The 44,267-nt window shown below is 57.8% G+C and carries 31 protein-coding genes and 4 pseudogenes; 13 read left to right on the top strand and 22 right to left on the bottom strand.

Annotation, left to right across the window (positions count from 1 at the left end; translation table 11 throughout):
* Positions 1–118 (bottom strand): annotated as a pseudogene (locus BFR47_RS17820) (IS630 family transposase); the annotation flags it as partial.
* Between the two features lie 286 nt (positions 119–404).
* On the opposite strand from BFR47_RS17820, the gene BFR47_RS10000 reads away from it, so the two are divergent.
* Complete coding sequence (locus BFR47_RS10000) at positions 405–1,532, top strand: AAA family ATPase (RefSeq protein ID WP_071472932.1); 1,128 nt, start codon at positions 405–407, stop codon at positions 1,530–1,532.
* Positions 1,529–3,718, top strand: coding sequence for a S8 family peptidase (locus tag BFR47_RS17505; RefSeq protein ID WP_083399085.1), 2,190 nt, complete (start codon positions 1,529–1,531; stop codon positions 3,716–3,718). The genes BFR47_RS10000 and BFR47_RS17505 overlap by 4 nt, the downstream gene beginning before the upstream one ends.
* Before the next feature lie 404 nt (positions 3,719–4,122).
* Here BFR47_RS17505 and BFR47_RS09990 read toward each other — a convergent pair whose 3' ends face one another.
* The 3 genes and pseudogenes from BFR47_RS09990 to guaB form a co-directional block, all read right to left on the bottom strand.
* Positions 4,123–5,310 carry a tyrosine-type recombinase/integrase gene (locus tag BFR47_RS09990; RefSeq protein ID WP_071472930.1) on the bottom strand — a complete coding sequence of 396 codons (1,188 nt, stop codon included), beginning with the start codon at positions 5,308–5,310 and terminating at the stop codon, positions 4,123–4,125.
* A gap of 307 nt (positions 5,311–5,617) precedes the next feature.
* A pseudogene (gene guaA / locus BFR47_RS09985) lies at positions 5,618–7,194 on the bottom strand (glutamine-hydrolyzing GMP synthase).
* A 93-nt stretch (positions 7,195–7,287) separates the two neighbouring features.
* Entirely contained in the window at positions 7,288–8,751 is a 1,464-nt protein-coding gene (gene guaB / locus BFR47_RS09980) for an IMP dehydrogenase (RefSeq protein WP_071472929.1), read from the bottom strand.
* A gap of 157 nt (positions 8,752–8,908) precedes the next feature.
* Between guaB and xseA the strand changes: the two genes are divergently transcribed.
* Together xseA and BFR47_RS09970 are read left to right on the top strand one after the other, a co-directional pair.
* A complete protein-coding gene (gene xseA / locus BFR47_RS09975; protein WP_083399084.1) occupies positions 8,909–10,252 on the top strand; it encodes an exodeoxyribonuclease VII large subunit in 1,344 nt (447 codons plus the stop codon).
* 124 nt (positions 10,253–10,376) lie between these two features.
* On the top strand, positions 10,377–10,877 hold the full coding sequence (locus BFR47_RS09970; RefSeq protein ID WP_071472928.1) for an aminoacyl-tRNA deacylase: 501 nt from the start codon (positions 10,377–10,379) through the stop codon (positions 10,875–10,877).
* A 181-nt stretch (positions 10,878–11,058) separates the two neighbouring features.
* Here the strand turns inward: BFR47_RS09970 and sucD are convergent, their stop codons facing one another.
* The 8 genes from sucD to sdhC all read right to left on the bottom strand — a co-directional run bounded on the left by sucD (position 11,059) and on the right by sdhC (position 20,590).
* Complete coding sequence (gene sucD / locus BFR47_RS09965) at positions 11,059–11,931, bottom strand: succinate--CoA ligase subunit alpha (protein ID WP_071472927.1); 873 nt, start codon at positions 11,929–11,931, stop codon at positions 11,059–11,061.
* Between the two features lie 4 nt (positions 11,932–11,935).
* A complete protein-coding gene (gene sucC, locus BFR47_RS09960; RefSeq protein WP_071472926.1) occupies positions 11,936–13,102 on the bottom strand; it encodes an ADP-forming succinate--CoA ligase subunit beta in 1,167 nt (388 codons plus the stop codon).
* A gap of 112 nt (positions 13,103–13,214) precedes the next feature.
* The gene (gene odhB, locus BFR47_RS09955) at positions 13,215–14,429 is read right to left on the bottom strand and encodes a 2-oxoglutarate dehydrogenase complex dihydrolipoyllysine-residue succinyltransferase (protein ID WP_071472925.1); all 1,215 of its coding nucleotides are present in this window, start codon (positions 14,427–14,429) and stop codon (positions 13,215–13,217) included.
* Between the two features lie 18 nt (positions 14,430–14,447).
* A complete protein-coding gene (gene sucA / locus BFR47_RS09950) occupies positions 14,448–17,261 on the bottom strand; it encodes a 2-oxoglutarate dehydrogenase E1 component (protein ID WP_071472924.1) in 2,814 nt (937 codons plus the stop codon).
* Positions 17,262–17,356: 95 nt separating this feature from the next.
* A complete protein-coding gene (locus BFR47_RS09945; RefSeq protein WP_071472936.1) occupies positions 17,357–18,073 on the bottom strand; it encodes a succinate dehydrogenase iron-sulfur subunit in 717 nt (238 codons plus the stop codon).
* Positions 18,074–18,085: 12 nt separating this feature from the next.
* Positions 18,086–19,852, bottom strand: a complete 1,767-nt coding sequence (gene sdhA / locus BFR47_RS09940) for a succinate dehydrogenase flavoprotein subunit (protein WP_071472935.1) — start codon at positions 19,850–19,852, stop codon at positions 18,086–18,088.
* A 1-nt stretch (position 19,853) separates the two neighbouring features.
* Positions 19,854–20,198, bottom strand: a complete 345-nt coding sequence (gene sdhD / locus BFR47_RS09935) for a succinate dehydrogenase, hydrophobic membrane anchor protein (protein WP_071472923.1) — start codon at positions 20,196–20,198, stop codon at positions 19,854–19,856.
* Positions 20,192–20,590, bottom strand: coding sequence for a succinate dehydrogenase cytochrome b556 subunit (sdhC, locus tag BFR47_RS09930; protein WP_139215150.1), 399 nt, complete (start codon positions 20,588–20,590; stop codon positions 20,192–20,194). Before sdhC ends, sdhD begins: the two co-directional genes overlap by 7 nt.
* A gap of 401 nt (positions 20,591–20,991) precedes the next feature.
* Here sdhC and BFR47_RS09925 point away from each other — a divergent pair, with 401 nt between their 5' ends.
* Positions 20,992–22,278 (top strand): citrate synthase, encoded by a 1,287-nt coding sequence (locus tag BFR47_RS09925; RefSeq protein ID WP_071472921.1) that lies wholly within the window; start codon positions 20,992–20,994, stop codon positions 22,276–22,278.
* A 147-nt stretch (positions 22,279–22,425) separates the two neighbouring features.
* On the opposite strand, the gene fbp is transcribed toward BFR47_RS09925, so the two are convergent.
* From fbp to BFR47_RS09895, 6 genes and pseudogenes are all read right to left on the bottom strand, one after another.
* Entirely contained in the window at positions 22,426–23,445 is a 1,020-nt protein-coding gene (gene fbp, locus BFR47_RS09920; RefSeq protein ID WP_071472920.1) for a class 1 fructose-bisphosphatase, read from the bottom strand.
* Between the two features lie 109 nt (positions 23,446–23,554).
* The gene (gene kdsB / locus BFR47_RS09915) at positions 23,555–24,304 is read right to left on the bottom strand and encodes a 3-deoxy-manno-octulosonate cytidylyltransferase (RefSeq protein WP_071472919.1); all 750 of its coding nucleotides are present in this window, start codon (positions 24,302–24,304) and stop codon (positions 23,555–23,557) included.
* Positions 24,301–24,489, bottom strand: a complete 189-nt coding sequence (locus BFR47_RS09910) for a Trm112 family protein (protein ID WP_071472918.1) — start codon at positions 24,487–24,489, stop codon at positions 24,301–24,303. The genes kdsB and BFR47_RS09910 overlap by 4 nt, the downstream gene beginning before the upstream one ends.
* The gene (lpxK, locus tag BFR47_RS09905) at positions 24,479–25,444 is read right to left on the bottom strand and encodes a tetraacyldisaccharide 4'-kinase (protein ID WP_071472917.1); all 966 of its coding nucleotides are present in this window, start codon (positions 25,442–25,444) and stop codon (positions 24,479–24,481) included. Before lpxK ends, BFR47_RS09910 begins: the two co-directional genes overlap by 11 nt.
* A pseudogene (msbA, locus tag BFR47_RS09900) lies at positions 25,444–27,194 on the bottom strand (lipid A ABC transporter ATP-binding protein/permease MsbA). The gene lpxK and the pseudogene msbA overlap by 1 nt, the downstream one beginning before the upstream one ends.
* A gap of 27 nt (positions 27,195–27,221) precedes the next feature.
* Positions 27,222–29,423, bottom strand: coding sequence for a DNA internalization-related competence protein ComEC/Rec2 (locus BFR47_RS09895; protein ID WP_071472916.1), 2,202 nt, complete (start codon positions 29,421–29,423; stop codon positions 27,222–27,224).
* A 27-nt stretch (positions 29,424–29,450) separates the two neighbouring features.
* Between BFR47_RS09895 and BFR47_RS09890 the strand changes: the two genes are divergently transcribed.
* Both BFR47_RS09890 and BFR47_RS09885 read left to right on the top strand, forming a co-directional pair.
* Entirely contained in the window at positions 29,451–29,963 is a 513-nt protein-coding gene (locus BFR47_RS09890; protein ID WP_071472915.1) for a DUF2062 domain-containing protein, read from the top strand.
* Complete coding sequence (locus BFR47_RS09885) at positions 29,912–30,469, top strand: DUF2062 domain-containing protein (RefSeq protein WP_245748874.1); 558 nt, start codon at positions 29,912–29,914, stop codon at positions 30,467–30,469. The genes BFR47_RS09890 and BFR47_RS09885 overlap by 52 nt, the downstream gene beginning before the upstream one ends.
* Positions 30,470–30,495: 26 nt before the next feature.
* On the opposite strand, the gene lolE is transcribed toward BFR47_RS09885, so the two are convergent.
* From lolE to BFR47_RS09870, 3 genes are read right to left on the bottom strand one after another with little or no spacing between them, the layout of a single operon-like run.
* On the bottom strand, positions 30,496–31,737 hold the full coding sequence (gene lolE / locus BFR47_RS09880) for a lipoprotein-releasing ABC transporter permease subunit LolE (protein WP_071472914.1): 1,242 nt from the start codon (positions 31,735–31,737) through the stop codon (positions 30,496–30,498).
* Complete coding sequence (lolD, locus tag BFR47_RS09875) at positions 31,737–32,435, bottom strand: lipoprotein-releasing ABC transporter ATP-binding protein LolD (protein ID WP_071472913.1); 699 nt, start codon at positions 32,433–32,435, stop codon at positions 31,737–31,739. Before lolD ends, lolE begins: the two co-directional genes overlap by 1 nt.
* Positions 32,428–33,639 carry a lipoprotein-releasing ABC transporter permease subunit gene (locus BFR47_RS09870; RefSeq protein ID WP_071472912.1) on the bottom strand — a complete coding sequence of 404 codons (1,212 nt, stop codon included), beginning with the start codon at positions 33,637–33,639 and terminating at the stop codon, positions 32,428–32,430. The genes lolD and BFR47_RS09870 overlap by 8 nt, the downstream gene beginning before the upstream one ends.
* 89 nt (positions 33,640–33,728) lie before the next feature.
* Here BFR47_RS09870 and BFR47_RS09865 point away from each other — a divergent pair, with 89 nt between their 5' ends.
* From BFR47_RS09865 to BFR47_RS09840, 6 genes and pseudogenes are all read left to right on the top strand, one after another.
* On the top strand, positions 33,729–34,304 hold the full coding sequence (locus tag BFR47_RS09865; RefSeq protein WP_245748873.1) for a PilZ domain-containing protein: 576 nt from the start codon (positions 33,729–33,731) through the stop codon (positions 34,302–34,304).
* Positions 34,301–37,737: pseudogene (gene mfd / locus BFR47_RS09860) on the top strand (transcription-repair coupling factor). Before BFR47_RS09865 ends, mfd begins: the two are co-directional and overlap by 4 nt.
* Before the next feature lie 118 nt (positions 37,738–37,855).
* Positions 37,856–39,307 carry an FAD-dependent oxidoreductase gene (locus tag BFR47_RS09855; protein ID WP_071472911.1) on the top strand — a complete coding sequence of 484 codons (1,452 nt, stop codon included), beginning with the start codon at positions 37,856–37,858 and terminating at the stop codon, positions 39,305–39,307.
* 234 nt (positions 39,308–39,541) lie between these two features.
* Entirely contained in the window at positions 39,542–39,823 is a 282-nt protein-coding gene (locus BFR47_RS09850; protein WP_071472910.1) for a DUF503 domain-containing protein, read from the top strand.
* Between the two features lie 16 nt (positions 39,824–39,839).
* The gene (locus BFR47_RS09845) at positions 39,840–40,487 is read left to right on the top strand and encodes a DsbA family oxidoreductase (protein WP_071472909.1); all 648 of its coding nucleotides are present in this window, start codon (positions 39,840–39,842) and stop codon (positions 40,485–40,487) included.
* 209 nt (positions 40,488–40,696) lie between these two features.
* Positions 40,697–41,446 carry an oxygen-binding di-iron domain-containing protein gene (locus BFR47_RS09840; RefSeq protein WP_071472908.1) on the top strand — a complete coding sequence of 250 codons (750 nt, stop codon included), beginning with the start codon at positions 40,697–40,699 and terminating at the stop codon, positions 41,444–41,446.
* Between the two features lie 134 nt (positions 41,447–41,580).
* Here the strand turns inward: BFR47_RS09840 and yegD are convergent, their stop codons facing one another.
* Complete coding sequence (yegD, locus tag BFR47_RS09835; RefSeq protein WP_071472907.1) at positions 41,581–42,939, bottom strand: molecular chaperone; 1,359 nt, start codon at positions 42,937–42,939, stop codon at positions 41,581–41,583.
* Positions 42,940–44,267: the final 1,328 nt, after the last annotated feature.

Genomic DNA, 44,267 nt, shown 5'->3' with positions numbered 1-44,267 from the left:
CTTCATAACGCAGTAGGATGGCCATGACTCGACGGGCATGCTGCTTGTCGCGCGTAGTCTGAATAATCTTGTGCATTCGGCGTCGCTCTGGGCGAGGTAGGGGTGGTAAGATCGGCATGAACTCAGTCCTTTGGGTGTCGTTTTGTTTTGTTTGGCGACTGATCAGATCGCACAAACTGGACTGAGTTCCCTTCCTTACAGTGATCTACTATTCGGAACAGCTATTTAGGGCGATTGGAGAACCACATTAAGCAACGATCAATGGTCGCTGATAGAAATGTTGACGCATAATAGTTCAAAAAACCACCAAAAAGCAACTGAAATCGACATGTAGTAAATTAGTTGAGCAAATTGGTTCACTATATGTCAAAATGAGTTCATCAGCTTCCTTGTTGGCTCGAAAGATGAAGTACTATACTGAAATATCTAACATTGTGCGCGGTGCTCTAGCAAGTGACCGTAAGCACGTTTCTATTTATATCCAACAACTCATTGAAAAGTTGAAGGCCGATGGTGAAAACCTTGCGGTTAAAGGGCTTATTGAGCAGCTAGAAGGAAATGTACATCCGGTTACAGCGAAAGGAGCGTCAGCAAACTCTGCTTTTCAGAGGCCTATACCGGTCGAGAAAGACAACCGTTTTTCTCTAGCGGATATGTCCCATCCATCGATTATGGATTCTCAGGTTTTTCTACCAGAAGGTTCAAAAAAGATAGTTGAGTCATTCTTAGGCTATATAGATAAAAAAGAGAAGCTGATTGAGCTAAATATACCTATTAATCCAACGTTACTTTTACATGGAGCCCCAGGCACAGGTAAAAGTAAATTAGCTAACTATATTGCTGCAAAGCTAGAGCTTCCTTTAGTTACTGCACGTGCTGATGCTCTAATATCATCCTATTTGGGCTCTACATCGAAAAACATAAGAGCTCTGATTGACTATGCGCAGTCTCAGCCGTGCGTCCTTTTTCTTGACGAGTTCGACGCTATAGCCAAAGCCAGAGATGACAAGAACGAGATCGGGGAATTAAAGAGAGTTGTAGTTAGCTTGCTTCAGAACATAGATACTCTAACAGATACGATCGTTGTAGCTGCAACTAACCATGTCCACCTTTTAGACCCGGCAATTGGTAGAAGATTTCACTACAAGTTAGAACTTAGTCCACCATTAGAAAAAGAAAGATATGCAATTTTCAATTCTTTGCTTTCGAAACATGAGTTTACTGAAGAAGATTTGAAGTTATGTGTTCAAGTGTCGGATGGAATGACTGGTGCAGAGATCGAAATGGCAACATATGAGTATTTAAGATACTCCGTTATTAACGAGCTGCCAGCCTCAAAAATTAGTCTTGTGAGAACTATTTTGCTCTCATTATACCCTTGGCTAAATTTCGAAGATGATGAAGCACGCAGTATAAACATGCAAAAACTAAAAGAGTTAAATGGGGACCTTTTCACAGGGAAACTATTCTCTTTATTATGGGATATATCACCGAGCTATGTTAGTCGGCTACTCAAGGATAATAAAAAATGAGCACCCCTAAGAATCCTATAAAACATGTCCAATTTTCTACTACTGATTATTTTCAGCCGCCAGTGAACACAGGGGGGTCTTCTACTCCATTGAAGCCTGTGACAGCAGAGTTTAGATCTGAACTACTTTCATCTATTGATGCTGTATCCCACTCCTTAGAAGTTGGAACAAAAATTGGTGGTGTTAATACATGTGCAGCTGTTGTTGAGTTGGAAAAAAATGCCATAGCAAAAACACATAGACCTACGGCACTTTTCAATGATAAAACATGTCCTTTTTTTGGCGATCAAGGGTATGGTAAGTTTTTAGTGCAAGTAAATGCAGAAGGTCTTGCTGTATTACGTGACAAGATTCAGAAGGCCGCAACCAAGAGTGCAATTAAGGCACTGTCAACTATTAAAGGCATTAGCAAATACACTCCTAACCTCGATTGTATCGGAACAGATTTAGAACCAATAATTATTCGCTTGTTTCGTTATCGAGATGATAAACTCAACCTAGTTGTTGACCAAAAGTTCGAAGCGTTGCTAAATAACTATGAGGCTAAATGGGTAAAGCACCCTTCAGAATCGGTACGTCTTTATAAAGTTTTTTCTTATCCTAAATCTTTGTTAGAACTTTTACCGTTTATAAGCTCAGTACAAAGCGCTATTCGTTCGCAGAGCATAACCGTAAAGCCAATGTCTGATTCAACTGTTCAGCCAGAGCAAGCAGAACTATCAGAACCTCTGGATGATAGATTGTATCCGATAATTGGTGTGGTCGATAGTGGAGTCAGTAGTGATTGTCCTGCTATCCAGAATTGGGTTGTTGGTTCGAAATGCTATGTTCCAGAGCCTTTGAGAAACTTTTCTCACGGTACATTTGTGAGTGGCTTAGTATCGAATTCATTCCTCTTTAATCAAGATGTGCGCTTTCCACTGAGTCAATCAAAAATATTCAGTGTTGAAGTGCTTGGTGATGGTGTGGGTGATGTGTTTGAAATTATTAATGCAATGCATGAAGTGGCCCAAGAGCAGCCGCATATTAAAATTTGGAACTTGTCTCTAGGCTCATCTTCGCCTGTATCTCTTGATGAAATTTCCACAATGGCTTTAATGCTTGATGAGTTTCAAGATAAATATGATTGCTTATGTATCGTAGCAGCAGGTAATTATACTGATTCGCTCAGGAGTTGGCCTCCAATTTCAAAACTTAATGATGGTGTATCTAGTCCTGCTGATTCTGTCCGCGCGATTACAGTTGGCGCTTTAGCTCATATTGATGGACATGTACTTAATGAAGAGCCGTCACCATTTAGCCGTAAAGGACCAGTTTCGAACTACATACAGAAACCAGACTTAGTACACTTTGGCGGGAACTTACTTTCAGTAGGGGGAATGCCAATCCCATTGGGCGTAAACTCAGTTTGTCCCCTAGGCAACAAGAGAAACGATATTGGCACTAGTTTTTCAACGCCGATTATTGCCACTGTCGCTGCTAATATCTATCAGCAACTAGGTGAAAGAGCCTCCCCAAACCTTGTAAAGGCTTTATTAATTCATAATGCGAATATGAATCATGGTTATAAGCTTGATAAAGAACACAAGTTATATTATGGCTGGGGCTTACCTCAAGATATTAACAGCATTGCTGAAGTGAATGATTTTGAAACAACCCTCGCGTTTCAGGGGCACGCCCAAAAGAGTTTTGAAGTGGAAAAGTTACCGTTTCCTATTCCTGAGTGTCTCCGCACAGAAGAAGGGAAAGTGAGAGCTGAATTCTTCATAACTTTAGTATATCAACCCAAACTAGATCCAAATAGAGCATTTGAATACTGTCAGTTTGATGTGAATGTAGGTTTTGGTGAATATAAAGATGGTAGCTTCTCATCAAAGATTCCACGCCAGCAAGAAGCACATAGCTTTGAGTCGGAACTTATTAAGAATGGTGATAAATGGTCTCCAATTAAAGTCTATTATAAGAGATTTTCCAACGGCACAAACATTGAAAACTGGAGGTTAAGAGTATCCGTTCTAGACCGTGAAGGTGTCGAAGCTCAAGGGGTTCAAATCCCATTCACAATACTAATTACAATTCGTGACATTGACAAAGAAAAGCCCGTTTACAATGAAATGGCGAAGTTAATCGATGCATATAACTGGGAGGTTTCTGACCTAGTTGTCGAGCAAAGAATAAAAATTTAATACCTGTCTCATAGAGGCTAGAGATTGCATTACTAGCCTTAACTTCCCCGGTAGTTTAATGTCGAAAAGATCAGTTAGACGACTAAATTGAACGAGATTATAAACAATAATTTAGGGTGAATAATAAAAAGTATACATCTCAACACCCCGAACTTTAGAATTATTTTCCGGTGGTGTCGATTAAACTTCCTTTTTGTTCAACAAGGAAATCTGAGGGCAATAATTTACTGTGACCCATTCGTTGAATCCGATAAGATAGTTGATATTTACGAGCAAATCGATAAGCACCTAACCATCAAATCATTTCTGCTTAATCACTTGTTACAAGCAAACTCTGGATCAGAGAAAATGAGTATATTGTGACAGAAGGAAGAGAATTATCGTTCTCTTCGCTTATTAACGAGTTAAACCATCCACTCATCAAGCATATCAGCCCAGTCCTGTAGCATGGCGGTACGCTGCTCGCGATACTCTGCTTTGTTGTAAACCGCCCTTACGCCCTTCTGCTCGTGAGCCAGGCATTTCTCTATCCAGTCGGTATTGTAGCCAGCTTCGTGCAGCAGAGTGCTAGCGGTGCGGCGCAGATCGTGAGGGCCAAACTTGGCAAGGGGCTGCCCTTCTTTCTGAGCCAGCTTATAAGTCAGGTCCAGCACGCGGTTCAGGGTGGCGCTGCTCATGGGCAAGTCGGAGTCGTAGCGGGACGGCAGTATATAGTCTGAGCCACCCGAGAAGGTCTTCAGGGCAATCAGGATATCCAGGGCCTGCCTGGATAGAAACACCAAATGGGGATTTCGCCGTTTCATCCGCTCCTTAGGGATAGTCCACAGCGCTTCGCTGAAGTTAATTTCACTCCAGGTGGCATTGGTCAGCTCGCTTTTGCGTACCATGGTCAGCAGCAGCAGCTTTACCGCTGCCCGAATGGACGGTGATGTACCAATCCGCTCAATGTACTGATACATGAGTTTGATTTCTTCCGGCGACAGGGTGCGATCGCGGGGTTCAAACCTGGCAATGCTGGATGGCCTTACCGAATCGGCCGGGTTCTCTACCTTTTGCCCTCGTTCAATGGCCCAGCGGTATACCTGGAGCACAATATCACGGGTATGAACGGCAGTAGCAGGAGCTCCACGGTCTACAATGGCATCGGTCAGCGCTCGTAAGTCTTCATGGGTTATTTCGGAAAGCTTCTGATTGCCGAATTTTTTCTCCAGCTCTCTGGCATACACAGAGCGGCGCATATCCCGGGTGGAGTCCGCCATCTGGTAGCCCCGCAGCCACTTCTCTGCCCAGACACCAAAGGTTTCCGCATCTTTTACCCGTGCCTTGTTCCGAGCTTTCTCCTTGGCCGGTGATTTGCCATCGGCCACCATGCGCTTGGCCTCATTCAGGCGCTCCCGGGCTTCGGCCAGGGTAATGCCCCCTACGCCATAGCGGCCAAAGGTGATCGTCTCCTGGCGTCCATGAATGGAGTAGTTGTAGCGGAACGAGACGGTGCCGGCCGGCGTAACGGCCACATAGAGGCCATCCCGATCGTTCACCTTGTAGAGCTTCTCTCTGGGCTTGAGGTGGCGCAGCTTGGTATCGGTCAGCATGAGTCTGGTCCTTAGTCGATTTTGATACCATGCTGAAAAAGCCTTATGAATCGGCTCTTTATTTCTTTAAAAACAGTGCTTTATGTAAATTTGATACCATGTAGTCATAAGGTAAGGCAGCATGGTATTGGCTCTCACTTATGGTATCGCTCACCGATAATACCAAGTTAAATACCACGCTCAAGTCGTGCTTCCCGCTGCTAATTGTTGCCAGACAGTGCAGGCTGTAAAAACAAAAAAGCCCATGTAAACATGGGCTTAAGTGTCATTTCATGCCGGTTACTGCCAGCTGTTACCTAACGAGTGATTATTCCCACTCGATGGTGGCGGGCGGCTTGCCGGAAATATCGTAAACCACTCGTGAAATGCCGTCGATTTCGTTGATGATGCGGTTGGACACATGCCCCAGAAAATCATAAGGCAGGTGCGCCCAGTGCGCGGTCATGAAATCGATGGTTTCCACTGCCCGCAGCGACACTACCCAGTCGTATTTACGCGCATCGCCCATCACGCCCACGGAGCGTACCGGCAGGAACACGGTGAAGGCCTGGCTGACCTTGTTGTACAGGTCGTGCTTGTGCAGCTCTTCGATGAAGATGGCATCGGCCCGGCGCAGCAGGTCGCAGTATTCCTTCTTCACTTCGCCCAGCACCCGAACACCCAGACCCGGGCCCGGGAACGGATGACGATAGAGCATGTCGTAAGGCAGACCCAGCTCCAGGCCGACCTTGCGTACCTCATCCTTGAACAGTTCTTTCAGCGGCTCGACCAGCTTGAGTTCCATGTCTTCCGGCAGGCCACCCACGTTGTGGTGCGACTTGATTACATGGGCCTTGCCGGTGGCGGAGCCGCAGACTCGATGACGTCCGGATAGATGGTGCCCTGAGCCAGCCACTTCACATCCTTGATCTTGCCCGCTTCTTCATCGAACACTTCGATGAAAACGCGGCCGATGATCTTGCGCTTGGCTTCCGGATCGTTTTCGCCGGCCATGGCGGCCAGGAAACGGTGCTCGGCATTCACGTGCACGATGTTCAGGCCGAAGTGGTCACCGAACATGTCCATCACCTGCTCGGCTTCGTTCAGGCGCAGCAGGCCGTTGTCCACGAACACGCAGGTCAGCTGAGAGCCGATGGCACGGTGCAGCAGCATGGCGGTCACGGAAGAGTCGACACCACCGGACAGGCCCAGCAGCACCTTGTCGCTGCCTACCTGCTCGCGAATACGAGCAACCGCATCGTCGATGATGGTGGCCGGGGTCCACAGCGCTTCACAACCACAGATGGTGCGAATGAAGTGCTCCAGCATGCGCGCACCCTGGCGGGTGTGGGTCACTTCCGGGTGGAACTGCACGCCGTAGAAACGACGCGTCTCGTCCGCCATACCGGCAAAGGGACAACTGCCGGTCTGGGCAATCTTCTGGAAGCCTTCGGGCAGGGCCACAACCTTGTCACCGTGGCTCATCCACACGTCCAGCAGCGCGGTGCCGTCGGCGTCGACCGCATCTTCAATGTTGGCAAACAAGGCGCAGTCGGCCACCCGCTGAACCTGGGCGTAACCGAACTCGCGCTCGTTGGAGCCGGACACGGCGCCGCCCAGCTGCTCGGCCATGGTCTGCATGCCGTAGCAGATGCCAAACACCGGTACGCCGGCGTTGAACACGTATTCCGGTGCCCGTGGGCTGCCGGCTTCGGTGACCGACTCCGGTCCCCCGGACAAGATAATGCCATTCGGATTGAAGTCGCGGATCTGGGCTTCGGTGACGTCCCAGGCCCACAGCTCGCAATACACACCCAGCTCCCGAACCCGGCGGGCAATCAGCTGAGTGTACTGAGAGCCGAAATCCAGGATCAGGATCCGGTTATCATGAATATTTTTGGTCATCGTCTTCCTACTCGTTACAAAGACCGCCTGTGGGGGGCCAGACGGCAATAGAAAAAACGGGGGGACATGCCCCCCGTTTAATGCGTTTCGGGATCAACCCAACCGGTAGTTGGGGGCTTCCTTGGTAATGGTCACATCGTGCACGTGTGACTCCTGGATGCCTGCGCCGGATATCTTAACAAATTCTGCCTTGGTGCGCAGGTCATCGATGGTGGCACTGCCGGTCAGTCCCATGGCGCTGCGCAGACCACCCATCTGCTGATGGATAATCGCCTTGAGCATGCCCTTGTAGGGTACCCGTCCTTCGATACCTTCCGGCACCATCTTGTCGGCGGCGTTGTCGCTCTGGAAGTAGCGGTCGCTCGAGCCCTTGCTCATGGCACCCAGGGAACCCATGCCACGATAGGATTTGAAGGAACGGCCCTGATACAGCTCGATTTCACCGGGAGACTCTTCGGTACCGGCAAACATGGAGCCCATCATCACACAGTTGGCACCGGCGGCCAGCGCCTTGGCGATGTCACCGGAGAACCGGATACCGCCATCGGCGATCACCGGAATATCCAGCTCCTTCAGTGCGGCGACGGCGTTGGCCACGGCGCTGATCTGAGGCACACCACAACCGGTCACGATACGAGTGGTACAGATGGAGCCCGGGCCGATACCGACCTTGACCGCGCTCACACCCGCTTCGGCCAGCGCCAGGGCACCGGCAGCGGTGGCCACGTTACCGCCGATAATCGGCAGGTTCGGGAACGCCTTGCGGGTTTCGCGGATGCGTTGCAGCACCCCTTCGGAATGACCATGAGAAGAATCGATCAGCAGCACGTCGAGACCCGCATCAACCAGCGCCTGAATACGAGCTTCGTTGCCCGGTGCCGCGCCCACTGCCGCACCAACACGCAGACGACCCTGCTCGTCCTTGCAGGCGTTAGGCTTGCTTTCGGCCTTCTGGAAATCCTTAGCACTGATCATGCCGGTCAGCTGGCCGCTGGATCCGACCACCAGCACTTTTTCGATACGGTGCTGCTGCATCAGTGCTTCAACCTGATCGCGGGAGGCGCCAACCTTGACGGTGACCAGGCGAGATTTTTCGGTCATCACTTCATGAACCAGCTTGCTCATGTCCTGTACGAAACGTACATCGCGACCGGTGATGATGCCTGCCAGCTCCCCCTCGGCACTCACCACCGGGTAACCGGCAAATCCATTCTGCAGGGTCAGTTCACGCACCTCGGCGATCGACATGTCGGGACGTACGGTCACCGGATCGGATACCACACCACTTTCGAATTTCTTGACCTTGCGAACCTGGGCCGCCTGGGCTTCAATCGACATGTTTTTGTGAATGAAGCCGATACCCCCTTCCTGGGCGAGTGCGATCGCGAGGTCGGCCTCGGTCACGGTGTCCATGGCGGCGGAAACAATGGGAATGTTAAGATGGATGTCCCGAGTCAGGCGGGTACGAAGATCCGCAGTATTGGGAAGTACGGTGGAATGGGCTGGGACCAGCAGTACATCATCAAAGGTCAGGGCGTCTTGGGCAATCCTAAGCATCGCAATATTCACCATTAGTTGGGGGAAAAATATTGCCGAAGAATTTTAGGCATCCGAGCCCCTTCGGTAAAGCGATTTTTGTGATTTTGGCAAATTAAGCGCAAAATAGCCGTAAAACCGGCTTATTTTAACATAAAGATACTCATCAGGGGCCATTTTGCATCAGGATAAATTAACAGAGGTGTATACGGTCACCCGTCTTAATCGTCATGCCCGCATGTTGCTGGAAGGCGAAATGGGCGCGGTCACCTTGAGCGGGGAAATCTCCAACCTCGCCACTCCGGGTTCCGGCCACTGGTATTTTTCTCTGAAAGACAACCAGTCCCAGCTGCGTTGCGCCATGTTTCGCGGCAACAACCGCAGCGTGAGCTTCAAGCCTAAAAATGGCGATCAGGTACTGATCTTCGGCAAAGTCACGCTATATGAACCGAGAGGTGATTATCAGCTGGTGGCGCAAACCATGGCCCCCGCCGGTGAAGGATTGCTCAAACAGCAATTCGAGGCCCTCAAGCGCAGCCTGGGGGATGAAGGGCTGTTCGACAGTATTCGCAAGCGCCCGCTGCCCGAGCACCCGGCCCGTATCGGTATCATCAGCTCCCCCACCGGGGCAGCATTACACGACATTCTGACGGTGCTGGCTCGCCGGGCGCCGCATTTGCAGGTTATTGTCTATCCCAGCCAGGTGCAGGGCGAGCCCGCGGCCATGCAACTGGTGTCCGCCCTGGCCACCGCCAACCGCCGGGCCGAAACCGACGTGCTGATTCTGGCCCGCGGGGGCGGTTCGCTGGAAGATCTGTGGTGCTTCAACGACGAACGACTGGTGCGTGCCATCGCCGCCTCGCACTTGCCGGTGGTCAGCGCCGTCGGCCACGAGGTGGACATTACCCTGAGCGACCTGGTGGCGGACTTGCGCGCCCCTACCCCGTCCGCCGCCGCCGAACTGATAAGCCGTGACGGCAGCGCCCAGCAACAGCAGTATCTGCAGTGGCAGCAGCGGTTGCAGCTGGCCCAGCGTCGCTATCTGCAGCAGCACCGGCGTCGGCTGGAGCTGCTCGGCGCACGCCTCGACCGCCAGCATCCCCGCCAACAGCTGCAACAGCAGGCACAGCGGCTGGATCAACTGCAGGCCCGGCTGCAACGTGCCCAGCGTTTACGCCTGGAGCAGGCCCAACAGCGGCTGAGCAACGCCCGGCTGCGTTTGCAACACCAACACCCGGCCCAACGACTGCAGAGCCGTCAGACGCTGCTCAGCGGCCTTCAGCTGCGTCTGAACAGCCAGTTGAAAGCCCGCCTCGACCGCTGCGCTCATCGACTGGCTCTGGCCGGCTCCCGGCTCAACGCCATCAGCCCGCTCGCCACCCTGGCCCGCGGCTACAGCATTACGCAACATCAGGACCGGGTGATCACCGATGCCGGCCAGTTGCAACCGGGGGATACCCTACGCACCCGTCTGGCCCGGGGGGAAGTCATCAGCCAGGTGCTGGAAAGCCATGAGCCATGAGACGTCAGAACAATGGCTCGCAGGGCCATTTGAGGCATTTTAAAGTCAACTTTCCATAGACGGACTATACTGGGTAGGCAGTAGAAGAAGGCTGCCGACATGGCATCGCCTTCGGGAGGTATCTATGGCTATGTCAATCAGACTGAAGCAGTACCTGGATCAACACCATATCCCCTATGACATGGTGCACCACAGCTACGCAGAAGGCGCGGCGCAAAGCGCCATCGCCAGTCATGTCCCCCTCGCGCAGATGGCCAAGGCGGTCATTCTGGAGCGGGACGACGGTAAATCCATCATGGCGGTGCTTCCTGCCGCCGACAAGGTCGATCTTCAACGCCTGAATTACCTGATCCACCGCGAAGTACAGCTGACGCCGGAGCACACCCTCGGGAAGTGGTTCGATGACTGCGATCCCGGTGCCATACCCGCCCTGGGTGAAGCCTATTCACTGGACACCCTGGTGGACGATGAAGTGCTCGGCATGGCCGACATCTACATGGAAAGTGGCGACCACCGGGATTTGATCCACATGAAAGGCGACGACTTCCGCCGTCTGGCCAGCCGCTGGCAACACGGCCACTTCAGCATCAAGCCCGATCCCTGGAGCCGCGTCGAGCGGATGTAACTCAAGCACAGCGATAAGCCGTGAGCGTTACACGGTAAGTGAAACATACCCGGGTTCGGCTACTGGATGCCTGGCTTCGCAGGAACGACGAACCCGACCGCCACAGAATGGGGTTGAAACCATCATAAAAAAGGAGCCTTTCGGCTCCTTTTTTGTTGCTTCCAACTTAATGCTGATGGTTTTACCAACCGGTCACGTCTCGCAGCGCCTGGCCGATGTCGGCCAGGGAGCGCACGGTTTTGACACCGGCGTCCTGCAGGGCGGCAAATTTTTCGTCTGCGGTGCCCTTGCCACCGGAGATGATGGCACCGGCATGGCCCATGCGCTTGCCCGGAGGGGCGGTGACGCCGGCGATGTAGGAGACCACCGGCTTGGTGACGTGCTCCTTGATGTAGGCGGCGGCTTCTTCTTCGGCAGTACCGCCGATTTCACCAATCATCACGATGGCTTCGGTTTCCGGATCTTTTTCGAACAGCGCCAGAATATCGATAAAGTTCGATCCAGGAATAGGATCGCCGCCGATGCCGACACAGCTGGACTGGCCAAAGCCCTCGTCGGTGGTCTGCTTGACCGCTTCATAGGTCAGGGTACCGGAACGGGACACGATACCGACCTTGCCCTTCTTATGGATATGGCCGGGCATGATGCCGATTTTGCACTCGTCGGGAGTGATCACGCCCGGGCAGTTGGGGCCGATCATGCGTACGCCGGTTTGCTCCAGCTTGACCTTGACGTCCAGCATATCCAGGGTCGGAATGCCTTCGGTGATGGTGACAATCAGCTCGATGCCCGCATCGATGGCTTCCAGGATGGCATCCTTGCAGAAGGCGGCCGGTACATAAATCACCGAGGCGGTGGCACCGGTCACTTCAACCGCGTCACGTACCGTGTTGAACACCGGCAGACCCAGATGAGTGGTGCCGCCCTTGCCGGGTGACACGCCACCCACCATTTTGGTGCCGTACTCGATGGCCTGTTCGGAATGAAAGGTCCCCTGGCCACCGGTGAAACCCTGACAAATCACCTTGGTGTCTTTGTTGATCAGAATGCTCATGCTGTTATTTCCCCTGTGCGGCGTTGACGACCTGAACGGCGGCGTCGGTCAGGCTGGTGGCGGCGATGATGTTCAGGCCGGACTCGGCCAGCCTGGCGGTGCCGGCTTCGGCATTGTTGCCTTCCAGACGCACCACCACCGGGACTTTTACGCCCACCTCTTTCACCGCACCGATGATGCCGTCGGCAATCATGTCGCAACGGACAATGCCACCGAAGATGTTGACCAGCACCGCTTTCACATTGCTGTCGGAGAGAATAATCTTGAAGGCTTCGGTCACCCGCTCCTTGGTGGCGCCACCACCGACATCCAGGAAGTTGGCAGGTGCACCGCCGTGCAGGTTGACGATGTCCATGGTGCCCATGGCCAGGCCGGCACCGTTGACCATGCAACCGATGTTGCCGTCCAGCGCCACGTAGTTCAGTTCCCACTTGGCCGCATGGGCTTCGCGAGCATCGTCCTGAGACGAATCATGCATGTCACGCAGTTTGGGCTGACGGTAGAGGGCGTTGGAATCGATGTTGATTTTGCCGTCCAGGCAATGGAGATTGCCGGCGGAGGTGATAACCAGGGGATTGATTTCGAGCAGGGCGAAATCGTAGTCCAGGAACATCTGTCCCAGACCCAGAAAAATGTTGGTGAACTGCTTGATCTGGTTGCCTTTGAGGCCCAGTTTGAATGCCAGTTCACGGCCTTGGTAAGCCTGCGGGCCAACCAGGGGATCAATAGCGGCTTTGTGGATCAGTTCGGGCGTCTCTTCGGCCACCTTCTCTATTTCCACACCACCTTCGGTGGATGCCATGAACACAACCCGACGGGTACCACGATCGACCACGGCGCCCAGATACAACTCTTTATCGATATCGGTACAAGACTCGACCAGGATCTTGGCAACCGGCTGACCTTTGGCATCGGTCTGATAGGTCACCAGGTTTTTACCCAGCCAGTGTTCGGCGAATTCTCGAATCTCTTCTTTGGTTTTAGCCAGTTTGACACCGCCGGCCTTACCTCGGCCTCCGGCATGAACCTGACATTTTACCACCCACATACTACCACCGATCTTGCTGGCGGCTTCCACTGCTTCCTGTGGATTATCACATGCATAGCCTTCCGACACGGGTAAACCGTACTCGGCAAACAATTTCTTTGCCTGATATTCATGCAAATTCATGTTGTGCGTCCATTGTTGTGTTGGGATTAGAGTATGTTGTATTTCCGTTATTGTGTTTTAGTCAAAGGGATAAAAAAGGGTCGGGCTAAAGCCCGACCTCATTATTATTGTGTTATACGTCCAGCAGCAGGCGGGTCGGGTCTTCCAGCAGTTCCTTGATGGAAACAAGGTAACCCACAGACTCACGGCCGTCGATCAGACGATGGTCGTAAGACAGTGCCAGATACATCATCGGCTGGATTTCGACTTTACCGTTAACGGCCATCGGGCGATCCTGGATCTTGTGCATACCCAGAATGGCGCTTTGCGGCGGATTGATGATCGGCGTAGACATCAGTGAACCGAACACACCACCGTTGGTGATGGTGAAGTTACCGCCAGTCATGTCGTCCACGGTCAGCTTGCCGTCACGACCCTTGATGGCCAGTTCCTTGATGCTCTTCTCGATATCGGCCAGGCTCAGGCGATCACAGTCGCGCAGTACCGGTGTTACCAGACCACGAGGAGTGGATACCGCGATGCTGACATCGAAGTAGTTGTGATAAACGATATCGTCGCCATCGATAGACGCGTTCACTTCGGGGTAACGCTTGAGCGACTCGACTACCGCCTTCACATAGAAAGACATGAAGCCCAGACGAATGCCGTGACGCTTCTCGAACACCTCCTGATACTGCTTGCGCAGGCTCATGATCGGACCCATGTTGACTTCGTTGAAGGTCGTCAGCATGGCGGTGGTGTTCTTGGCTTCGAGCAGACGTTCGGCGACTCGCTTGCGCAGACGAGTCATCGGTACCCGCTTCTCGGTACGCTCACCCAGCGGTACTACCGGTGCTTCGGCCTTGGCAGCAGGTGCGGCGGCAGGCTTGTTGCCACCCTTGATGAAGGCTTCCACATCTTCCTTGGTGATGCGACCGCCCTTGCCGGAACCGGACAGCTTGGTCACGTCGATGCCGTGCTCTGCCACCAGGCGGCGAACCGCCGGGCTCAGGCTGTCATCGTCAGACTTGGCGTCGGCTTTGCTTTCTTCCCTGGCTTCACCATTGGCGGAAGAAGCGGCCTTTTCTTTGGTGGCTTCACCGGCCACGGCACCCTGCTTGAGCTTGCCGATCAGCTGCTGACCCAGCACTGTCGCGCCGGCGTCTTCGAGTATGGCTTCCAGGATGCCGGCTTCGGGAGCCGGCACTTCCAGTACCACTTTGTCGGTTTCGATATCGACGATCACTTCGTCGCGCTCAACCCGGTCACCCGGCTGCTTGTGCCAGGTGGCAATGGTGGCATCGGCGACAGATTCAGGAAGGTCGGGAACCTTGATTTCGATGGTCATCAGTATGTCCTATGTGCGTTATGCTTTGGTCAGCGTCAGTGCGTCTTCAACCAGCGCTTTTTGTTGTTGTAAGTGAACAGAGGTGTAACCTACCGCCGGTGATGCCGAGGCTTCACGCCCGGTGTAGCGCAGGTTGGCTCCCTTCGGAATAGCAGCCCAGAAATGGTGCTGGCTGCAATACCAGGCCCCCTGGTTTTGCGGCTCTTCCTGACACCAGACGAAATCGGTCACGTGCTGGTAGTCGGCAAGAATCGCGGCAACCTCTTCCTGAGGGAACGGATACAATTGCTCGATCCGAATAATGGCCACATCCGTTTGTTCATTCTTGCGCCGTGTTTCCAGCAAATCGTAATACACCTTGCCGGAACACAGAACAACACGCTTGACGCCTTTGGGATCCAGGTCATCAATTTCACCGATGGCATTCTGGAAAGTACCGCTCGCCAGGCTTTCCAGCTCGGATACCGCCAGCGGATGACGCAGCAGCGACTTGGGCGTCATCACCACCAGCGGGCGACGCATGGGGCGCAGCACCTGGCGACGCAGCATGTGGAACACCTGCGCCGGGGTGGTAGGCACACAGACCTGCATGTTGTGCTCGGCGCACAGCTGCAGATAACGCTCCAGACGGGCGCTGGAGTGCTCAGGTCCCTGACCTTCGTAGCCATGCGGCAACAGGAGGGTCAGACCGCACATCCGGCCCCATTTCTGCTCACCGGAGCTCAGGAACTGGTCGATCACCACCTGGGCGCCGTTGGCGAAGTCACCGAACTGAGCTTCCCACACGGTCAGGCCTTCCGGCTCGGCGGTGGCATAGCCGTATTCGAACGCCATGACCGCTTCTTCGCTCAGTACCGAGTCATACACCTGAAACTGGCCCTGATTCTCGGACAGATGACACAGCGGGGTATAGGTGCTGGCATCGTTCTGATTGTGCAGAACCGCATGGCGGTGGAAGAAGGTACCCCGACCCGAGTCCTGACCGGTCAGCCGGACTTCATAATCGTTGTCACACAAGGTGGCATAAGCCAGTACTTCGGCAAAACCCCAGTCCGCCAGCTTCTCGCCTTTGGCCATCAGCTTGCGATCGGCGTAGATTTTACCCACCTGACGCTGCAGGGTATGGCTCTCCGGGTAATCGGTCACCCGTTCGGCCAGATCTTTCAGCTTGTCCAGCGGGTAGGCCGAATCGTAGGCCATGTCCCACTCGTGGCCCAGATAAGGCGTCCAGTCGACGGAGTGCTTCTCCATCGGTCGCCATTCCTTGACCACGCACTCGCCGTGATCCAGGGCGTCACGATACTCGTTGATCATGGAGGTGGCGTCTTCCGCAGAGACGGTACCCTTGGCGATCAGCTTATCCGCATAAATCTTGCGCGGGGTCGGGTGTTTCTTGATCTTCTGATACATCAGCGGCTGGGTCGCACTCGGCTCATCGGCCTCGTTGTGACCGTGACGGCGATAACAGACCAGATCGATCACCACATCGCGACCAAACTCGTTACGGTAGTCCAGCGCCAGCTGAGTTACCTGCACCACGGCTTCCGGATCATCCGCATTGACGTGGAAAATCGGCGCCTGCACCATCTTGGCGATATCGGTACAGTATTCGGTGGAGCGGGTATCGCGCGGGTTGGACGTGGTAAAGCCAACCTGGTTGTTGATCACGATACGGATGGTGCCGCCTACGCCATAGCCGCGGGTCAGCGACATGTTGAAGGTCTCGGCGACCACACCCTGACCGGCAAAGGCCGAGTCACCGTGAATGGTGATCGGCAGCACCTGACGGCCATCCGGGTTGTCCAGTCGGTCCATGCGCGCACGTACCGAGCCGATAACCACCGGGTTGACGATTTCCAGGTGCGAGGGGTTGAACGCCAGCGCCAGGTGTACCGGGCCTCCGGGGGTGTCGAAGTCGGAGCTGAAACCCATGTGATATTTCACGTCACCGGAGCTTTGTACTTCATATTTGCCGGCAAAGGCATCGAACAGGTCCTGAGGACGCTTGCCCAGCACGTTGACCAGCATGTTCAGACGACCGCGGTGGGCCATGCCGATCACCACTTCCCGGCCACCCTTCTCACCGAAGCGACGGATCAGTTCCTTGGTCATCGGGACCATGGCATCGCCGCCCTCGAGAGAGAAGCGCTTGGCACCGGGGAACTTGGCACCCAGGTACTTTTCCAGGCCTTCGGCAGCGGTCAGGTTGTCCAGAAACCGCTTTTTGTCTTCCTGACTGAACTGGGGCTCACCGACAACCGGCTCCAGACGACCCTGGATCCAGCGCTTCTCTTCGGTGCTGGTAATGTGCATGTACTCGGCGCCGACGGAGCCGCAGTAGGTCTTTTTCAGCGCTGCCACCAGATCCTTCAGCTTCATGGTTTCCTTGCCGATGGCGTAGGAACCCACGTTGAAGGTAGCGTCGAGATCGGCGCCAGTCAGGTTATGGTATGCCGGGTCCAGCTCGGCCACCACTTCACGGTTCCACAGCCCAAGCGGGTCAAGGTTCGCATTCTGATGGCCCCGAAAACGGTAGGCGTTGATCAGCTGCAGAACTTTAACCTGTTTAGCGTCAGTGTGGGGATCGCTGACCGGAGTGGCATAACGGGAAGTGTCTTTGGCGAGGCGGCGAAAATAGTCTCTTACTTGCGAATGAGGTTGGTCCTGAACGTTTTGTTCCTGAGCGGGCAAGCCGTCAAACACGGACTTCCATTGCTCGGGAACCGAGTCAGGATCCGCAAGATAAGTTTCATAAAGGTCTTCTACATAGGTCGCATTGGCACCGGCCAGGTGAGAAGATTCCAGCCAGGCTTGCATTACGCCATTGTGCATCTTTATCCCTTTAACTTCTCGACAGTATTACTGTCGTTCTAGTCGTCGAGTCAAAGCCGCCCGGGGAGGGCGGCCTGGGTTACAGCTTGAGCAGTTTACACTGCCCGCTTCAACAGCATGGACTTGATATGACCAATGGCCTTGGTGGGGTTCAGGCCCTTGGGACACACGCTCACGCAGTTCATGATGCCATGACAGCGGAATACGCTGAAGGCGTCATCCAGTTCGGACAGTCGCGCATCGGTCGCGGTATCGCGGCTGTCGGCCAGCCAGCGATAGGCGGCCAGCAAACCGGCCGGACCGATGAACTTGTCCGGATTCCACCAGAAAGACGGGCAGGAGGTCGAGCAGCAAGCGCACAGAATACACTCGTACAGACCATCCAGCTGGGCACGTTCTTCCGGTGATTGCAGCCGCTCGCGGGCGGGAGGCTGCTTGTCGTCGGCAATAAGGAAGGGCTTGATCTTTTCCCACTGGGTATAGAACTGGCTCATGTCGACCACCAGATCACGCACCACCGGCAAACCGGGCAGCGGACGGATCACCACCTTGTTGCCCTGCTTGAGCAGGTCAGACAAGGGAGTGATACAGGCCAGACCGTTCTTGCCATTCATGTTCAGACCATCGGAGCCACAGACCCCTTCCCGGCAGGAGCGACGGAACGCCAGGGTTGCATCCTGTTCCTTCAGCGCAATAAGGGCATCCAGCACCATCATGTCGGAGCCTTCGGCCACGTCCAGCCGATAGTCCTTCATGTGCGGCTTGGCATCGGTTTCCGGATTGTAGCGGTATACAGAAATAGTAACTTGCATCATCCCCTCCCCTTAGTAAGTACGCGCTTTCGGCGGGAATGCGTCACGGGTGTTCGGTGACATATTCACGGACCGTCTGGTCATGGACTCGGTTTCCGGGCTGTACAAGGAATGGCACAGCCAGTTCTCGTCGTCACGCTCCGGATAGTCGAAGCGAGAGTGAGCGCCCCGGCTTTCGGTACGGAAATTCGCGGCCACGGCGGTGGCGTAGGCGGTTTCCATCAGGTTGTCCAGTTCCAGACATTCGATCCGCTGGGTATTGAAATCGCGGCTGGTGTCGTCCAGACGGGCATTTTTCAGACGTTCACGGATGGTTTTCAGCTCGGCCAGACCGGCGGCCATGGCATCGCCTTCCCGGAATACAGAGAAGTTGTTCTGCATGCACTGCTGCAGATCTTTCTTGATCTGTACCGGGTCTTCACCGTCGCGGGTATTTTCCCAACGGTTGTAGCGGGCCAGGGACTGCTCCAGATCCGATTCGGTGGCGGCGCGGACATCGCCCAGCTGATCCAGTGCTTCGGTCAGGTGACGACCCACGGCACGGCCAAACACCACCAGATCCAGCAGCGAGTTACCGCCCAGACGGTTGGCACCGTGTACCGATACGCAGGCGATTTCGCCGACCGCGAACAAGCCTTTCACCGGTACGTCCTTGCCATCGGCATCGGTCTTCAGAGCCTGACCGTGAACGTTGGTGGGAATACCGCCCATCATGTAGTGACAGGTAGGGATAACCGGAATCGGTTCTTTCACCGGATCCACGTGTGCGAAGGTACGGGACAGTTCGCAGATACCCGGCAGGCGGGACTCGAGTACGTCCTTGCCCAGGTGATCCAGCTTCAGCTTGATGTGCGGCCCCCAGGGACCATCGCAACCACGGCCTTCGCGGATTTCGATCATCATGGAACGGGCGACCACGTCACGACCGGCAAGGTCTTTGGCGTTGGGAGCATAACGCTCCATGAAACGCTCACCGTCCTTGTTCAGCAGATAACCGCCTTCACCACGACAGCCTTCGGTCACCAGCACACCGGCACCGGCGATACCGGTGGGGTGGAACTGCCACATTTCCATGTCCTGCACCGGAACGCCGGCCCGCAGGGCCATACCGACACCGTCACCGGTATTGATATGGGCATTGGTGGTGGACTGGAAGATACGGCCGGCACCGCCGGTGGCCAGAATGGTGGCCTTGGCCTTGAAGTACACCACTTCACCGGTTTCGATGTCGATGGCGGTACAACCGACCACGTCGCCGTCCTGGTTTTTCACCAGATCCAGCGCATACCACTCGGAAAACACGGTGGTCTTGTGCTTGACGTTTTGCTGATAGAGCGTATGCAGCAAGGCGTGACCGGTACGGTCGGAAGCCGCGGCGGTACGGGCCGCCTGCTCACCACCGAAGGCCTTGGACTGGCCACCGAAAGGACGCTGGTAGACCTTGCCGTTGTCGAAACGGGAAAAGGGCAGGCCCATTTGTTCCAGCTCGAGAATCGCCTCGGGGCCGGTCTGGCACATGAATTCGATGGCGTCCTGGTCACCGATGTAATCGGAACCCTTGACGGTATCGTACATGTGCCATTCCCAGTTATCGTCGTGGGCATTGCCCAGCGCCACCGTGATCCCGCCCTGGGCGGACACGGTATGGGAACGAGTCGGGAACACCTTGGACAACAGCGCACAGCTCTTGCCGGATTCCGCTATTTGCAGGGCCGCGCGCATACCGGCGCCGCCTGCGCCGATTACCACGGCATCGAATTCGCGAATTGCAATAGTCACCTTATACACCCCACAGTACGACGATGCCGGTCAGCACATAAACCAGCAGTAAAACCACTACCCCAAACTGGGCCAGGCCACGCCACAAGGCCGGCTTGACATAGTCAGACAGTACCTGCCAGGCGCCAATCCAGCCGTGCATCAGCACGCTGGACAAGGCCAGTAGCGTAAATACCTTGGTAAAGGTCTTGTCGAAGAAGCCCGTCCAGACATCATAGGTAATGTCGTTAAAGGCAATGAAACCCACCAGATAGAGGGTGTATAAGGTCATAATAACGGCCGTCGCGCGGATCAGCATGAAATCGTGTACGCCGCTGCGGCCAAAGGTTGCAGAATTGGTTACCATACCATTACCCCCGCCAGCAGTGACAACACGATGGTCACACCGAATGCTACTTTGGCACTCAGCGCACCCGACTCCAGCTCTTCACAGTAGCCTAGGTCCATAATGAGGTGACGAATGCCGCCCACTATGTGATAGGCCAGCGCAGTCAACACACCCCAGAGGATAAAGCCGACGAAGAAACCGTCGAGAATATCCACGACTGCCAGAAATCCGGCTTCCGAAGAAAGCGAATAACTGAGCAGCCACAGCAGGATGGCGAGAGCGAACAGCATGATGACACCGGAAACCCGGTGCAGGATGGATGCGATTGCAGCGACAGGTTGGCGAATAGTCCGTAGGTCGAGGTTTACTGGTCTCTGTTTTTTAGTCACGGTCTTGCCCACTAGCTCCATTGAGCACAGTTAGTTATTGTTTTAACAGATATAGCCCGGATATATGAAATGGGAATATGACAGAAAGCGCACACTGGCACCGAGGTGGCCGACGGCGTTCACGGCACCAGCTTCTGCACTTGCAACACATCCAAAACTGCACCATATACCCTCGCCGGCCAGTATATGGAGGGGGGGGGACAATTACAACGAAAGGGGCGGTAACAATTGCCAAATGTGTAAAGTCGATCGCACAACGGGCGTAGCGAACCATCGCCGCCGCGAACGAAAATTGACATTACCCCCCTCTTCTGTTTTCAATATGCCCGCACCATGGGAGGTATGCTGGTTAAAAATTCATTTAATCGGTATAAAAATCCCTACCCGTGGACCTAATTATAAAAATGCAAAGGAGACGTGCTATGGCTGACCAAAAGGCCACACTGCATTTGCCAGGCAAGGAGCCCATTGAGCTTCCTATCGCTTCAGGCACTGCCGGTTATGATGTGATCGATATCAGTTCACTGGGCTCACATGGCTACTTTACCTACGACCCCGGTTTTATGGCTACCGCATCCTGCCAGTCCGAAATCACCTATATCGACGGTGATAAGGGCATATTGCTGCACCGCGGCTACCCGATCGACCAGCTGGCACAAAATGCCAACTACCTGGAAGTCTGCTATCTGCTGCTGTATGGAGATGCGCCGACTGCCAAGCAGTTCGATCAGTTCCAGCGCACCATCATGCGACACACCATGGTACACGAGCAGCTGTCGTCCTTCTTCAAGGGCTACCGCCGCGATGCCCACCCCATGGCCATCGTCTGTGGTGTCATTGCCGGCCTGTCTGCCTTCTATCATGACCCGATGGACATCAATAACCAGGAACACCGGGAAATTGCTGCCTATCGCCTGATTGCCAAGATGCCGACCATCTCTGCCATGGCCTACAAGTATTCCATCGGTCAGCCGTTCGTTTATCCGCGCAATGATCTGAGCTACGCGGCCAACTTCCTGCAGATGATGTTTGCCGTGCCCTGCGAAGACTACAAGGTCAACCCCATCGTCGAGCGCGCCATGGACCGCATCTTTACCCTGCATGCGGATCATGAGCAGAATGCCTCCACCTCTACCGTGCGTCTGTCCGGCTCCAGTGGTGCCAATCCCTTTGCCTGTATCGCCGCCGGTATCGCGTCGCTGTGGGGCCCGGCTCACGGTGGCGCCAACGAGGCCTGCCTGATGATGCTGGAAGAAATCGGCTCCGTGGATCGCATTCCCGAGTTTGTTGCACGCGCCAAGGACAAGGACGACCCCTTCCGTCTGATGGGCTTCGGCCACCGGGTATACAAGAACTTCGATCCCCGTGCCACCGTGATGCGTGAAACCTGTCACGAAGTGCTGGACGACCTCAAGATCGAAGATCCGCTGCTGGACGTGGCCATGGAGCTGGAGCGTATCGCGCTGTCCGACCCCTACTTCGTCGAACGCAAGCTGTATCCGAACGTCGATTTCTACTCGGGCATCATCCTGAAAGCCATCGGCATTCCTACCAGCATGTTCACCGTGATCTTCGCCCTGTCTCGTACCGTCGGCTGGATGTCGCACTGGAACGAGATGATGTCCGATCCCAAGCAGAAGATCGGTCGTCCGCGCCAGCTGTACACCGGTGCTCCCGAGCGCGAATTCAAGACTCAGGTTGAAAAATAAACGCCATTAGGCGTCACCGCTAAACAGCAAAAGGCCGGCATCCAATGCCGGCCTTTTTTGTGCCTGATAACAGATGGGTCCTCACCGAGCGGAAAAATCAAAAAAGGCGCCGAAGCGCCTTTTTGTCAACCAACCGCTAATCCGGACTTATTTCGCGTCCTGGCTGGAGTACTGGGCCATCAGCTCGCCGGCCTTGTCGACCATCTTGCTCGAGCCCACAAAGTAGGGCGTGCGCTGATGCAGCTCGGTAGGCTTGATTTCCATGATACGGCGGAAACCATCGGTGGCCTTGCCACCGGCCTGCTCGGCCATGAATGCCAGCGGGTTGCACTCATACAGCAACCGCAGCTTGCCATTGGGGTTACTGGTGCCGGACGGATAGATATAGATGCCGCCCTTGAGCATATTCCGGTGGAAGTCCGATACCAGAGAGCCGATATAACGGGAAGTATAGGGACGTCTGGTGTCCGCATCCTTCTCCTGACAGAACTTCAGGTACTTCTTCACCCCTTCGGGGAACTTGATGTAGTTGCCTTCGTTGATGGAGTAGATGCTGCCCTGCTCGGGAATGCGAATGTTCTCGTGAGACAGGCAGAAGGAGCCCAGGGTAGGATCATAGGTAAAGCCATGCACGCCATGACCGGTGGTGTAAACCAGCATGGTGGAGGAGCCGTAGACCACGTAGCCGGCCGCCACCTGGTTCACGCCCGGCTGCAGGAAGTCTTCGATGTTCACCGGTTCACCGGGTTCGCTGATACGACGATAGATGGAGAAGATGGTCCCGACAGACACGTTGACGTCGATGTTCGAAGAACCATCCAGCGGATCCATCAGCACCACGTATTTGGCATTACACTGGCGTTTGTCATCGAAGGCCACGAAGTGGTCTTCTTCCTCGGAGGCGATGCCACAGACTTCACCCCGGGCTTCCAGTGCGGCCTTGAACATGTCGTTGGCAAACACATCCAGCTTCTGCTGCGTCTCACCCTGCACGTTTTCGCTGCCGTTGCTGCCACCGATGATATCGGTTACCAGGCCGGCCCGGTTGATTTCCCGGTTAACCACCTTGGCGGCGCGACGAATGGAAGACAGCAGTGATGTCAGTTCACCGCTGGCATTGGGATATTCAGCCTGATTCTTTACGATGTATTCACCCAGGGTAATCATATTCTTCCTCGAACGTTTCCTTGTGACGTTTAGTCGCCATAACTGCGGGGCAATGTACCCCGTTAACTCTCTTATTGCAGAATTTTTTGCTCGTTTTTCCGGCCTCGTCTCAGCGAGAGGCCAGTTGACGACGCACCGCGTCCAGATCCGCCGGCGTATCGACACCCGGTGGCGGAATTTCCGCGGCATCGGCCAGTACAATCGACTCGCCATGCCAGAGCACCCGCAGCTGCTCCAGTTTTTCCAGTTGTTCCAAGGGACTGACCGGTAACGCCAGGTAACGGCGAATAAAGCCGGCCCGGTAGGCATAAATGCCGATATGGCGCCGGCAGTGGCTCAAATCCGGGGTGCCGCCGGCCGTGCCATCCCGGTCGAAGGGAATGGCGGAGCGGCTGAAATACAGCGCTCGCCCGGCCTGGGTCTGCACCACCTTGACCACATTGGGATCGGTCAGCTGGTCCTCATGTTCAAGCGGTGTCGCCAGTGTCGCCATGGGCGCATCACTGCCGGCCAGCAGCCCGGCCACCTGGTCCACCAGTGCCGGCGGCAACAGCGGTTCATCGCCCTGCACATTCACCACGATGTCGTCCGCCGCCAGTGCCAGCAGCTCGACCACCTCGGCCAGGCGTTCGGTGCCGGACTCATGATGCGTGCCGGTCATGCAGACCTCGACGCCGCTGTTTGCCAGGGCATCACGAATGCGGACATCGTCGGTGGCCACCACCACCCGAGCGGCGGCGCTTTGCTGTGCCTGCTCCGCCACTCGGAGGATCATCGGCTTGCCATGAATATCGGCCAGCGGTTTGCCCGGCAGGCGGGTCGAACTGAAACGGGCGGGGATCACGACCACGAAGCTCATCCGGGCAGCTCGTCCATGCTCAGTTTGCGGGCCCGGTTTTCCAGCAGTACCGGTATGTCTTCCGTAATGGGGTAAGCCAGTCGGTCGAAACGGCAGACCAGTTCGTTATGCTGACGGTCCAGCTGTAGCTTGCCCTTGCATACCGGGCAGGCAATGATTTCCACCAGTTTGGCGTCAATCGCCATGATCTAGCTCCTTGAGTCGAGTTGAAAGCAATTGTTCGAATGCGGCGGGCAAGCGGGCATCCACCGGTAAAAACCAGGTATCCTCATGGCCGCCCGGCCATTTGACCGCGTCTTTTTCGGTGATCAGCAGGGGCGCCTGGCGCAGCGATGCCAACCGATCCGGGGAGACCGCCTGATGATCGGCCAGCGCCAGCCGTTGCTCAAGCACAAAGCCCAATTGCTCCAGCGTAGCAAAAAAGCGCGGCGGATGACCGATGCCCGCCAGGGCATGCACACTCGAGCCTGGCTCGGGGGCCGCCTGCTGGCCACTGACCGGTTGCAAGGCGCCGGGCTCGAGCGTCATCAGATATTCTCCGGTGTCGGTGGGGCCGCCATTGTTGATAATGGCATCCACCTGCTTCAGCCGCCACAGCCCTTCGCGCAGCGGCCCCACCGGCAACAGGTGACCGTTGCCGAAACGACGTTTGCCGTCCACCACCACCAGCTCGATATCCCGGTCCAGGGCGTAATGCTGCAGGCCGTCGTCGCTGATGATGATATCCACTCCCTGAGCGGCCAGCAGCGCCGCCGCCTCGCAGCGTTTGGGTCCCACCACGACCGGACAGCCGGTGCGCCGGTAAATCAGCACCGGCTCGTCACCGGCCTGCTCGGGTCTGGTATCCGCGTTCAGCAACAACGGATACCGCTCGGCTTTACCACCGTAACCACGGCTGATCACCCCGGGGGTATAGCCCTGCCGGCGCAACCATGCCACCAGCCACACCACCAGCGGCGTCTTGCCGTTGCCGCCCACTGTCAGGTTACCGACCACGATCACCGGCACCGGTGCTCGGTAGCGGGCTTTTATACCGTGACGAAACAGCCGGCGGCGCGCCGCGCTTATCAGCGCAAAGAGGCCACTCAGGGGGGCCAGCCCCCACAGCCAGCCGGTGCGCTTCCGGTACCAGGCCTGCATCAGCCCTCGCCGTACTGGATGCTTCTGAGCTGGGCATAAACGCCCTGCTGTTCGAGCAGTTCGAGGTGAGAGCCCCGCTCCACCACCCGGCCTTCGTCGATCACCAGGATCTCGTCGGCACTTTCGATGGTGGACAATCGGTGAGCAATCACCAGCGCGGTTCTGTCCTTGCGCAGGGCATCCAGCGCCGCCTGAATATGGCGCTCCGACTCGGTATCCAGCGCGAGGTGGCTTCGTCCAGGATCAACAACGGCGCATTGCGCAGCAGCGCCCGGGCGATGGCGATACGCTGACGCTGGCCACCGGACAGGCTGGCGCCGTTCTCGCCGATGATGGTGTCGTAGCCCTGATCCAGCTTGTTGATGAATTCATCCGCATAGGCCACTTTCGCGGCCGCGATAATCTGCTCGCGGCTATACTCGCCTTCGGCCGCATAGGCGATGTTGTTGGCGATGGTGTCGTTGAACAGGTGTACCTGCTGGGACACCAGCGCAAACTGGCGGCGCAGGTCGCTCAGGCGGTATTCGCGCAAATCCACGCCATCGAGGCGGATTTCACCGTCATCGATATCGTAGAAACGGGTCAGCAGGCTGGCGATGGTGCTCTTGCCGGAGCCGGAACGCCCCACCAGCGCGATGGTCTTGCCGGGCTCGAGGGTAAAGCTGACCTCCTTCAACGCCGCATTTTCCTTGGTGGGATAGGTAAAGGTGACCCGATCGAATTCGAGGCGGCCCTGCGCCCGGTCCAAAGGCCGGGTGCCCGTATCCTGCTCGCCTTCGCTGTCGATCAGGCCGAACAGGCTCTGACAGGCGGCGATACCGCGCTGGTAGGAGGCATTGACCTGGGTCAGGCTCTTCAGCGGCCGCATCAGCATCATCATGGAGGTGACAATCACGGTAAAAGTGCCGGGAGTCAGCTGGTCCTGAATGTTGTCGAAAGTAGACACGTACAACAGGATGGCCAGGGCACTGGAGGCGATCACCTGCACCAGCGGCGTGCCGATGGAGTCCGCCGCCACCATCTTCATGTTCTGCTGCCGCACCGCATTGCTGACCCGCTGAAAACGACCCGACTCCACCTGCTGGCCGTTGAACATCAGCACTTCCTTGTGGCCCTTCAGCATCTGTTCGGTACTGCTGGTGATGTTGCCCATGGCGTCCTGCATGCCGCGACTGAGGCGCCGAAAGCGGCGGCTGATCACCGCTATCATCACCCCGACCACGGGGCCGACCGCGAAGAAGATCAGCGACAGCTGCCAGGAGTGATAAAACATCAGCCCCAGCAGGCCGATGACGGTGGCGCCTTCGCGCACCAGGGTCACCAGGGTCGAACTGGCCGCCGACGACACCTGGGAGGCATCGTAGGTCACCTTGGACAGCAGGTTACCGCTATTATTGCGGTCGAAAAACGCCACCGGCATCGCCATCAGCTTGCCGAACACCTGCTGCTGCAGCGACATCACCACATGGTTGCCGACCCAGGCCATGCAATAGCCGGACAAAAAGGTACAGACGCCGCGCAGAAATACGATGCCAATCACGAACAACGGCATCCACTTCAGTACATCGGGATCCTGACCGGTGAGTCCCTCGTCGATCAGCGGCTTGATGGAATAGACAAAGGTGGTATCGACGGCCGCATAGCCGGCCATGCCGATAATGGCGGCCACCAGACCGAGCTTGCGCTCCTTGACATAACCCAGCAGGCGCTTGAGCACCGGCCAGGACGAGGAGTGTGCATCTTGGGACATAAAGTCTCTGCCTTGAAAAACGAGGCGCTATTCTAACGGTTTAGTGCCATTCAACCAAGCACCGAGCCGATGATACCAGGGGCCGGGGCGCCCGGCGTCCACCAGCCGCCAGCGTTTTCCCTCCGCCACCAGATGCACCATGCCATGTTCGCCGGTGATCAACTGGGATACTCCCATCTGCTCGAAGCGAGCCACCACCTCGGGGGACGGAAAGCCCCAGCGATTGGCAAAACCGGCGGTATGCACCACCCAGTCCGGTGCCACCGCCCGGTTGAACGCCTCGGTAGAGGAGCTGCGGCTACCGTGATGAGGGCTGAGCAACAACTGGGCCGCCACCGGCCGCCCCGAGGCCAGCAGGCCCCGCTCCGCCAACGCCTCGATGTCCCCGGTCAGCAGCAGCGACAACCGGCCATCACCGATATGCAGTACACAGGAGTCGTTGTTGCGATGGCCACTCGGGGTGACTGGCCACAGCACCCGCAACGTCAGGTCCCCCCAGGTTTCCACCTGTCCGGCACGACAATGCTGCCCGTCCGGCCAGGTCCCCCGGCGATGCTGCACCGGCAGGGTCGCGGCCAGATAATCCCGGTTACCGCTGTGATCCCGGTCGTCGTGACTCACCACCAGATAGTCGAGCTCATCGATGCCCAGCCGGGTCAGCAACGGCAATATCACCCCATCGGCCATATTGAAGCCCGAATCGAAACGGTTACCGGTATCATAAAGCAAGGCCCGCCGGCCCTGAGTCACCAGCACCGACAGCCCCTGCCCCACATCCAGTATCCGCACCTCCCAGTGGGGACGCGATGCCGGAGGCAGCAGGCTCAGCAGCAACAGATACAGCCCCAGCGTCATCACCTGACGGCTGCGGGGCAGCAACGCCGACAGCATCAGTAACCACAACAACAGCCAGCCCCCTTGCGCCAGAGCCGACAGCGACTGCCAGGGCGACAAACTGTCATTCAGACGGTGCAGAGCGGCCATCAACGGTTCGAACAGGGCATTCAGCCCCAGCAGGACCAACATGGCCAGCCCGGGTACCGGCAGCAGCAACAGACAGGCCAGCAGTAGCAACGGGATCAACAGCAGTGAAAACAGGGGGATCAGCAGCATGTTTACCGGCAGCGACGCCCAGCTGATGCCGCCGAACAGCAGCATAATCAACGGCAGCAACAGCAGGCTCAGCCCCAGTTGCAACCGCCACAGGCTGCGCCCCGCCAGCCAGCCGGCACTCACCAGCAAGGCCGCCACCGCCAGCACCGACAACCAGAACCCCAGATCCAGCGCCAGCCAGGGCATGGCTGCCAGCAGCAGGGTCATGGTCAGCAACAACAGCCGCCGGCCGCTCCAGAAACGCCCCCGGCAATACAGGCCCAACCACAGCAACAGCATCAGCAGCGCCCGCTGGGTCGGCACCGAAAACCCCGCCAGCCAGGCATACCCCAGCGCCAGCGTTCCCGCCAGTATCGCGGCCAGCAGCCGACTGCCACTCAGGCGCCCGGCCAGCAGGCCCAGCCCGGCCACCAGCCCGATATGCAGGCCGGAAATGGCAAACAGATGACTCACGCCCAGGCCCCGCAGCATGTCCCAGTCTGCTTGATCCAAGCCGCTGCGATCGCCCACGCTCAGGGCCAGCAACCAGCGTCGCGCAGGCAAGTCGGCGGTCATGGCCTCAATATGGCGAACCAGCCGGGTCCGGTGCGAGGGGGTGGCAACCTGATGTTCCAGGGTGCCGGTCAGGTAGCCCCGGGCCGTGATCCCCTGCCCCAGCAGCCAGCGGGCACTGTTGAAGCTGCCAGGATTATGCAGGCCATGGGGAGGCTGTAACCGACTGATCGACTGGATATTATCCCCGGCGGCTGGCGCCTCGTCTGCACCATACCAGGACAACAGCACCCGCGGACGGGGGGAAAGTGCTTGACCGTTAAGGCTTTTCAGACTGACAATCAGTCTACTTGCGCCACCTTCCCGGTGCTGAACACTGTCTACGGTGCCGGCAATAAGCTGGCTGCGCTGGAACAGCTCGGGAGCCTGCAGCCAGCTCAGTTGCCAGTGGCTGTAGCAGAGCGCCCAGACCAACCCGAATAACAGGCAGGCCACTGCCGGCCTTGGCCGCCAACACAACCAGCCTAAACAGGCCAGCGGCAACCACCAGTCCCAGCCGGGGAGCCAGGGCCAGATCATGATGGTTGAGATGCCGAAGCAGAAGAAGAACAGCCGCTTATCCATCCGATAAGTATTGCGGACCTGGAACAGATGCCAAAAAAGACATTGAAACGCCTGATGCCCGACCCGGGCACCATTAAAAATCATAAATACCTGAGCCTGCTTGGCAGCAGACTGCACGACAACAACCTGTGGCATCTCAACCGACATTCGGCCGCCGGCGCCTTTGCCGTCGGCCTCTGCTGTGCCTGGCTGCCCATCCCCTTTCAGATGGTACTGGCCGCGGTGCTGGCCATGACCTTCAGGGTCAACCTGCCGTTATCGGTGGTGCTGGTCTGGGTGACCAACCCGCTGACCATGCCGCCGATGTTCTATTTTGCCTACCGGCTCGGTTCTTTTCTGCTCGACAAACCGCCCCATTACCAGCACTTTGAGCTGAGTCTGACCTGGCTTGGCAGCGCCATGAGCAATGCCGGCCCGTCCTTTCTGCTGGGCTGCGGGGTGATGGCGATGGTCAGCTCCGCGACCGGTTTCATGGTGATGCACGGACTATGGCGCTGGACGGTCTCCCGCCGCTGGAAACTCCGCCGGCGGGGGCGCTGATGCTGCGCCAATGGTTGCGGAACCGGATGCCAAGCCAGGAAACCCTGCGCGAACACCGGGTGCTGGCCCTGTTCGGCGAGCGCCTGCTCGACCCCGACTACTGGTGTTGTAACCGCCACTCCGCCGCCGTCGCCGTCGCCGCCGGTCTCTTTGCCGCCTGGCTGCCGCTGCCCTTGCATACCCTGGTGGCCATCGGCCTGGCCGTGCTGTTTCGCGGCTATCTGCCGCTGGCCATCGCCATGGTGTGGGTCAACAACCCGCTCACCCTGGCCCCGATGTTCTACTTCGCCTACCGGCTCGGCGCCTGGCTGCTGGGCACCCCCGAACTGGTGTTCAACGGCTCCCTGGAGCACGAAGCCCTGGCCATGGCGGTACCGCTGCTGACCGGCACCCTGCTGATGGGACTGACGAGCGCCCTGCTCGGCTGGGTCATCACCCGCCTGGGCTGGCGCTGGAAGGTACAACTGGCGTGGAAGTTAAGGCAGGAAAGACGCGATCAGCGGTGAGGGGGGAATCATCCCCCCTCCGTTTTTTACGCTTCTCCCAGCAACTGCCTCGGCAGCAGCTTGCCGGCGCGCCAGGCCGGATAGAGGGTGGCGATGAAGATCAGGGTCAGCGCCGAACCGGTCACCAGCCACAGATCCGCCCAGTGAAACTCGGTGGGGATGAAGTCGATGAAGTATACCTCCGGGTTAAGCAGCTGATGGCCGCTCAACCGCTCGTAACCGGCCACCAGCTCCGACAGCCGGGTCGCCAGCAGCAGCCCCAGGGCACCGCCAATCAGCACCCCGGTCACGCCGTTGAGCATGCCCTGTACCATGAAGGCGCCGCGGATCTGCCAGGGTCCCGCGCCCATGGTCTTGAGGATGGCGATGTCACCCTTCTTCTCGTTCACCGCCATCACCAGGGTCGAGACGATGTTGAAACTGGCCACCGCCATCACCAGCAGCAGCACCACTATCATCAGGGTGCGCACCAGCTGAATATCCCGGTAGATATTGCCCTGGCTTTCCATCCAGCTGCTCACATAAAACGGCGCCGGCAGCCCCATGGCGGCGTTCATGGTCAGGCGGTCGGCCGCCAGCACCTCATTCACCCGCAGATGAAAACCGGAGATGGCATCATTCAGCTCTTTCAGCTCCTGGGCGTCCTGCAGATGGGTATAACCCAGTACGGTATCGAGCTGGCCGCCCAGATTCAGCACCGCCACCAGGGTAAAGCTTTGCCGCCGGGGAGAACCAAACCCCTGGCTGCCCGGCGCCGGCAGCAGCAACGACACCCGCTCCCCCACGGCCAGCCCAAGCTGGTCGGCGATGGCCTTGCCCAGCACCAGACTCCGCTCGCCGGGCTTCAGCACAGCCAGGCTGGCACCGCCGAGATAGGGCGACAGCTCGGACACCTTCGCCTCCTGCTCCGGTATCACCCCCTGCAGTTGCACCGCCTTCAGCTTATCACCCTTGCTGAGCAGCCCTTCCAGCGGCACATAGGGCGATACCGCCAGAATACCCGGTGCCGATTCCATTTCGCTGACCATGTCGCGCCAGCCTTCGACCGGCCCCTCGGCGGCCCGCAACTGGCCGTGAGGCAGCACCGACAGGATGCGGTTTTCCAGCTCGCGCTCGAAACCGTTCATCGCCGACAACCCCAGGATCAGCGCGCCGACCCCGATGGCGATGCCCAGAATCGAGGCCACCGAAATAAAGGAAATAAAGCGATTGCGTCGCCGGGCCCGGCTGAAGCGCCAGCCCAGAAAGACACTTAACGGACGAAACATCAGCCTTGCTCCTGCTGCCGGCTGTCAACCAGACGGCCATCCACCAACCGGCACTGCCGATCGAGCCGGGCCGCCAGCGCCAGATCGTGGGTCACCACCACCAGGCCGGTGCCCAGCTCGCTCTGCAGTTCGGCCAGCAGGGCAAACACCTCGGCGGCGCTGTGGGCATCCAGGTTGCCGGTGGGCTCATCGGCCAGCACCAGCCGCGGGTTGTTGACCAGCGCCCGGGCAATGGCCACCCGCTGACGCTCGCCGCCGGACAGCGCCGCAGGCCGGTGATCCAGCCGATGCCCCAGCCCGACCCGCGTCAGCAGGGCCTCGGCCCGCTCCCTGGCCTCGTTCACCGGCCGGCCGGCGATCAGCAACGGCATGGCGGCGTTTTCCAGGGCACTGAACTCGCCCAGCAGATGATGGAACTGATAGACGAAGCCCAGCTTCTGGTTGCGAAAGCGGGCCTGGGTACGCGCCGATAAATGATGCACATCTTCCCCTTCCACCAGCACCCGGCCCTGAGTGGGGGCGTCCAGGCTGCCGAGCAGATGCAGCAGAGTGCTCTTGCCCGAACCGGAACTGCCCACCACCGCCAGGCTTTCGCCGGCGGCCAACGTCAGGCTGACGCCATCCAGTATGGTGACCGGCTGCGCCCCGTCCTGATGGGTTTTACCCAGATTTTCGACCACTAACAGGGGGTTACTCATAACGCAATGCCTCGGCTGGATGAACCCGTGATGCCCGCCAGGCCGGATAAAGGCTGGCCAGTACGCACAGTAATAAAGTGGAAAACAACACCATGAACAGTTGCCCGGGCAACAGCAACACCGGCAGCTGGCTGCCACCGGCGGCGGAATAGAAATTGATGCCCAGCAGGTTGAGCACCCCGTCCAGGTTCAGGCTCAGCAGCAGGCCCAGCGCAAACCCCAGCAGGCTGCCCAGCACCCCGCTGAAACCACCCTGGATCATGAACACCGCCATCACCCGGTAACGGCTCAGGCCCAGGGTTTGCAGCATGGCGATTTCGGCTTCCTTGTCGGTCACCACCATCACCATGGCAGAAAGAATATTGAAGGCCGCCACCAGGATGATCAGCGCCAGCATCAGGCTCATCAGCCGCTTTTCCATCGCCACCGCCTGAAACAGCTCGCCCCGGCTATGCTGCCAGGTTTCAAATTTCAGGCCTTGTGGCAACGCCGGCAGGTGATCAAGCTGAAAGGGGTCATCCAGCCACAACCGCAGACCCGAGGCCTGGCCTTCGGAGTAGCGCAGCAGGCGGGCGGCATCGTCGAGCCGGGCCAGCACCAGCTGACCGTCCACGTCGTTACCGGTGCTGAAGGTGCCCACCAGGGTAAAGAGTCGCTGGCTCGGCACCCGACCCAGGGGGGTAAAACGGCTGCCCTCGGTCACCGTTACCCGCACCTGATCGCCGGGCACCACCCCCAGGCTGCGCGCCACACCGGCGCCCATCACCAGGCCATAGGGCAGATATTCGAAATATTCCCGGGTGCGCGCATCCAGCCCTTGCAGCAACCTGTCGTGGCGGCTGCTGGGGTCCACGCCGTACAGCTCCACCCCGGTCAGGTGCCCCGGCCCCTGCACCATGGCCTCGGCGCTGATGAAGGGTTCGGCGGCGGTCACCACCTCGCTGTGGGCAAACACCTCGCGGTACTGGCCCGGCTCTGCGAGCCGGCGCTGGTCGTTGGTGACCAGGGCATGGGGAATGACCCCGAGCATGCGATCTTTCATCTGCTGCTCGAAGCCGTTCATCACCGCCGACACCAGGATCAGGGCGGCGACCCCCAGCAGAATACCGATGGTGGAGAAGCCGGAAACGAAGGAAGCGAAGCTGCGCCGCCCCCGGGCGCCGGCATAGCGCAGACCCAACATCAACGTCAGGGGTTGAAACATGGTGTAATCATCCGTTTTTTAAAGGGTTTTACGTCACCCGCAAGTTGCGGAATAATAAAGCCTTGTGAATGGCGCAACAAGAGCAGCGAATGATGGCAGACCCTTATTTCAGCATCGACTACCAGGCTCAGGTCAACCTGATCCCCCTTACCGATGGCGAAACGGTGCCCGACGCGGACGCCCTGGAGGCGGAGATCCCCGCGCCGTTCAAGCTTATCAGTGAAGTGACCCGCATCGATACCAATAATGCCCGGCTGCTGCGTAATCTGGACGAACATGCCAACGAGCTGGTGGAAATCATCAACCAGCAGTCCCGTAAAATCGATCTGGTACTGAGCTATGTGCTGGCGGGACAGGACACCCCCGAACATCGCCACCAGACCCTGAGCCTGGGCGGGGGCGGCTTCACCTTCTCGTCACCACAGCCGCTGGCCGAAGCCAGCCGGATGCGCTGCAAACTCTTTCTGCCGGAACTGTCGGTGGCGGTGTACGGCTATGGTGAAATCCATGCCGGGGCCGAGCCGGAACAGTACCGCTGCGACTTTATCGCCCTGCGCGAACAGGACAGAGATGCCCTGATCCGCGCCAGCCTGCAACTGCAGGCCAAACAACTCAAGGCCCGTGCCGAACGCCGCGCCCAACAGGACGACGCATCACGACCATGATACAGATTCCCAGCCCCACTCCCCGTCCCCGAGCCAGCCTGGGCCAGCTGATTGGCAGCAGCCTGGCGCTGGCCATCGCCGAACAGGTCAGACAGCAGCAGCAACTGGTGCTGCTGGTGGTGCCCGACACCCCCACCGCCCTGCGTCTGGAGCAGGAGGTACGTCATCTGCTGGCCGACGAGACGCTGCCGGTGGCGCTGTTCCCGGACTGGGAAACCCTGCCCTACGATCAGTTTTCGCCCCATCAGGACATCATCTCCCAGCGGCTGGAAACCCTGTACGGGCTGCCGGCGCTGAAGCGCGGGCTGCTGATTGCTCCGGTGACCACCCTGATGCTGCGCACGCCGCCGCGCGACTGGCTGGAACAGAACAGCCTGCTGCTGCGCACCGGCGACAAGCTGGACCTGCACGCCCTGCGCAGCCGACTGGAACAGGCCGGCTACCGGGCGGTGGATCAGGTACTGGAGCACGGCGAGTTTGCCGCCCGCGGCGCCCTGCTCGACCTGTACCCCATGGGCGCGGCCGAGCCTTTTCGCATCGACTTCTTCGATGACGAAATCGACACCCTGCGCCCCTTCGACCCGGACACCCAGCGCTCCCGCGAACAGGTAAAACAGGTGCGGCTGCTGCCGGCGCGGGAATTCCCCACCGACGGCGCCGCCATCGAGCGGTTTCGCGGTCAGTACCGGGAGCGTTTTCCGCTGCGCAACGAACCGGAATCGCTCTATCACCGCGTCAGCCAGAGCCAGTTTCCCGCCGGCATCGAACACTACTTTCCGCTGTTTTTCGAACAGATCCAGACCCTGTTCGACTCCCTGCCCGAACAACTGCTGGTGCTGGGGGTCGGCGAGCTGAACGAAGCGGCCGAGGCCTTCTGGCAGGATGTGCAGAGCCGCTATGAAGACCGCCGCCACGACCAGTTGCGCCCGTTGCTGGCGCCGGACGAACTCTATCTCAAGCCCGACGCCCTGCTGAACCGGCTCAATCACTGGCCCCGGCTGCAACTGAGCGCCACCCCGGTGCTGGAAAAAGGCGAGCGGCAGAATGCACCGGTCAGCCCCTTGCCGGAGCTGGAAGTGGACCACCAGAAAACCGAGCCCCTGGCCCGGTTGCTGAGTTTCTGCGAGAGCTTCCAGGGTCGCGTGCTGTTTTCGGTCGAAAGTGCCGGCCGGCGCGAGGCGCTGCTCGAGCTGCTGTCCGGCAGCGCCATCAAACCCTGGCCCTGTGACAACTTCTCGCATTTTCTGGCCGGTAAAGACCCGATTGGCCTGCTGGTCGGCCCCTTGTCGCAGGGCTTTATTCTCGACGACAAGCTGGCGCTTGTCTGCGAAGGCGACCTGCTCGGCGGCCGGGTGATCCAGCGCCGTCGGCGGGAAAAGTCCACCGGCCTGAGCCCCGACACCCTGATCCGCAACCTGGCCGAGCTGTCCATCGGTCAGCCGGTGGTGCATCTGGATCACGGCGTGGGCCGCTACACCGGACTGCAGACCCTGGATGCAGGCGGACTCAAGTCCGAATACCTGACCCTGGAATATGCCGGCGGCGACAAGCTCTATGTGCCGGTCACCGCCCTGCACCTGGTGGGCCGCTACAGCGGCGCCGACGAGCCCACCCTCAACCGGCTTGGCAACGACTCCTGGGCCAAGGCCAAACGCAAGGCCGCCGAAAAGGTGCGCGACGTGGCCGCCGAGCTGCTGGATGTGTACGCCCGCCGCGCCGCCCAGCCGGGCCAGGCCATCGCTCACGACAAGAGCGCCTATCGCCAGTTTGCCGACGCCTTTCCGTTCGAGGAAACCGACGATCAGCTCAAGGCCATCAACGCCGTGCTGTCCGACATGTGCCAGCCCAAGGCCATGGACCGGCTGGTGTGTGGCGACGTGGGCTTCGGCAAGACGGAAGTGGCCATGCGCGCCGCCTTTGTGGCGGTACACGGCGGCAAGCAGGTGGCGGTACTGGTGCCCACCACCCTGCTGGCCCAGCAGCATTACGACAACTTCCGCGACCGCTTCGCCAACTGGCCGGTGCAGGTGGAAATCATCAGCCGTTTCAAGACCGGCAAGGAGCAGGACAAGGTGCTCGCCGGCCTGACAGACGGCAGCATCGATATCGTGATCGGCACCCACAAGCTGCTGAGTCAGGATGTACGGTTCAAGGATCTGGGCCTGCTGATCGTGGACGAAGAACACCGCTTCGGCGTGCGGCAGAAGGATCAGATCAAGCGCTGCGCGCCGACGTGGACATTCTGACCCTGACCGCCACCCCCATTCCCCGCACCCTGAACATGGCCATGGGCGGCATGCGCGACCTGTCGATCATCGCCACCCCGCCCGCCAAGCGGCTGGCGGTGAAGACCTTCGTGCGCGAGTCGGATCCGGCCACCATCCGCGAGGCCATACTGCGCGAGCTCAAGCGCGGCGGCCAGGTCTATTACCTGCACAACGAGGTGCAGACCATCGAGAACAGCGCCGACGCCCTGCGCGCCCTGGTGCCCGAGGCCCGTATCGGCATCGCCCACGGCCAGATGCGCGAGCGCGAGCTGGAGCGGGTGATGTCCGACTTCTATCATCAGCGCTTCAACGTGCTGCTGTGCTCCACCATCATCGAAACCGGCATCGACGTGCCCAGCGCCAACACCATCATCATGGACAGAGCCGACAAGCTGGGCCTGGCCCAGCTGCATCAGCTGCGCGGCCGGGTGGGTCGCTCGCACCATCAGGCCTATGCCTATCTGCTGACGCCCCACCCCAAGCGCATGACCACCGATGCCAAAAAGCGGCTGGAGGCCATTGCCGCACTGGAAGATCTGGGCGCCGGCTTTGCGCTGGCCACCCACGATCTGGAAATTCGTGGCGCCGGCGAGCTGCTGGGCGACGAGCAGAGCGGCCAGATCACCGCCATCGGTTTCAGCCTGTACATGGAGATGCTGGAGCAGGCGGTGAAGGCGCTGCAATCGGGCAAGGAGCCGGCGCTGGATCAGCTGCTGCGCGCGCAGACCGAGATTGAACTGCGCCTGCCCGCCCTGCTGCCGGACGACTACATTCCGGACGTGAACATGCGGCTGTCCATGTACAAGCGCATCGCCACCGCCGAAGACGAGGCCGCCCTGCGCGAACTGCAGGTGGAGCTGATTGACCGCTTCGGCCTGGTACCGGAGCCGGGCAAGAACCTGGTGGCGCTGGCCGGACTCAAGCTCAAGGCAAGCGCCCTTGGCATCGACAAGATAGACGCCGGCCCCAACGGCGGCACCATCGCCTTTGCCCAGGACGCCAGGGTCGATCCCATGTATCTGGTGAGCCTGTTGCAGAGCCAGCCGCGCATCTACAAGATGGAGGGGCCGACCAAGTTGCGCTTCGCCATTCCCAGTGCGGATGCCAAGAGCCGACTGGCGCTGATTGGCGACATGCTGAACGAGCTGAGCGCCCATCAGGCCTGATGAACGCCAACATCGCCCTCATCATGATTTACCCCCACGGACGGGATAAGATATCGGCGGAGTCGGCCCCGGGCTGCTCCGCCGGATAAACAACCATGACTATCCTGACCGAGACTACATGAACGCGAATTTTTGCCATGCCTCCGCTCAGCGCCCCCTGCGGGTCGGTATTCTGGGTGGCGGTATCGCCGGTGCCACCGTGGCGTTGCGGCTGGCGGACATGGGCATCGAGACCCTGCTTGTCGAGGCCAGCAGCGGCCTGGTGAACGGGCCGCCCATCTGCCACCTGCACGCGGGCGGCAACCTGTACCGGGACATCGGCGACGACCAGTGCCTGACCCTGCTGCGCCAGTCCATCGCCTCGGTGCGCGCCTACCCGCACAGCATCAACCGCCGCCCCACCGTCATCGCCACCCCGAAAACCGATCCGGGGGATGCCGAGGCGCTGTTGCCCCGGCTGAAACAGGTGGCGCAGGAATATCAACGGCTGGTGGACGAAGACCCGGCCAACCAGGTGCTGGGCGAACCGGAGCAGTATTATCGCTGCTACAGCCGCGAACAGTTCGAGGCGCTGGCCGCCCGCCCCATTCCGCCCAAGGCCGAGAGTCAGGACGACTGGCTGATCCCCCTGGGCCACCATCTGGACCCGGAGTCGTTGAAGTTTCCGCTCATTCTGGTGCAGGAATACGGCTGGAGCCTGTTTCGCATGGCGGCCACCGCCACCCTGGCGCTGAACGCCGCACCGAACTGCGAGCTGCACTTTCATACCCGGGCTACCCGGCTGGAGCAGCAACCAGACGGCTGGATCATTCACGCCAGTCACCAGGACGGGCAGGAACAGCCGTTCAAGGTGGACTTTCTGGTCAATGCCTGTGGCTTTCGCACCGGGCTGGTGGACGACATGGCCGGTTATCGCCGCCAGCGGCTGGTGGAGTACAAGGCCGCCTACGTGGCCCGCTGGCAGACCGAGGGGGAATGGCCCGAGGTGATATTCCACGGCCAGCGCGGCACGCCCAACGGCATGGCCCAGCTGACACCCTATCCGAACGGGGTGTTTCAGCTGCACGGCATGACCGACGGCATCACCCTGTTCAAGGACGGTCTGGCCGCCAGTTGCGAGTACAGTGCCCAGCCCAAATTGCCGCAGCCCTATGTCACCCAGCTGAACCAGGGCTGGCAAACGCCGGACATCGAGGCCCGCACCCGGGAGGCCATCGCTCACCTGACCCGGCTGCTGCCTGCCTTTGGCCAGGCCCGGGTCGGCGGCAAGCCGCTGTTCGGCGCCCAGCAGATCCCGGGTAGTGATCCTTCGTTGCGGGCGGCGGATGTGTCGTTTGAGGGCAATCACTATGCGCGGGTAGAGATCGTCAAGGCCAGCTCGGCGCTGACCGCCGCCGACCGCATCGTGGGCCGGCTCGCCGATCTCGGCTGGCTGGAGATGGACGAGCAACCGCTGTCACCGAGTCTCGCCCTCACCGCAGGCCAGAACGCCAGCGAGGTAGAACAGGAAGCGGTGCGCCTGGCCCGCGAACGCGGTTACCCGGACGAACTGGCCCTGAACATGGGGTAAAGGGGAAACAAGAGGACAAAGGGCCCGCTCCGCCGACACGCTTCGGGCACATCCATGTGACGCTCAACACATGACATCCCTGTCATGTGATGATCGGCTGAGCAGATCCCTTTGTCCTCCCGCCCATTCCGGCGTGACTTGCGACACCAGACCGCAGCACTCTAACCTAATCCGTAGCCGCCTCAGCCCGCGCAACAGACCCACCTGCTCGGCACACCCGTCAAGGAGCACGACATGCACATCGGTATTCTGACCATCATTTTTTCTCTGCCGGGGTGTGGCTCTCTAAAAGAAAAACGCCAGCGTATGGGCGGCATGCACGAACGGTTCGGGCGCAACCCGGCGGTGGCGGTCTGTGAGAGTGGTGAACGCAACCGGCACGATGCCAGCGAATGGTCGTTTGTGGTGGTGGCGGCCTCGAGGCGCGAGGTCGAATCCCAGTGCAGCCAGATCGAAGACAAGATACAGTGCACCGTAGAAGGACGCATGATCAAGGTTACGCGTGAATTCCTCTAATCAAACAGGAACCGTTATGAGCAAGATACAGATAGATATCGTTTCCGATATCGCCTGCCCCTGGTGTGCCATCGGTTATGCCCGGCTGGAGCAGGCCATGGAACGGCTGGCACCAGAGTATGAGTTCACCATTCAGTGGCATGCCTTTGAGCTGAACCCCGACCACACCGGTCAGGGGGAACCCATACTGCCCGCCCTGGCCAGAAAGTACGGGCGGAGCGAGGAAGAGATGCGGGAAAATCAGAGTCGTATGATGGCGATTGCCGCCGATCTTGGACTCAACTTCGAGAAGATACAGCAGCGATTTACCTGCAACACCTTCGATGCCCACCGGTTGGTGAAGTGGGCAGGTGAACAGGGCCGGCAAACCGCCATGAAACAAGCCCTGTTCGAGGTGTATTTTGGCAAGGCGATGGATGTCTCCGATCACAGTGTGCTATTGAATTGCGTTGCCGCACTGGGGCTGGACCCGGCAAAAGCCAGACAGGTACTGGACTCGGATCAGTACGCTGCCATGGTGCGGGAAGAGGAAGCCACTTACCAGCAGGCAGGTGTGACGTCCGTGCCGGCATTCATTATCAACAACAAGTACCTCATCTCCGGCGCTCAGGAGCCCGATGCCTGGGTACAGGCCTTGCAGGAGATCAGCGCCGAGTCGGCTTGAGCGACGCACTGAATTAGGTAGAAGAGGCACCGCTTCCGTTGGTGGCTGTCTCTGACTGAACCATTGTCGGCTAAAATAAGATCCCGAGCGTCAAGAACGGTAGCCTGTTGCCAGCTGACCCGTCGCTTGGCGTCGCGTTAGATGGTGGAACACCCCATTCCAGCCAGCATTATCTCCCGCAAGACATTGCCATTTCTGAGGGTGCAATAATGGAAACCAGAATTGACGAGATAGCCGACGGTATCTTCCGTCTTTCAACGTTTACAACTGATTTGCCGCCCGATGGATTCACATTCAATCAATATCTCATCAAGGCAGAACAACCATTATTGTTTCATTGCGGAGGACGTGCGCTGTTCCCACTGGTTTCGGAAGCGGCAAAAAAAGTGCTGCCGCTAAACACCATCCGCTGGATCTCATTTGGACACGTAGAGTCAGACGAATGCGGTTCTATGAATCAATGGCTGAGCGTTGCCCCAAAGGCAGAGATCGTACATGGTGCCGTCGCGTGCATGGTTTCACTCAATGATCTCGCCGATCGGGCACCCAGGGTATTGGCGAATAACGAGGTGTTAGACTTGGGCGGAAAGCGTGTGCGATATATCGACACCCCCCATGTTCCTCACGCATGGGAATCTGGCCTCATATACGAGGAAACGACCAAAACACTGTTTACCGGTGATTTATTCACCCAACTGGGATGCGGACCCGCCATCTCTGACCAAAGTATCGTTAAGGATGCCATCCTCGCAGAGGATGCGTTTCACGCCATGGCGTTGACGCCCGATACCGCCGCGACGATACGCAGGTTAAAGGAGCTGGGCGCGGAGAATCTGGCGGTAATGCATGGTTCGTGCTTCAGGGGAGACTGTGCATCCGAACTGGAAGCCCTGGCTGCGTATGCCTCCAAAGCATTAAGCACAGCGCTGAACAAGGCAGATGAGCGTGGCAGGCCGTGAGTACTATGCCTTCACGATTTCCCCGGTTACAGCGCCAGATTGTTCAGTCCAACAAGGCGCTGCACGCGCACTCAAGGCAATCAACGTTGAGCGCTGATACATGTTGACTGCCCTGAATCCCGGCGATTTTATTCTTATGAAAAAATGGTCCTGGCCCAGCGGGTAAGGCCGGCGGTGACGCTGCCGAAGTGGTCGCCGATCACGATGGGCGTATGCTGAAACTGCTGTTGCAGGAACCGGTTCAGCACCGGTGACTTGGCGGTACCGCCGGTCACGAATACCACATCCGGCTGACAGCCGGCCTGGGTTATCGCATCGGTCATCAGCGCGGTGATGGCACTCAGCTCACGGTGACAGGCCCTGGCAAAGCCGTCTCTGTCCAGATTAACGGTGAGCCCCTTGTCTATATCGGACAAGTCGACGAGCTGCTCGGTGCTGTCCGTCAGCGCAATTTTGCTTTGCTCTGCGGCGTTGACCACCCGGTAGCTCATCTTGTTTTTCTGCACGGTCAACAAGCGCGACAACAGCTCGGGCTGTTCTGCATCACGGACCAGCTGTTCTAAAAAGCGGCCATTGGCGGCACTGTAGAATTCGGTTTGATGTTGAATATTGTTAATGGAAACCGCTTGAGAGTAGCTATTGACCGGCACTGGCTTACCGGTTTTCAGCATGCTGTCCAGGCCAAAGCTGGGCATGATACCTTTGAGTGCAAAGGCGATGTCAAAATCATTACCGCCAACACGCTCACCGCTGTGGCTTAACAAGTCACCGCTTCTGTCTTGTGAAACCGCCTGCTCGGGCCCCATCAACAGCATGGAGCAGTCGGTGGTACCACCGCCGATATCGACCACCAGCACCCGGGTTTCTGTAGTCAGGCTGGCTTCATATTCGAAGCCGGCGGCAACGGGTTCGAATTGAAATTCAACGTCCTTGAAGCCGACGCGCTTGGCGGCATTGGTCAAGATCTCCAATGCTTGCCGGTTGCTTTCTTCACCTCGCAAGCCCTGAAAGTTGACCGGGCGGCCAATCACCGTTTGGCTGACACTTCTGCCGAGGGCGGCTTCGGTGAGCGTTTTTACGTTACTCATCATGGCCGCAACAATGTCTTCAAACAATTCGACCTGTTGTGGCAGCAAGCCACTGGCACCCAGGAAAGACTTGGGGGATTTGATGTAGTAACCCTCGTCGGGCTCTTGCAGGTAATTATGTAATGCCTGCTGGCCAAACGACAACTCGGTCGGGTAGCCATCCAATGCCAGCTCTTTTAATTCTTCTTGCCCTTTTTGCAGTTGTCTTTGGCGTTGCTGCTGAAAGTTTTTCTGTTCTGCCACTGGCAACTGTTTGTACAGCCAGTTGACAATAACGTCACGACTCGGAGCATACAGCGTTGACGAGATATATCGACCATGATCGCCCAGGGTTAAAATTTTCGGGTTATTTTCTTCCATAACGCCGACAGCACAGTTTGATGTACCGTAGTCAAATCCGATCATGTTGCATCCAAAAACAAAAAGGCCGCGTAGCATACAGGGATGCTCAGCACCAGGCAAGTTGGCGGCGGCCACACGTCGGACAAAGGGCCCGCAAGACAAACCACAACATCCGCGCTTAACCTGTAGCCGCCGCTTCAGCTGGCGGATCAGAGCACTCCGTAGCAACAGGCAGTACTGTGCGATTATCGCCAGCAACCTGTCGGGCAAAGGGCCCGCTCCGCCGAGACAAGCGAGCCCCATGTAGGCTCAGTCGCCTACCCTGTAGCTGCCACTTCAGTTGGCGGATCAGAGTACTCCGCAGCAACAGGCACTACTGTGCGATATCGGCAGCAACCTGTCGGACAAAGGGCCCGCTCCGTCGACTCGCCCCGGGACTTGCTACTCGCGGTTTCAACCTGCTGCGAACATTCACCGGATGTTCGGTCAGGCTGAAACTGCTCGTCACGGCGAGACAAGCTCGCCCCATGTACGCTCTCTGTTTCATCCCTGAAACAGAAGGTCGGCCGAGCAGATCCCTTTGCCCTCCTCTTAATTCCGGCGTGCTCTGCGGAAAAACACAACATCAGAGCCTACCCTGTAGCCGCCACTTCAGTTGGCGGATCAGAGCACTCCGTATAAACAGGAAGTACTGCGCGATATCGGCAGCAACCTGTCGGACAAAGGGCCCGCTCCGCCGACTCGCCATAAATCCATCCGTGGAGGCTCTCTGTTTCATCCCTGAAACAGAAGGTCGGCAGAGCAGATCCCTTTGCCCTCCTGTCAATTCCGGCGTGGCCTGAAAAAGAGGCCCCTTCCTCGAACCGCCCACAAAACCACCAATCAACCGTTCTGCATCTCACTTTTTCATTTTTGCAATTGCCCTCCCTCACCTCTGCGGCCAGAATAGACGCATTTGAAAACCGTTGTAGCAGGAATTGGCGGCCTGAAACGTCAGGGCGGTAGCGTGGGTAAATAATACGATTGACATACCTGCCCGACCATCCAGACGACTGCATGTGCAGCATATTTAACAGCCATCTGGAAATGATGCGTGAAATCACCACCGGCAATGCACGTTTATCACCCATTGAAATAAGAAATTATTTGCAGATCAGCGGGTTAAGAAAGAGTCACTGTTGATACTGCGCACATCTCGGAACAAATATGCGCATGCGTGTATATGAGCATACGCAGTATTAAAATGTTATATGGTATCAGAAGAAGCATCCTGCAATGACTGCCTCGGCTCAAATCAGATGTTATGTCTTTATTCGCCAAGCATATAAATATGTAGCAGGGCAAGATCATGAAAAAACCTTATATGGCAAGGCTTCCGGCGAGGTTTTATT

Source organism: Oceanisphaera psychrotolerans (assembly GCF_001870485.1).
GTDB classification, from domain to species: domain Bacteria; phylum Pseudomonadota; class Gammaproteobacteria; order Enterobacterales; family Aeromonadaceae; genus Oceanimonas; species Oceanimonas psychrotolerans.
Note: the sequence above shows the minus strand (reverse complement) of the source record. Positions and strands in the feature narration are given on the sequence as shown.

What these genes read in the sequence shown, in the direction of transcription:
- lolE (WP_071472914.1), bottom strand. Translation starts at nt 31,737, where the DNA reads ATGTTTCGTCCGTTAAGTGTCTTTCTGGGCTGGCGCTTCAGCCGGGCC.
- sdhC (WP_139215150.1), bottom strand. Translation starts at nt 20,590, where the DNA reads ATGGAGCTAGTGGGCAAGACCGTGACTAAAAAACAGAGACCAGTAAAC.
- yegD (WP_071472907.1), bottom strand. Translation starts at nt 42,939, where the DNA reads ATGATCGGATTTGACTACGGTACATCAAACTGTGCTGTCGGCGTTATG.
- BFR47_RS09990 (WP_071472930.1), bottom strand. Translation starts at nt 5,310, where the DNA reads ATGCTGACCGATACCAAGCTGCGCCACCTCAAGCCCAGAGAGAAGCTC.
- BFR47_RS09870 (WP_071472912.1), bottom strand. Translation starts at nt 33,639, where the DNA reads ATGTTTCAACCCCTGACGTTGATGTTGGGTCTGCGCTATGCCGGCGCC.
- guaB (WP_071472929.1), bottom strand. Translation starts at nt 8,751, where the DNA reads ATGCTTAGGATTGCCCAAGACGCCCTGACCTTTGATGATGTACTGCTG.
- fbp (WP_071472920.1), bottom strand. Translation starts at nt 23,445, where the DNA reads ATGATTACCCTGGGTGAATACATCGTAAAGAATCAGGCTGAATATCCC.
- lpxK (WP_071472917.1), bottom strand. Translation starts at nt 25,444, where the DNA reads ATGCAGGCCTGGTACCGGAAGCGCACCGGCTGGCTGTGGGGGCTGGCC.
- BFR47_RS09885 (WP_245748874.1), top strand. Translation starts at nt 29,912, where the DNA reads ATGGCGCTGGACGGTCTCCCGCCGCTGGAAACTCCGCCGGCGGGGGCG.
- BFR47_RS09855 (WP_071472911.1), top strand. Translation starts at nt 37,856, where the DNA reads ATGAACGCGAATTTTTGCCATGCCTCCGCTCAGCGCCCCCTGCGGGTC.
- BFR47_RS09925 (WP_071472921.1), top strand. Translation starts at nt 20,992, where the DNA reads ATGGCTGACCAAAAGGCCACACTGCATTTGCCAGGCAAGGAGCCCATT.
- odhB (WP_071472925.1), bottom strand. Translation starts at nt 14,429, where the DNA reads ATGACCATCGAAATCAAGGTTCCCGACCTTCCTGAATCTGTCGCCGAT.
- BFR47_RS10000 (WP_071472932.1), top strand. Translation starts at nt 405, where the DNA reads ATGAAGTACTATACTGAAATATCTAACATTGTGCGCGGTGCTCTAGCA.
- BFR47_RS09895 (WP_071472916.1), bottom strand. Translation starts at nt 29,423, where the DNA reads ATGGATAAGCGGCTGTTCTTCTTCTGCTTCGGCATCTCAACCATCATG.
- BFR47_RS09865 (WP_245748873.1), top strand. Translation starts at nt 33,729, where the DNA reads ATGATGGCAGACCCTTATTTCAGCATCGACTACCAGGCTCAGGTCAAC.
- BFR47_RS09970 (WP_071472928.1), top strand. Translation starts at nt 10,377, where the DNA reads ATGGCTATGTCAATCAGACTGAAGCAGTACCTGGATCAACACCATATC.
- BFR47_RS09910 (WP_071472918.1), bottom strand. Translation starts at nt 24,489, where the DNA reads ATGGCGATTGACGCCAAACTGGTGGAAATCATTGCCTGCCCGGTATGC.
- sucA (WP_071472924.1), bottom strand. Translation starts at nt 17,261, where the DNA reads ATGCACAATGGCGTAATGCAAGCCTGGCTGGAATCTTCTCACCTGGCC.
- kdsB (WP_071472919.1), bottom strand. Translation starts at nt 24,304, where the DNA reads ATGAGCTTCGTGGTCGTGATCCCCGCCCGTTTCAGTTCGACCCGCCTG.
- BFR47_RS09845 (WP_071472909.1), top strand. Translation starts at nt 39,840, where the DNA reads ATGAGCAAGATACAGATAGATATCGTTTCCGATATCGCCTGCCCCTGG.
- BFR47_RS09840 (WP_071472908.1), top strand. Translation starts at nt 40,697, where the DNA reads ATGGAAACCAGAATTGACGAGATAGCCGACGGTATCTTCCGTCTTTCA.
- sucD (WP_071472927.1), bottom strand. Translation starts at nt 11,931, where the DNA reads ATGAGCATTCTGATCAACAAAGACACCAAGGTGATTTGTCAGGGTTTC.
- BFR47_RS17505 (WP_083399085.1), top strand. Translation starts at nt 1,529, where the DNA reads ATGAGCACCCCTAAGAATCCTATAAAACATGTCCAATTTTCTACTACT.
- BFR47_RS09850 (WP_071472910.1), top strand. Translation starts at nt 39,542, where the DNA reads ATGCACATCGGTATTCTGACCATCATTTTTTCTCTGCCGGGGTGTGGC.
- sdhD (WP_071472923.1), bottom strand. Translation starts at nt 20,198, where the DNA reads ATGGTAACCAATTCTGCAACCTTTGGCCGCAGCGGCGTACACGATTTC.
- BFR47_RS09890 (WP_071472915.1), top strand. Translation starts at nt 29,451, where the DNA reads ATGCCAAAAAAGACATTGAAACGCCTGATGCCCGACCCGGGCACCATT.
- sucC (WP_071472926.1), bottom strand. Translation starts at nt 13,102, where the DNA reads ATGAATTTGCATGAATATCAGGCAAAGAAATTGTTTGCCGAGTACGGT.
- lolD (WP_071472913.1), bottom strand. Translation starts at nt 32,435, where the DNA reads ATGAGTAACCCCCTGTTAGTGGTCGAAAATCTGGGTAAAACCCATCAG.
- BFR47_RS09945 (WP_071472936.1), bottom strand. Translation starts at nt 18,073, where the DNA reads ATGCAAGTTACTATTTCTGTATACCGCTACAATCCGGAAACCGATGCC.